The 57,069-nt window shown below is 71.3% G+C and carries 52 protein-coding genes and 1 tRNA gene (2 of these 53 cut by a window edge); 18 read left to right on the plus strand and 35 right to left on the minus strand.

The window, feature by feature from the left end:
- Window positions 1–11, minus strand: partial view of a sigma-70 family RNA polymerase sigma factor gene (locus CXQ97_RS00815; RefSeq protein WP_104178954.1) — the start only. The gene continues 859 nt to the left of window position 1, outside the view; 11 of the gene's 870 nt are visible here — the first part of the coding sequence; it begins with the start codon at window positions 9–11; its stop codon lies beyond the left edge, outside the window.
- 218 nt (window positions 12–229) lie between these two features.
- Entirely contained in the window at window positions 230–736 is a 507-nt protein-coding gene (locus tag CXQ97_RS00820; RefSeq protein WP_104178955.1) for a MarR family winged helix-turn-helix transcriptional regulator, read from the minus strand.
- A gap of 186 nt (window positions 737–922) precedes the next feature.
- Between CXQ97_RS00820 and bcp the strand changes: the two genes are divergently transcribed.
- The 7 genes from bcp to CXQ97_RS00855 all read left to right on the plus strand — a co-directional run bounded on the left by bcp (window position 923) and on the right by CXQ97_RS00855 (window position 9,919).
- A complete protein-coding gene (bcp, locus tag CXQ97_RS00825) occupies window positions 923–1,396 on the plus strand; it encodes a thioredoxin-dependent thiol peroxidase (RefSeq protein WP_104178956.1) in 474 nt (157 codons plus the stop codon).
- Window positions 1,397–1,490: 94 nt separating this feature from the next.
- Window positions 1,491–1,572, plus strand: a tRNA-Leu gene (locus tag CXQ97_RS00830).
- 297 nt (window positions 1,573–1,869) lie between these two features.
- Window positions 1,870–2,583 (plus strand): fasciclin domain-containing protein, encoded by a 714-nt coding sequence (locus CXQ97_RS00835; RefSeq protein ID WP_104178957.1) that lies wholly within the window; start codon window positions 1,870–1,872, stop codon window positions 2,581–2,583.
- Window positions 2,584–2,778: 195 nt separating this feature from the next.
- Window positions 2,779–4,509: an ABC transporter substrate-binding protein gene (locus CXQ97_RS00840; RefSeq protein WP_258062110.1), complete on the plus strand. Its 1,731-nt coding sequence runs from the start codon at window positions 2,779–2,781 to the stop codon at window positions 4,507–4,509.
- Between the two features lie 124 nt (window positions 4,510–4,633).
- Window positions 4,634–6,127 (plus strand): malate:quinone oxidoreductase, encoded by a 1,494-nt coding sequence (locus tag CXQ97_RS00845; protein ID WP_258062111.1) that lies wholly within the window; start codon window positions 4,634–4,636, stop codon window positions 6,125–6,127.
- 51 nt (window positions 6,128–6,178) lie between these two features.
- Window positions 6,179–9,319 (plus strand): efflux RND transporter permease subunit, encoded by a 3,141-nt coding sequence (locus tag CXQ97_RS00850; RefSeq protein ID WP_104178958.1) that lies wholly within the window; start codon window positions 6,179–6,181, stop codon window positions 9,317–9,319.
- 90 nt (window positions 9,320–9,409) lie between these two features.
- Window positions 9,410–9,919, plus strand: a complete 510-nt coding sequence (locus CXQ97_RS00855) for a MarR family winged helix-turn-helix transcriptional regulator (RefSeq protein ID WP_306739440.1) — start codon at window positions 9,410–9,412, stop codon at window positions 9,917–9,919.
- A gap of 15 nt (window positions 9,920–9,934) precedes the next feature.
- On the opposite strand, the gene CXQ97_RS00860 is transcribed toward CXQ97_RS00855, so the two are convergent.
- Window positions 9,935–10,738, minus strand: a complete 804-nt coding sequence (locus tag CXQ97_RS00860) for a transglutaminase family protein (RefSeq protein WP_104178959.1) — start codon at window positions 10,736–10,738, stop codon at window positions 9,935–9,937.
- Between the two features lie 123 nt (window positions 10,739–10,861).
- On the opposite strand from CXQ97_RS00860, the gene CXQ97_RS00865 reads away from it, so the two are divergent.
- On the plus strand, window positions 10,862–11,779 hold the full coding sequence (locus CXQ97_RS00865) for an oxidoreductase (RefSeq protein WP_104178960.1): 918 nt from the start codon (window positions 10,862–10,864) through the stop codon (window positions 11,777–11,779).
- A gap of 10 nt (window positions 11,780–11,789) precedes the next feature.
- Here the strand turns inward: CXQ97_RS00865 and CXQ97_RS00870 are convergent, their stop codons facing one another.
- From CXQ97_RS00870 to CXQ97_RS00895, 6 genes are all read right to left on the minus strand, one after another.
- The gene (locus tag CXQ97_RS00870; protein ID WP_104178961.1) at window positions 11,790–12,593 is read right to left on the minus strand and encodes a hypothetical protein; all 804 of its coding nucleotides are present in this window, start codon (window positions 12,591–12,593) and stop codon (window positions 11,790–11,792) included.
- 76 nt (window positions 12,594–12,669) lie between these two features.
- Window positions 12,670–13,842, minus strand: coding sequence for a cysteine desulfurase family protein (locus CXQ97_RS00875; RefSeq protein WP_104179339.1), 1,173 nt, complete (start codon window positions 13,840–13,842; stop codon window positions 12,670–12,672).
- Window positions 13,829–14,764, minus strand: coding sequence for a carboxylating nicotinate-nucleotide diphosphorylase (gene nadC / locus CXQ97_RS00880; protein ID WP_104178962.1), 936 nt, complete (start codon window positions 14,762–14,764; stop codon window positions 13,829–13,831). Before nadC ends, CXQ97_RS00875 begins: the two co-directional genes overlap by 14 nt.
- A complete protein-coding gene (gene nadB, locus CXQ97_RS00885) occupies window positions 14,761–16,473 on the minus strand; it encodes an L-aspartate oxidase (protein ID WP_104178963.1) in 1,713 nt (570 codons plus the stop codon). Before nadB ends, nadC begins: the two co-directional genes overlap by 4 nt.
- On the minus strand, window positions 16,470–17,753 hold the full coding sequence (gene nadA / locus CXQ97_RS00890) for a quinolinate synthase NadA (RefSeq protein WP_104178964.1): 1,284 nt from the start codon (window positions 17,751–17,753) through the stop codon (window positions 16,470–16,472). The genes nadB and nadA overlap by 4 nt, the downstream gene beginning before the upstream one ends.
- Window positions 17,754–17,862: 109 nt before the next feature.
- On the minus strand, window positions 17,863–18,567 hold the full coding sequence (locus tag CXQ97_RS00895) for an NUDIX domain-containing protein (protein WP_104178965.1): 705 nt from the start codon (window positions 18,565–18,567) through the stop codon (window positions 17,863–17,865).
- 258 nt (window positions 18,568–18,825) lie between these two features.
- Here CXQ97_RS00895 and CXQ97_RS00900 point away from each other — a divergent pair, with 258 nt between their 5' ends.
- Window positions 18,826–19,623, plus strand: a complete 798-nt coding sequence (locus CXQ97_RS00900) for an alpha/beta fold hydrolase (protein ID WP_104178966.1) — start codon at window positions 18,826–18,828, stop codon at window positions 19,621–19,623.
- A gap of 310 nt (window positions 19,624–19,933) precedes the next feature.
- Here the strand turns inward: CXQ97_RS00900 and CXQ97_RS19715 are convergent, their stop codons facing one another.
- From CXQ97_RS19715 to CXQ97_RS00920, 5 genes are all read right to left on the minus strand, one after another.
- Window positions 19,934–20,089: a hypothetical protein gene (locus CXQ97_RS19715; protein ID WP_181034932.1), complete on the minus strand. Its 156-nt coding sequence runs from the start codon at window positions 20,087–20,089 to the stop codon at window positions 19,934–19,936.
- 109 nt (window positions 20,090–20,198) lie between these two features.
- Window positions 20,199–21,539 carry an MFS transporter gene (locus CXQ97_RS00905; protein ID WP_104178967.1) on the minus strand — a complete coding sequence of 447 codons (1,341 nt, stop codon included), beginning with the start codon at window positions 21,537–21,539 and terminating at the stop codon, window positions 20,199–20,201.
- Between the two features lie 70 nt (window positions 21,540–21,609).
- Window positions 21,610–24,654 (minus strand): AAA family ATPase, encoded by a 3,045-nt coding sequence (locus CXQ97_RS00910; RefSeq protein ID WP_104178968.1) that lies wholly within the window; start codon window positions 24,652–24,654, stop codon window positions 21,610–21,612.
- A 9-nt stretch (window positions 24,655–24,663) separates the two neighbouring features.
- The gene (locus tag CXQ97_RS00915) at window positions 24,664–25,827 is read right to left on the minus strand and encodes an exonuclease SbcCD subunit D (protein WP_104178969.1); all 1,164 of its coding nucleotides are present in this window, start codon (window positions 25,825–25,827) and stop codon (window positions 24,664–24,666) included.
- 66 nt (window positions 25,828–25,893) lie between these two features.
- On the minus strand, window positions 25,894–26,943 hold the full coding sequence (locus CXQ97_RS00920; protein ID WP_104178970.1) for an aquaporin: 1,050 nt from the start codon (window positions 26,941–26,943) through the stop codon (window positions 25,894–25,896).
- Window positions 26,944–27,079: 136 nt separating this feature from the next.
- Here CXQ97_RS00920 and CXQ97_RS00925 point away from each other — a divergent pair, with 136 nt between their 5' ends.
- Both CXQ97_RS00925 and CXQ97_RS00930 read left to right on the plus strand, forming a co-directional pair.
- The gene (locus CXQ97_RS00925; protein WP_104178971.1) at window positions 27,080–28,138 is read left to right on the plus strand and encodes an ADP-ribosylglycohydrolase family protein; all 1,059 of its coding nucleotides are present in this window, start codon (window positions 27,080–27,082) and stop codon (window positions 28,136–28,138) included.
- A 4-nt stretch (window positions 28,139–28,142) separates the two neighbouring features.
- Complete coding sequence (locus CXQ97_RS00930; protein WP_104178972.1) at window positions 28,143–29,105, plus strand: SDR family NAD(P)-dependent oxidoreductase; 963 nt, start codon at window positions 28,143–28,145, stop codon at window positions 29,103–29,105.
- Window positions 29,106–29,117: 12 nt separating this feature from the next.
- Here CXQ97_RS00930 and CXQ97_RS00935 read toward each other — a convergent pair whose 3' ends face one another.
- Window positions 29,118–30,110 carry an exonuclease domain-containing protein gene (locus tag CXQ97_RS00935; protein ID WP_104178973.1) on the minus strand — a complete coding sequence of 331 codons (993 nt, stop codon included), beginning with the start codon at window positions 30,108–30,110 and terminating at the stop codon, window positions 29,118–29,120.
- 140 nt (window positions 30,111–30,250) lie between these two features.
- Between CXQ97_RS00935 and CXQ97_RS00940 the strand changes: the two genes are divergently transcribed.
- A complete protein-coding gene (locus CXQ97_RS00940; protein WP_258062112.1) occupies window positions 30,251–30,838 on the plus strand; it encodes an HAD-IA family hydrolase in 588 nt (195 codons plus the stop codon).
- A 79-nt stretch (window positions 30,839–30,917) separates the two neighbouring features.
- Here the strand turns inward: CXQ97_RS00940 and CXQ97_RS00945 are convergent, their stop codons facing one another.
- The 8 genes from CXQ97_RS00945 to clpS form a co-directional block, all read right to left on the minus strand.
- A complete protein-coding gene (locus CXQ97_RS00945; RefSeq protein ID WP_258062113.1) occupies window positions 30,918–31,646 on the minus strand; it encodes a GNAT family N-acetyltransferase in 729 nt (242 codons plus the stop codon).
- Window positions 31,643–32,305 carry a DedA family protein gene (locus CXQ97_RS00950; RefSeq protein WP_258062172.1) on the minus strand — a complete coding sequence of 221 codons (663 nt, stop codon included), beginning with the start codon at window positions 32,303–32,305 and terminating at the stop codon, window positions 31,643–31,645. The genes CXQ97_RS00945 and CXQ97_RS00950 overlap by 4 nt, the downstream gene beginning before the upstream one ends.
- Window positions 32,306–32,447: 142 nt before the next feature.
- Entirely contained in the window at window positions 32,448–33,083 is a 636-nt protein-coding gene (gene rdgB, locus CXQ97_RS00955; RefSeq protein WP_104178975.1) for an RdgB/HAM1 family non-canonical purine NTP pyrophosphatase, read from the minus strand.
- The gene (gene rph / locus CXQ97_RS00960) at window positions 33,076–33,867 is read right to left on the minus strand and encodes a ribonuclease PH (RefSeq protein WP_104178976.1); all 792 of its coding nucleotides are present in this window, start codon (window positions 33,865–33,867) and stop codon (window positions 33,076–33,078) included. Before rph ends, rdgB begins: the two co-directional genes overlap by 8 nt.
- 84 nt (window positions 33,868–33,951) lie before the next feature.
- Window positions 33,952–34,749 carry an MBL fold metallo-hydrolase gene (locus CXQ97_RS00965; RefSeq protein WP_104178977.1) on the minus strand — a complete coding sequence of 266 codons (798 nt, stop codon included), beginning with the start codon at window positions 34,747–34,749 and terminating at the stop codon, window positions 33,952–33,954.
- Complete coding sequence (murI, locus tag CXQ97_RS00970; protein ID WP_104178978.1) at window positions 34,746–35,654, minus strand: glutamate racemase; 909 nt, start codon at window positions 35,652–35,654, stop codon at window positions 34,746–34,748. The genes CXQ97_RS00965 and murI overlap by 4 nt, the downstream gene beginning before the upstream one ends.
- 147 nt (window positions 35,655–35,801) lie before the next feature.
- Window positions 35,802–36,377 (minus strand): DUF2017 domain-containing protein, encoded by a 576-nt coding sequence (locus CXQ97_RS00975; RefSeq protein WP_104178979.1) that lies wholly within the window; start codon window positions 36,375–36,377, stop codon window positions 35,802–35,804.
- 5 nt (window positions 36,378–36,382) lie between these two features.
- Window positions 36,383–36,691: an ATP-dependent Clp protease adapter ClpS gene (clpS, locus tag CXQ97_RS00980; protein WP_104178980.1), complete on the minus strand. Its 309-nt coding sequence runs from the start codon at window positions 36,689–36,691 to the stop codon at window positions 36,383–36,385.
- A gap of 122 nt (window positions 36,692–36,813) precedes the next feature.
- Between clpS and CXQ97_RS00985 the strand changes: the two genes are divergently transcribed.
- The gene (locus CXQ97_RS00985; protein WP_258062175.1) at window positions 36,814–38,142 is read left to right on the plus strand and encodes a nicotinate phosphoribosyltransferase; all 1,329 of its coding nucleotides are present in this window, start codon (window positions 36,814–36,816) and stop codon (window positions 38,140–38,142) included.
- A complete protein-coding gene (locus CXQ97_RS00990; protein ID WP_104178982.1) occupies window positions 38,139–38,759 on the plus strand; it encodes an isochorismatase family protein in 621 nt (206 codons plus the stop codon). Before CXQ97_RS00985 ends, CXQ97_RS00990 begins: the two co-directional genes overlap by 4 nt.
- A gap of 64 nt (window positions 38,760–38,823) precedes the next feature.
- On the opposite strand, the gene CXQ97_RS00995 is transcribed toward CXQ97_RS00990, so the two are convergent.
- The 3 genes from CXQ97_RS00995 to CXQ97_RS01005 all read right to left on the minus strand — a co-directional run bounded on the left by CXQ97_RS00995 (window position 38,824) and on the right by CXQ97_RS01005 (window position 42,623).
- Window positions 38,824–40,599, minus strand: a complete 1,776-nt coding sequence (locus CXQ97_RS00995; protein ID WP_104178983.1) for a DEAD/DEAH box helicase — start codon at window positions 40,597–40,599, stop codon at window positions 38,824–38,826.
- Window positions 40,596–42,053 carry an MFS transporter gene (locus CXQ97_RS01000; protein WP_104178984.1) on the minus strand — a complete coding sequence of 486 codons (1,458 nt, stop codon included), beginning with the start codon at window positions 42,051–42,053 and terminating at the stop codon, window positions 40,596–40,598. The genes CXQ97_RS00995 and CXQ97_RS01000 overlap by 4 nt, the downstream gene beginning before the upstream one ends.
- Before the next feature lie 270 nt (window positions 42,054–42,323).
- Window positions 42,324–42,623, minus strand: a complete 300-nt coding sequence (locus tag CXQ97_RS01005) for a DUF3039 domain-containing protein (protein ID WP_104178985.1) — start codon at window positions 42,621–42,623, stop codon at window positions 42,324–42,326.
- A 174-nt stretch (window positions 42,624–42,797) separates the two neighbouring features.
- Between CXQ97_RS01005 and CXQ97_RS20205 the strand changes: the two genes are divergently transcribed.
- Complete coding sequence (locus CXQ97_RS20205) at window positions 42,798–44,243, plus strand: HNH endonuclease signature motif containing protein (RefSeq protein ID WP_104178986.1); 1,446 nt, start codon at window positions 42,798–42,800, stop codon at window positions 44,241–44,243.
- Window positions 44,244–44,544: 301 nt separating this feature from the next.
- Here the strand turns inward: CXQ97_RS20205 and CXQ97_RS19725 are convergent, their stop codons facing one another.
- The 7 genes from CXQ97_RS19725 to CXQ97_RS20500 all read right to left on the minus strand — a co-directional run bounded on the left by CXQ97_RS19725 (window position 44,545) and on the right by CXQ97_RS20500 (window position 52,829).
- The gene (locus CXQ97_RS19725; protein WP_181034933.1) at window positions 44,545–45,450 is read right to left on the minus strand and encodes a PKD domain-containing protein; all 906 of its coding nucleotides are present in this window, start codon (window positions 45,448–45,450) and stop codon (window positions 44,545–44,547) included.
- A 71-nt stretch (window positions 45,451–45,521) separates the two neighbouring features.
- Window positions 45,522–46,211 carry a DUF6318 family protein gene (locus tag CXQ97_RS19320; protein ID WP_146069546.1) on the minus strand — a complete coding sequence of 230 codons (690 nt, stop codon included), beginning with the start codon at window positions 46,209–46,211 and terminating at the stop codon, window positions 45,522–45,524.
- 208 nt (window positions 46,212–46,419) lie between these two features.
- The gene (locus CXQ97_RS01025; protein ID WP_104178989.1) at window positions 46,420–47,985 is read right to left on the minus strand and encodes a transporter; all 1,566 of its coding nucleotides are present in this window, start codon (window positions 47,983–47,985) and stop codon (window positions 46,420–46,422) included.
- A complete protein-coding gene (locus tag CXQ97_RS01030) occupies window positions 47,967–48,776 on the minus strand; it encodes an ABC transporter ATP-binding protein (RefSeq protein WP_258062114.1) in 810 nt (269 codons plus the stop codon). The genes CXQ97_RS01025 and CXQ97_RS01030 overlap by 19 nt, the downstream gene beginning before the upstream one ends.
- Before the next feature lie 64 nt (window positions 48,777–48,840).
- On the minus strand, window positions 48,841–49,953 hold the full coding sequence (locus CXQ97_RS01035; RefSeq protein ID WP_104178990.1) for an NADH:flavin oxidoreductase/NADH oxidase: 1,113 nt from the start codon (window positions 49,951–49,953) through the stop codon (window positions 48,841–48,843).
- 90 nt (window positions 49,954–50,043) lie between these two features.
- On the minus strand, window positions 50,044–51,000 hold the full coding sequence (locus CXQ97_RS01040) for a tetratricopeptide repeat protein (RefSeq protein ID WP_104178991.1): 957 nt from the start codon (window positions 50,998–51,000) through the stop codon (window positions 50,044–50,046).
- Between the two features lie 53 nt (window positions 51,001–51,053).
- Complete coding sequence (locus CXQ97_RS20500) at window positions 51,054–52,829, minus strand: hypothetical protein (RefSeq protein WP_146069547.1); 1,776 nt, start codon at window positions 52,827–52,829, stop codon at window positions 51,054–51,056.
- Window positions 52,830–53,240: 411 nt separating this feature from the next.
- Between CXQ97_RS20500 and CXQ97_RS01050 the strand changes: the two genes are divergently transcribed.
- The gene (locus tag CXQ97_RS01050) at window positions 53,241–54,437 is read left to right on the plus strand and encodes an AI-2E family transporter (protein WP_258062176.1); all 1,197 of its coding nucleotides are present in this window, start codon (window positions 53,241–53,243) and stop codon (window positions 54,435–54,437) included.
- A gap of 63 nt (window positions 54,438–54,500) precedes the next feature.
- On the opposite strand, the gene CXQ97_RS01055 is transcribed toward CXQ97_RS01050, so the two are convergent.
- On the minus strand, window positions 54,501–55,310 hold the full coding sequence (locus tag CXQ97_RS01055) for an alpha/beta hydrolase (RefSeq protein ID WP_104178993.1): 810 nt from the start codon (window positions 55,308–55,310) through the stop codon (window positions 54,501–54,503).
- Between the two features lie 55 nt (window positions 55,311–55,365).
- On the minus strand, window positions 55,366–55,689 hold the full coding sequence (locus CXQ97_RS01060; protein WP_104178994.1) for a hypothetical protein: 324 nt from the start codon (window positions 55,687–55,689) through the stop codon (window positions 55,366–55,368).
- A gap of 78 nt (window positions 55,690–55,767) precedes the next feature.
- On the opposite strand from CXQ97_RS01060, the gene nucS reads away from it, so the two are divergent.
- Both nucS and CXQ97_RS01070 read left to right on the plus strand, forming a co-directional pair.
- Window positions 55,768–56,463 (plus strand): endonuclease NucS, encoded by a 696-nt coding sequence (nucS, locus tag CXQ97_RS01065; RefSeq protein ID WP_104178995.1) that lies wholly within the window; start codon window positions 55,768–55,770, stop codon window positions 56,461–56,463.
- A gap of 52 nt (window positions 56,464–56,515) precedes the next feature.
- Window positions 56,516–57,069 carry the start of an N-acetylglucosamine-6-phosphate deacetylase gene (locus CXQ97_RS01070; protein ID WP_104178996.1) on the plus strand. 658 nt of this gene lie beyond the right edge of the window, so 554 of the gene's 1,212 nt are visible here — the first part of the coding sequence; its start codon is at window positions 56,516–56,518; its stop codon lies off the right edge, out of view.

Here is a 57,069-nt window from a genome sequence, read left to right on the forward strand (position 1 = left end):
ATACGGGGCATGCTGTTCTCCGTCGGGCGTAGGGCACTCACGCTTCCCAACAAAACATCAGCGTGCTTAGTACGCAACCCCCGTCTCGCACAGCGGCCGTTTCCCCAGGGGGCCTTCCCTTTTGTGGGTCGCACGGGTAGGGAGTCCGGGGCGGCCACCAGGGGCGACGACGAAAAAGCCCCCTGCCGGACGGCAGAGGGCTGGACGGACGCTGCCCCGGGGGGCGGCCTCAGTTCAGGAGGGTTGCGGCGGGCCCCGAAGCGCCCGGACCTTCGAGCGCCACGCCCTCCTGCGGGGCGGCACCGGCGGTCCAGTTCCAGCGCGGTGCGCCCAGTTCCTTGATGACCCTCTGCAGATGGCCGCGCAGCTCCTCGGACACGAGCCCGCCGCCGGCCACGAGGGTCCGCTCTATGTCCTCGGCCGTGTCGAGGACCCGGCGTCCGGCCGGCGAGATGGACACGGTGTGCGAACGCCGGTCGAGGTCGTTCCGCACTCGCGTCACGTGTCCCCTGGTCTCGAGCCGCGAGAGGGTCTTCCCCATCGTCTGCGCCTGGACGCGGACGATCTGGGCCAGGCTGGCCTGCGTCATGGCCCCCTGGTCGGCGAGGACGCCCAGGGCGATCACGCCCGCGTGGGTGACCCCGATGTCGACGAGCCGTTCGTTCCAGGCGTGCTCGACGAGACGCGCCGCCGTGGTCAGCAGTCGACCCGTGGGCCATTGCTCCAGATCGGGCATATAACCGTGCACTTCCTCTCGCTCGCAGACCCGGCGGTCACCTCCAGCGCCGGATCCTCCCCCTATGATAGCTAGGCCTGCTGGTCGATTCCTCCCGGTCCGTCCGGAGATCCCGCCAGGAGGCGGGTCCGCCGCTCCCGTGCCGTCCCCGGATCCCACCACCCCGCCGAACCCCCAGGAGTATCCATGACGCAACGACTCGCCCCCGGTGACAGTGCCCCCGACTTCACACTTCCGGATGCCGAGGGCAACGAGGTCGTCCTCTCGTCGTTCAGGGGCGGGGGCGTCGTCGTGTACTTCTACCCGGCGGCCGCCACGCCCGGATGCACCACCGAGGCCTGCGATTTCCGGGACAACCTGGCCTCGCTCGGGGGCGCCGGGTACCGGGTGCTGGGCATCTCCCCGGACCCCGTCGGGAAGCTCGCCTCGTTCACCGAGCAGGAGTCCCTGACCTTCCCCCTGCTGTCCGACGAGGATCACGCCGTCGCCGAGGCCTACGGCGCCTGGGGCGAGAAGAAGAACTACGGCAGGACCTACGAGGGGCTCATCCGTTCCACGGTGGTCGTCGACGGCGACGGCAGGGTCGCCGTCGCGCAGTACAACGTGCGGGCGACGGGCCACGTCGCGAAGCTGCGGCGCGACCTCGGGATCGACGGGTAGGGCCCCGCGACCGCCCGTCGGGGCCCCGGGCCGATCCCCGCGGTGGCGATAGAGTAGGTCGGTCAGCATGGTCCTCCCCGAGGAGGACCTGCGAGCGCGAGTGGCGGAATTGGCAGACGCGCTGGATTTAGGTTCCAGTGTCTTCGGACGTAGGGGTTCAAGTCCCCTCTTGCGCACGATCGAGACAGCAGCACCGGCCTCCGGGCCGGTGAAGCCCCGCCGGGCGCCCGACCCGGCGGGGCTTCTTCGTGCCGGGGCGCGTCAGCGCAGCCGCCCGTCGCCGCAGCTGGGACAGGGCGCCCGGAGGTTCCCGGAACGGGCCCGGCGACGGCGTGGGAGACGTCCTTCCAAGTTCGCACCCATCCACTCCCGGCGGGCGTCCGAAGTACCTCCGAGACATCGACACGATGTGTTTCACCGACAATCTCAGACCACCGGCGCTCCTCCAGGGCGCCCTGTACGGAGGACATCCCATGGAAACCACCAAGCGCAGGAACTTCTCCATCCTCGGCATCGCAGCCGTCTCGATGCTCGGCCTTGCCGCCTGTGGCGGTACCGACGCGTCCGAAACCACCTCTGGCAGTATGGCCAGCGAGAGCAGCACGGCCGGCCCGGCCAGCGAGTCGGCCTCGCCCGAGGCGAGCATGAGCCCCTCGGCCTCCGCCGACGCCGCCGCCATGGACCCCGCAGCGAACCTCGTGGGCCCCGGCTGCGCCGGATACGCCGAGACCGTTCCCGACGGCGCCGGTTCGGTGGCCGGCATGGCCCTCGATCCCGTGGCCACCGCCGCCTCGAACAACCCCATCCTCACCCAGCTGACGGCCGCCGTCTCCGGCGGGATCAACCCGGACGTCGATCTCGTCGACACCCTCAACGGCGGCGAGTTCACCGTCTTCGCACCGGTCGACGACGCCTTCAAGGCACTGCCCGCCGAGACCGTCGAGGGCCTGAAGACCGACACCGAGGGCCTCACCAGCATCCTCACCTACCACGTCGTGCCGGGCAAGATCCAGCCCGCCGAGCTCGAGGGCACCACCCAGACCACGGTCCAGGGCGCGACGCTCGAGGTCACCGGTTCGGGCCAGGAGCTCAAGGTCAACGACGCCAATGTCGTCTGCGGCGGCGTCCAGACCGCCAACGCCGTCGTGTACCTGGTCGACGGAGTCCTCACGCCTCCCGCAGGCTAGGGACCGCTGCGTCCCCGGTCCACACCTCTGACGTGGTCCGGGGCACTGGAAGGACCCCCTCCTCGAGGGGGTCCTTTCGTTCGTCCGCCCCTGCCGCGTTGCTGGGCGGCGCGGACAGGACCATCACCTAGACTGAGGGCTCACGAACCCGGACCGCGTCGGACCGGGATCCACTGCCCTTCGGAGATCCTGACTGTGAAGACCCCTGCCGCGCGCCGCCTCCTCTCCGGACGCGTCGAGCGCGGCGCGCTCCCGCTGGCGGCGATCCTCGTCGCGGCGGTGTCCCTGGTCTCCTGCACGGCGGGCGAGGTCACCCCGCCGCAGCCCTCCGCTACCGTGGCGACGACCACCGCCGACGCGTCGACCTTCACGTTCGGCACCGCGGCGGACCCGCGGACCCTCGACCCGGCACTGGCCAACGACACCGAGTCCTACCGCGTGACCCAGCAGATGATGGAGGGGCTGGTCGGCGTCGACCCCCTGACCTCCGAGCCGACGCCGCTGCTGGCCGAGTCGTGGGAGGAACAGGACGACGGCCGCGCCTACGAGTTCACGCTCCGGGACGACGTCGTCTTCCACGACGGCCGGCCCCTCGATGCGGAAGCGGTGTGCGCCAACTTCGACCGCTGGTACAACCTGCCCGCGGACACCCGCGCCGGCTCCTCCCGGCTGCCCTTCGAGAACGTGTTCAAGGCGTTCTCCGACCGACCCGACACCACCCTGTACGAGGGCTGCACCGCGTCGAGCGAGTACACCGTGGACCTGCAGCTCCGCGGCAGGATCACGGGACTCATCCCGGCACTCGCCGCCCCGGCCTTCGCCATCTCCTCGCCGGCGGCGCTCAGGTCCGGAGCGGCGGACGACCTCGGGCAGTCCCGCGACGGTGCGCCCATCTCCCGCTACGGCCTGGCGCCGGTGGGCACGGGACCCTTCCGCCTCGTCTCCTGGACGCCGGGTGCCGTGGACCTCAGCGCGTTCACCGGGTACTGGGGCGAGCGCGGCGAGGTCGAGGAGGTGGTCTTCACCACCATCCCGAACCCCGACTCCCGTGCTCGGGCCCTCACCTCCGGGCGCATCGACGGCTACGACTTCGTGAGCGTCGACAGCGCCGTCGACCTCGCCCGCAACGGGCTGCAGTTCCTGCAGCGCGACCCGTACTCCGTCCTGTACCTCGGCATGAACCAGTCCTTCCCCGGGGTCGACGACACCCTCTTCCGCCGGGCCGTCGCGCACGCCGTGGACAAGGACGCCCTGATCGAGGGCCGCTTCCTCAACGGCACCAAGCCGGCACGCCAGTTCATCCCGGAGAAGCTCGGGGTGGGCAACGACACGGTGAACGACTACGGGTACGACCTCGACCTCGCCCGGGAGCTGCTGGAGGACTCCGGGTACGACGGGCGCGAGCTCCCCTTCTACTACCCGCGCAACGTCTCCCGCGCCTACCTCCCCTCGCCCGAGAAGGCCTATGCCGAGCTCAGCCGGCAGCTGACCGAGGCCGGGTTCAACATCGAGCCCGTACCCGTCGACTGGAGCGACGGCTACGTGGCGGCGGTGCAGGAGCCCGGCGAGCGGGCGTTCCACCTCCTCGGCTGGAGCGGGAGCTACGAGGATCCGGACAACTTCGTCGGCGCGCTCTTCGGGAGCCGCACCGACGAGTTCGGCTACGACGACCCGCAGCTCTTCAGCAAGATCAACCGGGCCCGCGGGCTGCCGGACGGCGAGGACAGGACGGAGGCCTACGCGAGCATCAGCTCGCAGATCGCGGACCGGATCCCGGCCGTACCCCTGGCCTTCCCCATCTCCGCCCTGGCGATGAGCGCCCGCGTGACGTCCTACCCCGTCAGCCCGGTGATGCGTGAGGTGTTCAACCGGATCGACCTGGCGGACGTCGAGCCCCTCCCCGAACCGTCGGCGACGCCGGAGTGAGGCACCGGACCCGGGGCCCGGACCGGGGGACGGGGCGTGCCGGTCCGCGCGCTCCGCTGATTTAGGGAGTGTCACTGCCAGCGGCTAGGCTTTCCCTGCTACGACCTCGCGACTGGAGACAACGTTGACCACTAACAATCTGGGCACCCCCGCCAGGACCACCGATGTCGTGCTGATCGGCGGTGGGATCATGAGCGCCACGCTCGGCGCGTTCCTCCGGCAGCTCCAGCCCGAGTGGGAGATCTCCCTCTTCGAGAGGCTCGACGTCGCGGGCCTCGAGAGCTCCGATCCCTGGAACAACGCCGGTACCGGCCATTCGGCCCTCTGCGAGCTGAACTATTCGCCCGCCGGCAAGGACGGCTTGGTGGACCCGGCCAAGGCCGTCGCAATCAACGAGCAGTTCCAGGTGTCACGCCAGTTCTGGACGCACATGGTGTCCGAGAAGCACATCGGCGATCCCCGTAGCTTCATCAACCCCGTCCCGCACATGAGTTTCGTGTGGGGACAGGCGAATGCGCAGTACCTGCGCAGGCGCTACGAGGCCCTCAGCGCGCAGCCGCTGTTCGAGACCATGGAACACAGCGAGGACCACGGCACGATCGCCGGCTGGACCCCGCTCGTCATGAAGGGCCGCAACCCCTCGCAGCCCGTCGCGGCATCCCGGGTCGAGGGTGGCACCGACGTCGACTTCGGTGCCCTCACCCGCCAGCTCACCGGCTACCTCGAGGGCACGGGGGTGGACCTCCACTACGGGTTCGACGTGCTCGACGTCGCCCGGGCCACCGACGGCCGCTGGGACGTCAAGGTGAAGAACAGGGCCACCGGCGAGACCAGCACCGTCACCACGCGGTTCGTGTTCATCGGCGCCGGCGGCGGTGCGCTCCACCTGCTGCAGCGCAGCGGCATCCCCGAAGGCAAGGGGTTCGCCGGTTTCCCCGTGTCCGGGCAGTTCCTCCGGTGCACCGACCCGGACGTCGTCGGCCGGCACAACGCCAAGGTCTACGGCCAGGCCTCGGTGGGCGCCCCGCCCATGTCCGTGCCGCACCTCGACACGCGCTTCGTCAAGGGCGAGCGTTCCCTGCTCTTCGGCCCCTACGCAGGTTTCTCCACGAAGTTCCTGAAGCGCGGCTCCTACCTGGACCTGCCCTCGTCCATCAGGCCCTCGAACCTCGTGCCGATGCTCGCCGTCGGCAAGGACAACATGTCGCTGACCAAGTACCTCATCACCGAGGTGCTGAAGAACCGGGACGCCAAGAACGAGTCGCTCACCGAGTTCCTCCCGACGGCCGACGGCGGCAGCTGGGAACTGATCTCGGCCGGACAGCGTGTGCAGGTCATCAAGAAGGCACCCAAGAAGGGCGGCGTGCTGCAGTTCGGCACCGAGGTCATCACCTCGGCGGACGGCTCCGTCGGAGCCCTGCTCGGAGCCTCCCCCGGCGCCTCCACCGCCGCCCCGATCATGGTCGAACTGCTCAAGCGGTGCTTCCCGAACAGGATGGCCGACTGGGAGCCGAAGCTGAAGGAGATGCTGCCCGGGTACGGGATCCGGCTCAACGAGAACCCGTCCCTCGCCACCGAGGTGCAGTCCCTCACCGACCGGGTGCTCGCGCTCAAGTAACGACGGCGGTGCCGGACAACCGGGCGCCCGCCAGCATCGAAGGCAGGTTCCTTGTTCCGTCTGGCCCATCTCTCCCTCGGCAACCGTGCGCTCATCGCGCTCATCACCATCCTCGCTTCGGTCTTCGGCGTCATCACCCTCGGGTCCCTCAAGCAGGAACTCATCCCGTCCCTCGAGTTCCCGCAGATCACGGTGCTGTCGAGCATGCCGGGAGCGTCCTCGGAATACCTGGACCAGCAGGTGAGCGAGCCCCTCGAGGCGGCCCTGAGCGGCGTCGAGGGGCTCGAGTCGTCGTCCTCGACCTCACGCTCGGGCGTCTCCACCGTCAGTCTCGTCTTCGTCTACGGCACCGACCTCGACCGGGCCCGGGCGCAGGTGGACCGGGCGATCTCGACGGTGCGCCCGACCCTCCCGGACGACGTCGACCCGCAGGCACTCGCGGGCAGTATCAGCGACCTGCCGATCGTGTTCATGGCCGTCTCCTCGGATCAGTCCCTCAGCGAGCTCAACGGCGACCTGACCCGGCTGACCGTCCCCCGCCTGCAGAAGATCGACGGCGTGCGGACCGCGGACGTCTCCGGCGGGACCACCCAGCACGTCGCGATCCTCCCGCGGGACGGCGCGCTGGAAGACGCCGGGCTGACCGTCGCGGACCTCACCAGCACGCTCGAGGACAACGGCGCGCTGTTCCCCGTCGGGACCCTCGAGGAGGACCCGCGGTCCCTGACCATCCAGGCGGGCAGCCAGATCGGGTCGATCGACGACATCGCGGCACTACCGGTGCTCCCGTCGTCGTCGTCCTCCTCGGCGTCTGCCGCCCCCGTCACGATCGGCGGGGTCGCCGACGTCGGGCTGGCCGACGACGCACCCACCTCCGTCACACGCACCAACGGCGTGGAGACCCTCGCCCTCGCGGTGACCAAGGTGCCGGACGGCGACACCGTCGAGATCTCCCAGCAGATCGTCGAGCTCGTACCCGACCTCGAGGCCGAACTCGGGAACGCCGCCGACATCACGGTGGTGTTCGACCAGGCGCCCTTCATCGAGAGCAGCATCGACGACCTCACCACCGAGGGCATCCTGGGCCTCGGCTTCGCGGTCCTCATCATCCTCGTCTTCCTGCTCTCGGTCCGTTCGACCCTCGTGACCGCCATCTCCATCCCGCTGTCCCTGCTCATCACGTTCATCGGGCTCTACGCGGCGGGCTATTCGCTGAACCTCCTGACCCTCGGCGCGCTGACGATCGCCATCGGGCGCGTGGTGGACGACTCGATCGTCGTGATCGAGAACATCAAACGGCACCTCGGGTACGGGGAGGAGAAGCGCAAGGCCATCCTGACGGCGGTCCGCGAGGTCGCGGGCGCCATCACCGCGTCGACCCTGACCACGGTCGCGGTCTTCGCGCCGATCGGGTTCGTCGGCGGGCTCGCCGGCGAGCTCTTCCGCCCGTTCGCCGTCACGACGGGCATCGCCCTGCTGGCGTCCCTCGCGGTGTCACTGACCATCATCCCGGTGCTGGCCTACTGGTTCCTCCCCCGCACCCCGGCCGCCCGTCGCGCGGCACGCCATGCGACGGCGACGCCGGAGGACGGCGCCGGCGAAGCGCCGGCCCCCGACCGGCCGTCACTCCTGCAGCGCGGCTACCTGCCGATCCTGACCGGGACCCAGCGGCATCCCGTGCTCACGCTCGTCAGCGGGCTGATCGTGCTGGGGGCGACGGCGGCGATGGTCCCGTTCCTCCCGACGAACCTCCTCGGCGGGTCGGGCCAGAACAGCTTCTCCCTCACGCAGACCCTCACGCCCGGTTCCAGCCTCGCGACGACCGCCGAGGCAGCGGGCCGCACCGAGGACATCCTGGCCGACAACCCGGAGGTCAGGGACGTCCAGCTCACCGTCGGCAACGCGGAGGGCGGGTTCGCCGCCCGGTTCTCGGGCGGAGCCTCCGTGGCGACCTTCACCGTCACCACCGACGAGGAGGCCGACCAGGAGGCCCTCCAGGAGTCGGTCCGCCGTGACCTCGACGGCCTGCAGGACGCCGGCACCTTCTCGCTGTCCAGCCAGCAGGGCGGCTTCGGCACCTCCAGCACCATCGACGTCGACATCACCGCCCCCGTGGCGGAGGACCTCGAGGTCGCGAACACCGCCGTCCTCGACGGCATGCAGGGCCTCGAGGGCGCAGGCGAGGTCACGAGCAACCTGTCGGCGGCGCAGCCGCAGGTCCAGATCGACGTGGACCGGGCGGCCGCCGTGGAGGCGGGCCTCAGCGAAGGCCAGATCGCGGGCCTGCTCGGCGGGAGCATCAGCCCCGTCCCGGCGGGGTCCGTGCGCTTCGACGCCGACGACTTCCCGGTCCTCATCGGCGAGGGCACACCCGTCACGAGCCTCGATCAGCTCCGCACCCTCAGGATCCCCACGGCGCGGGGTCCCATCCCCCTGACGGACGTCGCCTCCGTCGAGGAGGTGCAGGTGCCGCTCTCGGTCACCAGCACCAACGGCGAGCGGACGGCGCGGATCTCCATCACTCCCTCGGGCGACGACCTCGGCAGTCTGACGACGGCGGTGAACGAGCGGCTCGCCGGCATCGACCTGCCCGCGGGCGCGACGGCAGCGGTCGGAGGAGCCTCGAGCCAGCAGGCCGAGTCCTTCGACCAGTTGTTCCTGGCGCTCTGGGCGGCCGTCGCCATCGTCTACGTCATCATGGTCGCGACGTTCAAGAGTCTCGTGCAGCCGCTGATCCTGCTCGTGTCGATCCCCTTCGCCGCCACGGGCGCCATCGCACTGCTGCTGATCACGCGGATCCCGCTCGGACTGCCCTCCCTCATCGGCATGCTGATGCTCGTGGGCATCGTGGTGACCAATGCGATCGTGCTGATCGACCTCATCAACCAGTACCGCCTGCCGCGCAACGGCACGGCCGGCCTGCCCGTCGCGGAGGCCATCCGCGAGGGCGCCCGCCAGCGCCTCCGGCCGATCCTCATGACGGCCCTCGCCACGATCTTCGCGCTCACGCCGATGGCACTCGGCCTCACGGGCGAGGGCGGTTTCATCTCGCAGCCGCTGGCCGTCGTCGTGATCGGCGGTCTCGTCTCCTCGACGGCCCTGACGCTCGTCCTCGTGCCGGTCCTCTACCGTCTCGTGGAAGGGCGCCGCGAGGAGCGGGCCCGGCGACGCACGGTCGACGCGACCGACTGACACCGTCGGACCCGTGCCGCCCGTGCCGCGTATGCTGGATGCAAACGTATCTAAGGGCCGGTGGAACCGGCAGGAGGCCGGGAAGCAGTGATGGGCGACCAGTCGAACACCGGCACGGGGCAGCCCGGGGCGGCCCGCGACGACGGCGAGGGGATGCCCGGCTCCTCGGTGCGGCAGACGTCGGAGACCTGGGAGTCGCTGTTCCGCGCACAGGTGGGCCTGATGCGCCGCATCCGCCAGGATCCCGTCTTCCGGGAACTGCCCATCGGCGAGTACGACGTCCTGTTCAACCTGAGCCGCTGCCCCGGCGGCTGGACGCGCCTGAACGAGCTCAACCACCACCTCCTGATCAGCCAGCCCAGCCTCAGCCGCATGGTGGACCGCCTCGAGGCCAGGAACCTGGTGCGGAAGCGTCCGGCCGAGGCCGACCAGCGCGGGGTCGAGCTGGCGCTGACGGACGAGGGCAGGGCGCTGCAGCGGCGGATCGGGTCGGCCCACGTGCACCGCATCCAGGACGTGCTGGCGCCCGTCCTGGACGCGGCCGAGATGGAACAGCTCAGGGTCCTCACCGACAAGATCAACGCGCGGCTGGGACAGTAGCGGCGGGGTGCCGGGTCAGCGCAGGGACAGCCGGTCCTCCGGGCGCTCGACGGGCAGGTCGTCCACGGTGGCGGTCACCATCAGACGCGTGAGCTGCAGCGAACCACCCACCGTCGAGACGAACGCGGTGTCGGTGGCGTCCCTGCCTGTCGCGATGCGCAGCATCGACGCCCGCGGGGCGAGGCCCGTCGCGTCCAGCACGTGCCAGGCGCCCTCGACCCACGCCTCCACGACGGCATGGAAGTCCATCGGGCTCAGTCCCGGGGCGTACACCGACGCGAGGCGGGCGGGGATGTCCCGCGCTCGCAGGAGGGCGATCACGAGGTGGGCGTAGTCGCGGCAGACGCCCCTGCGGGCGAGGAGGGTGTCCACCGCGCCGTCGGTGAAACGGGAGGATCCCGGGACGTAGGACAGTTCTCCCGCGACCCAGGTGCGCAGACCCTGGGCGAGGTCCGCTCCCCGCAGGTCGGGGAACACGCTGTAGGCGGTCGGCAGGATCCGGTCGGACTCGGCGTAGCGGCTCGGGCGGACGTAGCGCACGAGGTCGACCTCGTCACGGGGCGCCGGAGCCGCCTGCCCCGTGACGGTCGCGCGGTACCGCACGTCGAGCGAGGAGGCCCGCGGCGTCGTGAGCAGGTGCAGGCGGCTGCCGTCCCTGTCCTGCCGCGTGCGGAACTCGGCCGGTTCTCCGTCGACGAGCACCGTCAGCTGCTCATCGACCGCCTCGTAGGCCTCGGGAGCGGCCACGGCCATCGACAGGACGACCTCGGTGCCGGCGATGGTCGTGGCGTCGAGGTCGGCGGAGACAGTGCGCTGCATGGTTCGTTGCTCCCGGTAGGCGGTCGGTTCGCTCCCAACTCTATGCTGGGGCTGGAGCGGCACCCTCGGCATCAGGCGGGCACCCCCGATCGGGCACGACACCCCATGCAGGAAAGGCACACCATGAGCGACTTCACAGCGGATTCCATCGGCGACCTGACGGGCAGGCGCGTGGTCATCACCGGCGCCAACAGCGGGCTGGGACTGCAGACCGCGGTCGGCCTGGCGAGGAAGGGCGCGCACGTGGTGCTCGCCTGCCGCAACGAGCAGCGCGGACGCGAGGCCGAGGGGCGTGTCCGTTCCCTCACCGGACGCGAGGGCGTGGAGATGAGGGTCCTGGACCTCGCGAGCCTGTCCTCCGTCCGCGACTTCGCCGCCGGCCTCGAGGGGCCGGTGCACGTCCTCGTGAACAATGCCGGCGTTATGGCCACGCCGAAGGCCGCCACGGCCGACGGGTTCGAGCTGCAGTTCGGCACGAACCACCTCGGGCATTTCGCGCTGACCGGCCTGCTGCTCCCGAACCTGCGCGAGGCGGGGGCGGCCCGCGTCGTCACGCTGTCGAGCCTCGCGCACAAGCGGGGACGCATCGACTTCGGGGACCTGCAGTCCCAGCGCCGGTACCGGCGCTGGGGCGCCTACGGTCAGAGCAAGATCGCCAACCTGTACTTCATGGTGGAGCTCGACCGGCGGGCACGCGCCGCAGGGTGGGACCTCACGTCGGTGGCGGCGCACCCGGGACTGGCCAACACCAACCTCACCGCGGGCATGCAGGCGCCCGTGCTCGACGCCTTCGGCGGCTTCCTCCGACTGATGGGCCAGTCCGACGCGGCGGGCGCCCTGCCCACCCTGTACGCGGCGACGGCCCCGGACGTCCACGGCGGCGACTACTACGGCCCGTCCGGCCCGGGCGAGACCCGCGGCGCGCCCCGCCTCGTCGCCCCCGTCCCCCGGGTCCTCGACCGCGACACCGCGGTGAGGCTCTGGAACCGCAGCGTCGAACTGACCGGCGTCGACTTCGCGACCCTCCAGCCCGCCGCCTGACGGGTTCCCGTCAGCTCGCTGCGCCCGCCCCGACCCGCACGGACAGGATCATCTCCCGGACCGTCGCGAACTCCGGGGTGGCGTAGTAGGCCTCCGCCTCCCCGATGGTGCCGAAGGAGACGGTCTGGGGTCCGGTCTCCGCCGGCGCCTTGGGTACCAGCACCTCGAGGTCGCCGAAGCTGAACCGGCCGAGGGCGTCGCTCCCCTGGACGGTGTTGGGCAGTGAGCACGCCAGCCTGTCGGCTCCGCCGACCGTATCGGTGATGCCGTAGGAGCCGAAGAAGCGGAAGCCGGTGATGAGCCGGACGACGAAGCGGGGTTCGATGTCGGTGGTGGCCGGGGCCTCTCCTGTCAGGGGAAGCGGCTCGCTGCCGATGACGTAGTAGGGGGTGCGCTGCTGCTCGGGGCAGGACACCTCGGGCGTGAGGATACCCGTGTGCAGCTCGGCGGCCGTGGTCCCCTCCGGCGTGCGGACCGCGTAGTGCAGCGATCCCGGCGCATACGTGCCCACCGCCGGCTCGAGCGGCTGCACGACCCACGCCTCGGGTAGCTCGAAGCTCACCAGCCGCCCGGGATCGGTGAACACCTTCCATCCGTCGCGGGCCTCCCGCAAGGGTGCGGCCGCGGCTCCGGACGTGCCGGACGCGGACGCGGAGGGCGACGGCGGGGCCGACCCGTCGTCCTGCGGCCCCGAGCAGGAGGTCAGCAGCAGGCAGGCGAGTACCGCGGCGACGAGGGCCCGCCGTCCCCCGCGAACCGGTCGTGCCGGTCGTGCCCGTCGGGCATCCTGCCCGGTGCTTCTGGCCTGCTGCATGACGTCTCCCCCTCGGTCCGGGCCGGTGTCGCTCGGCGTCGCCTGGTGGTGCTCGGTGTCGCCTGGTGCCGCCAGTCTAGGCTCCGGTGAGGCTGCCGCCGGACCGGGCCGCGCCGAGCGAGCGGACGGCCCGCACGGACGCGACGACGGCACCGGCGGCGGCCTCCAGGTCGTCGGGGGTGGTGGCCTGGGTCCACGAGAGCCGCACGGCGGTGGACGCGGTCTCCTCGTCGAGGCCGAGCGCCAGGAGCACGGCCGAGGGTTCGGTGGAACCGGCCGCGCAGGCCGACCCGCTCGAGCAGACCACTCCGCGGCGCTCGAGCTCCAGGAGCACCGCCTCGCCGTTGACGCCCGGGAAGCAGAACGAGGCGAGGTTGGCGAGCCGGTGGTCCGGGTCCCCCGTCAGGACCGCCCCGGTCACACCGGCCAGGACGGAGGAGACCAAGGCGTCCCGCGCCGTCACTGCCGCGACGCCCGCCGCGGGCAGGGAGCCCTGCGCCAGCTCGAGCGCCCGCGCGAGGCCCACGGCGCCGGCGACGTTCTCCGTACCGGACCTGCGCCCGCGCTCCTGGCCTCCGCCGTGCAGCACGGGTTCGCACGGCGTCCCGCCACGCAGGTACAGCAGCCCGGTGCCCTTCGGTGTGCCGAGCTTGTGCCCCGAGAGGCTGAGGGCCGTGACCCCGAGGCGGCCCACCTCGAGGGGGAGCCACCCTGCGGCCTGCACCGCGTCGGAGTGGAACGGGACCCCAGCGCGACGGCACACGCCGGCCAGCGCCTCGACGTCCTGGACGGTACCCACCTCGTTGTTCGCGTACATCACGGTGCACAGCGTCGTGGAGTCGTCGAGCGCGGCGGCCAGCGTGGACTCGGCGACGAGGCCGGTGCCGGAGACGGGCAGGAGCGTGATGCGGAAACCGTGGAACCGGCGGAGGTAGGCGAGGACGTCGAGCACCGCCGGGTGCTCGATCGCGCTCGCGACGATGTGGCGCCCCCGCGGGGCGGCCAGGGCGATCCCCTTGAGCGCGAGGTTGTTGGCCTCGGTCCCGCCCGAGGTGAAGACGATCTCCGAGGGCCGGCACCCGAGCAGCGCCGCGATCCGGGAGCGGGCCCGCGAGAGCTCCGCGGCGGCGGCCTCGCCGTACGTGTGGTGGCTCGAGGGGTTGCCGAAGGTCGCGGTCAGGAGGGGCCACATCTCCTCGAGCACCTCACGCCTCGCGGGGGCGGTCGCCGCGGCGTCAAGGTAGATCATGGGGGCCACCGGCCGGACCGGCCTGCTGGGTGAAGTCCAGGCCGAGGTCGAGGGAGCGGACGCTGTGGGTGAGGGCCCCCGCGGAGATGATGTCCACACCGGTTGCCGCGATGGCCGCCACGGTGTCGAGCCGGACGTTGCCGCTCGCCTCGACGAGGGCGCGTCCCCCGATCAGGCGTACACCGGTGGCGAGGTCGTCCAGTCCGAAGTTGTCGAGCATGATGGTGTCGACCCCTGCGGCGAGGACCGGTTCGAGCTGGTCCAGGCGGTCCACCTCGACCTCGACGTGCACGGTGTGCGGCACCCGGGACCGCACCGCCAGCAGGGCCTCGGTGAGGGCCCCGGGGCCGTCGACGGCGAGCAGGGCGAGATGGTTGTCCTTGACCATGACCGCATCCGACAGGCTGGACCGGTGGTTGGACCCTCCGCCGCACCGGACCGCCCACCGCTCGAGTGTGCGGAGCCCGGGCGTTGTCTTGCGTGTGTCGACGATGCGCGCACCCGTGCCCGCCGCCGCGTCCGCGAACGCCCGCGTCAGCGTGGCGATCCCGCTCAGCCGCTGGGCGATGTTGAGTGCTGTCCGTTCCGCCGTGAGGATCCCCGCCGCCGGTCCGCTGATCCCGGCGAGGACGTCCCCGGCGTCGAACCGCGAACCGTCGGCCCGCGGGAAGTCCACGCGGATGCGTGGATCCGTGAGGCGCATCGCGGCCTCGATCGCGCCCGTGCCGCAGAGGATCCCCGGCTCGCGCGCCGTGATGGTCGCCGTGGCCTCCAGGTCGGGGTGGATGAGCGCCTGGCACGTGATGTCGCCCCAGGGCGCGTCCTCGGCGAGCGCAGCGGCGACGATCGCGTCGATCAGGTGCTGTGGTGGCGGGGGTGGTGGTACGGCGGTGCTGAGCGGCTTGCCGGCGGCCGGCGTCATGGCGTTGCTCCTCGTGTGGCTCGGACATAGGACCGGCTCGGGACGGGGTGGCCGGGTGCTGCTTGGGCCCGGTCCTCGCGGAAGTGCGCGCCGCTGGACCGTTCCCGGTCCGCTGCCGCGTGGACGAGCAGCCGCGCGCACAGCAGGAGGTTCGCCTCCTCGGGATCGGTGCCGGGGTGGTAGGACGCGAGGTGCTTGCGTGCGAGGTCGAGCCCATCCTGCGTGCGGAGGATCCCTGCATGGTCGGACATCAGCACCTGCAGGTCCCGTCGCCTGAACGACTGCGTCGGGGTCCCGTCGGCGTCCAGCTCGAGGGCCTCGGCGTCGAAGCGGGGTACCGCTCCCCCGCCGGCGGTGATCGCCTGGGCGCAGCGGGTGCCGAACACCACTCCTTCGAGCAGGCTGTTCGAGGCGAGCCGGTTGGCGCCGTGCACGCCCGTGCACGCCACCTCCCCGACGGCGAAGAGCCCCGGCACCGAGGTCCTCCCCTCGGTGTCGGTCCTGACGCCGCCCATCCAGTAATGGGCAGCGGGCACGACGGGCACGGGATCGGCGGACCAGTCGAGTCCGTGCCGGGCGGTGAGCGCCGTGAGGGAGGGGAAGCGCCTGGCCAGGAAGGCGGCTCCGAGCGCCGTCGCGTCGAGCCGGACACGCGGGCCCCGTCCCGTCGTCCGGTCGGTGAGCTGGGAGGTGAGCCGGGGGGCGAGCCGGGAGGCGATGGCGCGGGCAACGACGTCGCGCGGTGCGAGGTCCCCGTCGGGGTGGTGGTCCGTCATGAACGCGCGTCCGGTGTCGTCGACGAGGCGGGCGCCCTCGCCGCGGACCGCCTCCGAGATGAGCGGGTTCCCCGGGACGTCGAGGGAGGTGGGATGGAACTGGAAGAACTCGAGGTCGGCGACCACGGCGCCCGCCCGCCACGCGAGCGCCACGCCGTCGCCCGTGCTGATGACCGGATTCGTGGTGTGTTCGAAGAGCTGTCCCGCGCCTCCGGTCGCCAGCACGACGGCGTCGGCCTCGATCTGCCGCTTCCTCCCTCCGCTGAGCGCCTCGACGCCGGTGGCACGCGGCGCGCCGCCCCGTGTGCTGCCCGGTGGGCCGTCGAGCAGCACCCGCGTCACGAGGGTGTCCTCGAGGACGCGGATCCCCTCGTCGGCGCGGACGGCTGCGACGAGTGCAGCCACGAGACCGGCGCCGGTGGCGTCGCCGCCGATGTGCAGGATCCTCGCGGCGGAGTGGGCGGCCTCCCTGCCCCGGGCCAGCGAAGCGCGGGCCGAACTGTCCCCGGAGTTCCCGGTGTCCCCGGTGTCGAAGACGACCCCCGCCCGTTCCAATGCCCGGACGCCGTCCGCGGCACCCCGGCAGAGGACGGCGACGGCGTGAGGATCGGCCAGGCCGGCTCCCGCCGCCAGCGTGTCGGCGATGTGCGCCTCCACCGAATCCTCGGCCGGGTCTCCTGCCGGATCCCCCGCGGTGCCGGCCGGGCGGTCGCCCGAGCGGCGTGGCACGACGGCTGCGATGCCGCCCTGCGCGTACCGGGTGTTGCTCTCGGCGAGGGCGGCCTTGCAGAGCAGGAGGACCTCGTGGTGCGGATCGAGGCGGCGGAGCACCAGGGCGGTCTGCAGCCCGGCGACCCCGGCGCCGACGACGGCGGACCGGCGGACCGGACGATCGGTGCCCTGCCGCACCGGACCGGGGCGCCCCGGCGTCATGGCTGGACCGCGAGCATCCGGTTCAACGCCACGCGGGCGGGAACGGCGACGCTGTCGGGGACACTGATCCGGTTGAGTACCCGCCCCTCGACGAGCCCCTCGAGCACCCACGCCAGGTACCCGGGATGGATGCGGTACATCGTGGAACACGGGCAGATGACCGGGTCGAGGCAGAAGACGGTGTGCTCGGGGTGCTGTGCGGCGAGCCGGGTCACCATGTTGATCTCCGTGCCGACCGCGAACGTGCTCCCGGGTGCGGCCGCTGCGATCGCCTTCCGGATGTAGTCGGTGGAACCCGACTCGTCCGCGGCGTCCACCACGGCCATCGGGCACTCCGGGTGCACGATCACGCGCACGTCCGGGTGGTCGGCGCGTGCCTTCTCGATCTGGTCCACCGTGAAACGCCGATGCACCGAACAGAAGCCGTGCCAGAGGATCACGCGCGAGTCGCGCAGTGTCTGCTCGTCCGTCCCTCCCCAGGGCTTGCGGGGATTCCACATCGGCATCTGCTCGAGCGGCACGCCCATCGCCTTGGCCGTGTTGCGGCCGAGATGCTGGTCCGGGAAGAACAGGACGCGGCGGCCCCGCTCGAAGGCCCATGCGAGGACTGCGGCGGCGTTCGAGGACGTGCAGACGATTCCGCCGTTCTCGCCGCAGAACCCCTTCAGCGCGGCCGATGAGTTCATGTAGGTCACGGGGATGACGGGCTGGAGTCCGTCGGCGTCCTGCCCGGATCCGAAGAGGGCGGTCAGCTGCTCCCAGCACTCGGAGACGGAGTCGATGTCCGCCATGTCGGCCATGGAACAGCCGGCCGCCAGGTTGGGCAGGAGCACGGACTGCTGCGGCGTCGACAGCATGTCGGCCGTCTCCGCCATGAAGTGGACGCCGCAGAAGACGATGGACCGGGCGGCGGAGCGCTCCGTGGCGGCGCGGGCGAGCTGGTAGCTATCCCCCACGAAGTCTGCGTACCGGACCACCTCGTCGCGCTGGTAGAAGTGCCCGAGGATGACCACCGACTCCCCGAGCGTGTCCTTCGCGGCGAGGATGCGGCGGTCGAGCTCGTCGTCGGAGGCGTTCCTGTACTCCTCCGGGAGTTCCCCCTGCCGGGGGGTGGCCGGTGGGGCGGGATCGTGCAGGGAGGCGCCGGGCCCGTAGCTGGGCATGGGGAGGGCATCGAACGCCCACGGGTCGCGGGCGAGCTCGGGCGAGCAGGTCGTGGGTGCTGCTGCGGCACCGGCCCCGCCTCGTGGGACGAGCTGGATGGTGGTGGTGACGGACATGTGCATCTCCCTGGGTGGGGCCGGCAGGCTTCGGTCGGCGGCGTGATCGGGGCGGTTCGGGGAACGAGGAGACCGGGAGGGACGACGGGCGACCGGGACGGTCGGCCGTCTACGCAGGTCCCGAGGGGGGCTCCGCGACAGGCGATCCCGTGTAGCGGTAGAGGCGGGGTGGCCGGTTGCGTCCGCCCTGGAGCACCTCCTCCGTCGCGGCGATGTCCTTCGCCGACCGGAACTGGCGCCGGAAGTTGGCCGGGTCCAGGTGCCGGCCGAGGACGGCCTCGTACACTCCCCGCAGCTGGGAGAGCGTGAACCGATCACCCAGGAAGTGGTAGGCGACGGATCCGTATTCGATCTTGCCGCGCAGCCGCTGCAGCGCGTAGGCCACGATCTCGTCGTGGTCGAAGGCGAGGCCGGCCGCCTCGGATGCGCGGAACCACCTGACGTTCTCCGACTCCCGGGCCAGGCCGGCCTGGTCCGGGCGGACGAGCGCCCAGTAGACGATGGACACGACGCGCTGCGTGGCCGCACGGTCCAGCCCGCCGAACGCGTAGAGCTGCTCCAGATACGTCGGCTCGAGGTCCGTCGTCTCCCTCAGGTTGCGAGCCGCTGCGTCCTGCAACGATTCGCTTCCGCCGAGCGGTCCGCCGGGTAGCGCCCACTTGCCGAGGTGGGGTTGCCGGACCCTCCGGACGAGCGGAAGCCAGATCTCCTGGCGGCCCGAGGAGGGGTCCGAGCGGAGCGCGAAGATGACGATCGAGATGGCGAGGGCAGGTGCCTGCGCCTGGCGCTCCGTGACGTTGGCCGAGCTGTGCATACCCGGTCCTTCCGTCTGCTGGGGGCTGGACCGACTTAGGGTCTACATGACTATAACTCACCGACGGACGGGTGGGTAGCTACCCCGCCCTCCTCCGGACCACCGGGCCCACGGACCGGTGTCGGGGGTCCGGCGCAGGGATCAGGGGGTTGTACCACCGCCGGGAAGTGTCTAGAGTCGCAGGCGTCGGCCCCCGGGCCGCGCGGTGGGGATGTGTTCGACGGCGCACATGTCTCCGCCGCCCTTACGATGGGGTGCATGGACCATCACGCTGTACGGAACGTCGAGGGCGTCGACCCCCACCTGTCCATCACGCGCAGTTCCGCCGCCTCGCCGCTTCCCCTGCCGCCCGTCCTCCTGCTGCACGGCTTCGGCTCGTCGTCACGGCAGAACTGGCTGGACACCGGCTGGGTCCGCTACCTCAACGAGGCCGGTCGCAGTGTCATCGCGGTGGACCTCCCCGCGCACGGCGACAGCGCTGCGCCGGAGGACCGCGGCGCGTACACGCCCAGTCGCATGCGCGCGGACATCCTGCAGGCCCTGTTCGACGAGCGTGTCCTGCCCCTTCGCGACGGCGATCCGACGTCCGGCGTCGACATCATCGGCTACTCCCTGGGATCACGGCTGGCCTGGGAGTTCGGTGCCACGCAGCCCGAGATCGTCCGGAGGATGGTGCTGGGCGGTCCCGGCACCGCGGATCCCCTCGCCGACTTCGACCTCGACGGCGCCGAGCGATTCCTGGCCGGAGGGCCTCCTCCGCAGGACCCGACGACGGCCGACCTCCTGCGCATGGCCCAGGCCGGGGAGCAGGCCGACCTCCCCGCGCTCCTGGCGATGGTCACGGCCATCAAGACCGAGCCCTTCGACCCGCAGGCCGCCGTGCCCAGGATGCCGCTGCTCCTCGTCGCCGGGGACCAGGACGACTACGCCGGCGGTATCGAAGACCTTCGCCGGTGGGCAGCGGACGCCGCCGTCACGACACTGCCCGGCCGGAACCACTCCAACGCCATCACCGCCAGGCTCTTCAAGGACGCCGCGCTCGACTTCCTCTCCTGAGCACCCCGGGGTGCCTGCAGGCACCCTGATCGAGCCTCGGTGACACGGAGCGGGTCGTACTGGAGTCCGACACCGGGGACCATCCCGCCCCCTCGTGAGCAGCGTTCCGACCGGGCGGGATCGCCGGTCCCGCACCGTCGCGGACGGACACGCGCGATCATGGCCGTCCCGCTCCGCGGACCCGACTCCTGGTTCCTGCGGAGACCGACGGAGGGGTCTGGCATCGCCGCGTGTCGCACCCGGCCCGGATCACCGGGGCGGCCGGTGATCCGGGCCGGGTCGTACCCGGTCCCGCCGGGCGGGTTCCGGGTCAGGCTCCGTCGCCGTCGTCCTCCTCCGGCTCGAAGTTGCTCGGCTCGTCGGTGGATCCCGCGGCCACGCCGTCCGCGCTCGCCGGGATGGTCCCTTCGGGGCCGGCGCCCTGCGCCTCGTCGGTGCCGTCTCGTTCAGTGCCTTCGGTACTCATGGGTCCTCCTACAGCTCGGATGTCCTCCGATCCTATGCTCGGCACAGGGGAAGGAACAGCACGCCGACCCGGCGCAGCCCACGTGCTATGCACCTCTGCGCAGGATCCCTCAGGCGGTGCCCTGTGCCGCCTGCGTGATCCTCGCGGGCCGTAATGCGACGGCGGAGACGACGCCGAGGAGAAGCAGCACGCCGGCCGCCGACGCCGGGACCACCGCGGCGGCGGCCGCCCCTGTCGATTCCGCGAGCGTCCCGGCGAGCGCCGAACCGATGGCCGTCCCGGCCACGATCCCGCTCGCGAGCAACGTCATGACGGTGCCGAGCCGGTGCGCGGGAGCGACGTCCGAGCCGATGGAGAAGATGGTCACCATGGTGGGTCCTACGAAGATGCCGAGGACCAGCAGCACGAGGACCATCGCGGCGATCGAGGCAGGAAGTGCCAGCGCGGCCGCCGCCACCGCCATCCCTGCGGCGGAGGCGATCCAGCGGCCGGTGTGGCTGAAGCGGGGGGACCAGTAGGCCACCGACAGGGCTGCGACCGCCGAGCTGAGGCCCATCACGGCATAGAGCAGTCCCGAGGACTCGGCGGAGCCGAAGTGCCCGGTGAAGGCTGTGAGGAAGGTCTGCGTGGACCCGAAGAAGGTGCCCATGGCGATCATGCCCGCCACGGGGAGCAGGACGAGCGGGGTCCGGCGCCGGGGGGACGTGTGCTCGCCGAGGGCGACGTCGTCGTCCGCGGGTGCCGGGGCCGCGTCGCTGAAGGCGACGGTCCGGTGCACCGCGAACGCGCTGACGAGGGTGATGGTGAGGGCGGCGGCCAGCGCGAGCGGCAGCCAGGGCGCGATCGCAGCGGCGAGCAGTCCCACCAGGGCGGGGCCGAGGACGAAGGTCAGCTCGTCGGCCGTTCCTTCGTAGGAGAGGGCCGTGTCGAGGTCCGAGCGGTTCCCGCCGCGGGTCATCGCCATCCACCGGACCCTCGCGAGGGGACCGATCTGCGGACAGGTGAACCCCATCGCGAAGGCGGCCGCGAGGACGAGGGCCAGCGCGCCTCCGGTGAAGCGTGCACTCGTGAGTGTCACGACCAGCAGTCCCGCGATGGCCAGGGTGTTGAGGACCGCCGAGACGAGCAGCACGATGCGCTGGCCGCGCCTGTCCGCGAGTACGCCGAGCACGGGGGCGCCGAGCGCCGAACCGATGCCCACGGCGCCGGCGGCGAACCCTCCGGCCGCGTACGAGTCGCTGGCGGTGGTCACGAGGGTGAGGGCGCCGACGGTGAGCATCGCCAGGGGAAGCCTGGCGAACAGGCCCAGCACGAGGAAGGACGTGCCCGCGAGGCGCGGCAGCACACCGAACCTGCCGAGGCGTGACCGCCCGGGGCGGTCGAGGCGTGGCGTGGGGGACGGTTCAGGGGACGGGGATTCCGCCGAGGCGGGCGTCGGGTTCTTGTACATACGCTTTCCGGGTGCATCGAACGCGCATCGTCCCCCCTCCCGATGCGCCCGACCCGGTAACGCCCCGAGTTTACACGCTCGCCGGCTGCTCCACGAGGCGCAGGATGGAGCCCTGCCGTCCCTTCACGACCTGCAGCTGCGCGCTGACGCGCTGCTTGAGTTCGGGCACGTGGCTCACCAGCCCCACCACGCGGCCGCCGCTCCTCAGCCCCTCGAGCGCATCCATGACCTGCTCGAGCGCCTGGTCGTCGAGCGAACCGAAGCCCTCGTCGACGAAGAGGGTCTCGATGTCGAGCCCACCCGCCTCCTGCTGCACGACGTCCGCCAGTCCGAGCGCCAGGGCGAGGGACGCCATGAAGGACTCGCCGCCCGAGAGGGTCGAGGTGTCCCGCCGGTTGCCCGTCCAGCCGTCGATCACGTTCAGGCCCAGCCCCGATCGCTTGTTGCCCGCGGTGGCGTCGCTGTGGACCAGCTGGTACCGACCGTCGGACATCTGCAGGAGGCGCTCGGTGGCCGCGGCCGCCACCTGCTCGAGCCTCGATGCGAGGACGTAGGTCGCGAGGGACATCTTGTAGAGGTTCTCCCCTCCACCGCGTGCGGTGTCGGCGACGGCAGCGACCAGATGCGCCCGGTGACGCAGGGGCGCGACGTCGCGCTCGAGGTCCCCGAGCTGCCGGGCGTAGGTCTCGAGCTGGGCGACGGACTGGCCGAGCACCTCCGCCCGGATCCCGGCCCGGTGCGCGCGGACCCGGAGATCCTCGGCGGCGGTGCCGGCACGCTGCTCGTCGTCCTCGGACGGCGGCTCGACGCCGTCCCGTTCCTCGAGGAGGGTCTCCTGGACCGCTGGATCCTCCCAGGCGGCGTCGAGGCGGTGGCCCCGGATCTCGTGGTCCCTGACCTCCTGCCCGATCCGCGCACGGCCGTCCCCGGGCAGGAGCGCGGCGCGGGCCTCCGACGCCGAGGCGAAGGCGGTGGCGAGCAGCGCCTCGTCGAGGCGCTGCCGGTCGTCGGCATGGCGTGCGGCGGCACGGGCGACGTCGTCGAGCGAGTCCCGGACGGCTTCGAGGCGGTCGTGGGCCAGCTGTACCTGCCCGATGCGCTCCACGAGGGACGTCGCCCCGGACTGCAGACCGGCGAGCCGCTGCACCAGGGCGGCCTCCTGATCGAGGAGCGACGACCTGCGTGATTCGGCGGCCGCCCGTTCCGCCCGGAGCCCGTCCCGCAGCCTGCCCGCCGTGTCCTCCTCCGCGACGGACGTCCGGATGCGCTCCTCGATGGCCGAGCACTCGGCGGCGGCCGACTCGGCGTCGTCGACCCTTCCGCGTGCCGCGCCGGTCGCCGCGGCCGCGTCCTCCGGTGAGGCATCACCCCCGCGGGCGGCGAGGTCGGCCGCCTCGAGGCGCAGCCGGTCCCGCACCTCCCGGGCGTCGTCGCGGGCCTTCTCGGCCCGGGACTGCAGTCGGCGCGCTGCCTGCTCCTGCTCCAGGGTGATCCGGGTCCCGCCCGGGGAGGTCACCGGTGCCGGGTGCTCGCAGCTGCCGCACACCGGGCACGGCTGCCCGTCGCTGAGCTGCTCGGCGAGTTCCTCGGCGGACTGTTCGAGGCGGAGCTGCAGCGTGTCGAGCCATTCGGTCTTCCTCAGCAGGAATTCCTCCGACGCCGTCTCGTGGGCGGCCTCCGCCTCGGTGCGACGCCCGGCCGCTGCACGGTACTTCCGGACGATCTCCTCGGCGGCCGTCGCCGCGGCGAGATCGGCGTGCAGGTGCGTCAGCCCGTCGGCCGCGAGGCGCAGCGGGACGAGGCTCCCGGTGTCCGCGGCACGCGTGCGCTGCAGACGGTCGATGGCCTGGACGGTCTCCGCGATCCGCCGGTCGAGGCCGTCCAGGGCTGCGTCCTCGGACTGCAGTGCCGCCCGGACGTCGAGCAGCCGGTGCTCGTCGGGCAGCGCTGCGCGAAGGACGCCGAGGGCCGACGACGACGCGGCGCACGCGTCGGCCAGGGCGTTCCGCGGGACGACGTCGGCGCCGAGGACGTCGGGGTCGAGGAACTCGGCGGCGGCGAGGTCGTCCTGCAGGCCGTCGAGGGCCGTCCGGTGGAGCGAGCGGGCCCGTTCGACGGCATGGGCGCCGTCGTCGTCGAGGTCGAGCAGGGCCGCGAGGGCCTGCGCCTGGTCATGGCGACGCAGGGAGGCGATGAGGCGGTCGATGTCCGCGGCACGGCCGTCGTGCTCGGCCCGTTGCACCCTCAGCTGGGCCAGCGCTCCGAAGCGGCTCCGCCGTCGTCGGATCTCCGCCAGGGTGCCGTCCGCGAGGGCGCTCGCCTCCGCCAGTTCGAGGCTCTCGAGGGCGGCGAGGTCGCGGCGCTCCGACAGGGCTGACGACAGGGCCTCCAGGGATGCCGTCCAGTCCGCTCCCGCTTCGAGCGAGGTCCCGGCGCCGAGGTCGTGGCGTTCGGCCTCGTCGATCGCCCGGAGGAGGAGGTGGCGCTGACGGCCCTCCTGCTCCGCGAGCTCCCGGCCGACCCGCTGGCTCTCGTCGGCGAACAGGCGCTCGAGATCCTCGAAGCGCGTCGTCGAGAAGAGCCTCTGCAGCAGTTCCCGCCTCGGCTTGGCATCGGCGCGCAGGAAGGCCGCGAACTCGCCCTGGGGCAGCATCACCACCTTGGTGAACTGTTCCTTGTCCATGCCGAGGAGCCCCTGCAGCTCGAGCCCGGCCTCGTCGTTGCGAGCCGATTTCTGCACCCAGTCGGGGCCGATGCGCTCGCTGAGGAGCGTGCGTGCCTGTTCCGTCGTCGTACCGCCGCCCCGCCGCGAGGGCCGGTCCCAGGCCGGCGACCGGACGACCCGGAAGCGTCGGTCGGCGACGGAGAACTCGAGGGAGACCTCCGGGGCGACGCTCTCGGCCGCATGATCGCTGCGCAACCTCTTGGCCGCCTGGCGCGCCCCGGGGACGGAGCCGTAGAGCGCGAAGCACACGGCGTCGAGCACGCTCGACTTCCCCGCGCCGGTGGGGCCGTTGAGCAGGAACAGGCCCTGCGCCGACAGCGCGTCGAAGTCGACGCTCTGCCGGTCGGCGAAAGGCCCGAACGCCTGGATCTCGAGGTGGTGCAGTCTCACGGGTGCGTCCTACCGTTCATGGGCGAGGCTGAGGGCGGCGTCGACCGTCTGCCGGACGAGCGCCTGCTCCTCCGGGGAGGCCTTCCGGCCGCGCACGTGCTCGAGGAATCCGCAGCAGATGTCGGCGTCGTCCCGCGCGCCGGCGATGCGCTCGCTGTACGTGCGGACGTCGCTGCCGGCTCCTCCCTCGGGGTCGAAGGCGAGCACGAGCGTGTCGGGGAACCGCGACCGCAGGCGCTCCATGGCGCGGGCGGGACGTTCGGGATCGGTGAGGGTGACGTGGCAGTAGGCCGTCTCCGCCCACTCGAGGTCGGCGCGGCCGAGCAGGTCGTCGAGCCGGCCGCTGAGGACCGCGAGGTCACGCGGTGCCGGCCACTCGACCGCACGGACGTCGCACACCCCGTCCGCGTCCACCTCCAGGAGCCATGCCCCCTTGTTCTGGTCGACCTCCGAGAAGGAGTAGGCGAGGGGCGAGCCCGAGTACCGCACGGAGTCCGAGAGCCTCTGCCGGCCGTGGAGGTGGCCGAGCGCGCTGTAGTCGAAGCCGTCGAAGAGGGACAGCGGTACGGCACCGAGTCCGCCGATCGCGAGGTCCCGTTCGCTGTCCGTGGGAGCCCCGCCGGCGGCGAAGGTGTGCGCCATGACGACCGACACGACGCGCCGGTCGGCCGCCCGCCGTGCGAGGTCCTCGCGGATGAGGTCGAGGGCGGCACCGGTCACCGCCGTGTGGGTCGCGGCATCCGCCTGCAGACCGTCCGCCACCACCCGGGGTTCGAGGTAGGGGATGCCGTAGACGGCGAGTTCGGCGTCCTCGCCGAGCGGCCACGTCACCGGGACCGCGATGTCCTCGACGCGCGTGCGGAGGTGCACTCCCCCACGGGAGAACAGGCGCCCGCCGAAGCCCAGCCGGGTCGCCGAGTCGTGGTTCCCGCTGCTGAGGACCACCTGCGCGCCGGCGACGGTCAGGCGGTCCAGTGCCTCGTCGAGGAGCGCGACGACGTCGACGGCGGGCAGTGCGCGGTCGTAGACGTCCCCGGCGACGAGGACGACGTCGACGGCCTCCTCGCGGACCGTCTTCTCGAGGCTGTCGAGGAAGATCCGCTGGGCGTCGAGGGTCCCCGTGCCGTGGAAGGAACGGCCCAGGTGCCAGTCGGACGTGTGGAGGATCCTCATGATTTTCACGCTACCGCCGCACGCCGACATTGTCGGCATCCGCGCGCGGCGGGCTTCGCGACGTCCCTACCGGACCGGCCCCGTCGTCCCCGGGCCGTCCTCGCTGGACCGCCCCTGCGGGCGGTCGTGCCTCGGGGTGTCGAAGAACGACGCCGCGTCGCCGTCCGGCCCGTCCCTGCGCTGCGCGGGGTGGTCCCCGCCGACCGGGGCGTGCTGGGTGGTCGGTGCCGCCGCGACCGGGGCGTGCTGGGTGGTCGGTGCCGCCGCGACCGGGGCACCCCCGGCGTCCCGGACGCCGGTGGAGCCGCTCGCGGAGTCGATGCTGCGGTAGATCAGTCCCGCGATCAGGCCGCCGACGATCGGGGCGGCCCAGAACAGCCACAGCTGCTCGAGCGCCCAGGACTCGGCGAAGACGGCCGAGGCGGTGGCGCGGACGGGGTTGATGCCGCCGTTCGTGACCGGCAGGAGGAACGAGAGCAGTCCCGCGTAGGTCAGGCCGACGGCGAACGGGGCGAGGTCGCGCCGGGCGCGCCGGGAACCGGCTCCGAGGAAGACCGCCACGAGGAGTGCCGTGGCCACCACCTCGAGCAGGAAGGCGCTGGTCAGGGGGAACTGGGCGGCCGAGTGCTCGTCGAAGCCGTTGGAGGCCGAGCTGAAGAATCCGCTGATGTCACTGAGTTGTGCGTTGGCGCTGAGCACGAGCCAGATGAGCCCGGACGCCGCGACGGCGCCGAGTACCTGAGCCACGACGTACGGGGCGACGGACTTCCAGTCGGTGCGGCCCGCCACTGCCGAGGCGATGGTGACGGCGGGATTGAAGTGTCCGCCCGAGACGTACCCGAAGGCGATCATCGCCGCGACGACGGCGAAGCCGAACACGAGCGTGGGCTGGAGCGCGGTCTCCGTCGCCAGCATGGTCGCGCCGAGTCCGGCGAGGAGGACGAGGAACGAACCGGCCCCCTCGGCGATGGAGCGGGCGGCCAGGCCGGGGGCCCGTACCGGGTCGTCGGACCCATCGGTGGAGGACACGCCGGTGGAGGGCCTGCCGGTGGAGGACACGGCGGGGGTGGACGCGGCGTCCGCCGTCGCTCCGGCCGGCGTCGTGGGATGGGACATGGGAGCGGGATCCTTTGATCGTGCCTGCAGGGAGCTGCCCGGTGCCCGGGCCGCCGACAAGCCTTCCATCCTAGTCTGCATGGCGGCTGGGAGCAGGTGCGCGGCCCCGCCCGGGCACGCTCCCTAGACTGGGACGGTGACGACCCAGAGCTCCGAAGACGCCTCCACCGCCGCCGCGACCACGACCGCCGCCGGGGACGACCCGATCGGCTACGAGGACCGCGTCCTCGGGTGCCTCCTCGGCACGATGGCCGGCGACGCGTACGGCGTCCTGTCCGCGGTGGGGGACGATCCGGACGCCGCCCTCGACGACCCCGGGGCGCAGGTCGTCTCGGACGCGACGCAGCTCACGCTGTACACCGTGGACGGCCTGATCGACGCGCTGGAGTGGGCCAACGACGGCGTCGCCGCGGACGAGACGGCCTGCCTGTGGCTCGCCTACCTGCGCTGGCTGGAGCGGCAGGGCGAGCGCCTCCCGGTGGGCGCTCCAGCGCCGCCCGCGCGGTGGCTGGACCGCCAGGAGGACCTGCTGCCCGTCCATGACGCCGATCCCGACACCGTGCGGGCGCTCCTCACGGGCGAGATGGGGACGAGGGCGCGTCCGCTCAATCTGCAGGCGCAGGGCCCGGGGGCGCTGATGCGTTCCGCCCCCTTCGGCCTGGTGCCGCGCATCCCCGCGAGCATGGTCGAGCGGCTGACGGTCGACGGCGCGGCGCTCACCCATGGCTCCGCCGCGGCACGGGGCTCCGCCGCCCTCTTCAGCGGCATCATCCGGTCGCTGGTCATCGAGGGCGTCGGTCTCCAGGAGGCGGTCGGGGCCGTCCGGGCGGAGGAGCATCACCTGGCCCCCGGCGCCGGACCGGCCGACGGGAGCCCGGGCGACGGCGCGGACCGCGGGACCGCGGCGGGGGGGACGACGGCGGCCGGGACGTTCGAGGCGGCGCTGCAGGCGGTCCTCGAGGGGGCGGCCGGATCGCCGGCGCCGCGCGGACAGCTGGCGGCGGCGCTGGCCCATGCGGCGGCAGCGGGCAGGCCGGATGCCTCGCCGGTGGTCGCGGCGTCCCTGGCGGGCGCGATCATGGGCGCGCTCCACGGCACGCAGGCCCTTCCCGCCGGCTACCTCGACGCTCCCGGGATGCCGGCGGTCGTCAGGACGATGGCGCACACCCTGCTCACCGCGACCACCGGTTCCTGAGGCGATGCGCGCGGGGGAAGGTAGGCCCGACGGACGCCTCCGGGCCGCGCCCGGGTGGGACCCCGCGGCGCTCCCCCGGCTGCCCGGCCGACGCATCCTCGTCACGGGCGGCAACGCGGGCCTCGGCTACTTCGCCTGCGAGCAACTGGCGGGCGCCGGCGCCAGCGTGGTCCTCGCCTCGCGGAACGGCGACAGGGCGGGCCGGGCGATGGACGCCATCCGCGATCGGCACCCGGACGCCGATGTCTCGTTCCAGCCTCTGGACCTGGCCGACCTGTCGTCGGTACGGGACGCCGCCGCGGCCATCGCGGCGGGCCCGCCGCTCGCCGGACTGCTCGCGAACGCGGGCGTGGTCGGTTCGGCGGAACGCCGCACGACGGCGGACGGCTTCGAACTCCAGTTCGGCACCAATCACCTCGGCCATTACGCCCTGATCGCCTCGCTCCTCCCGGTGCTCTCCTCCGCAGGCACCCGGATCGTCCACCTGGGGAGCATCAGCCACCGCTGGGCGCGCCTGACGCCGTCGTCCCTCCAGCCGTCGTCGTACCGGAATGCGAGCGCGTACGCGACGTCGAAGCTGGCCGTCATGGCGTTCGGCTTCGAACTGGCGCGCCGCCTCCACCTGACGGGCAGTCCCGCGACGAGCGTCGTGGCCCATCCGGGGTTCGCCCTCGGCATGCTCACGCCGCCCCGGCCCGGCGTCGAGGCCCACAGACCCGCCGCCGGGTGGAGGCGTCGCCTGATGAAGCCGGTCGCGCAGGGGAAGGACGACGGCGCGTGGCCGCTCGTGCGGGCCACGGTCGACGCCGGGATCCCGAACGGCGCCTACTGCGGCCCCGACGGCTGGTTCCAGCTCAAGGGGCGGCCCGGCCTCGTCCCCGCGGAGCCCCGTGCCCGCGAGAGCAATGCCGCCTCGCGGCTCATCGACCTCTCCGCGAAGCTCACGGGGATCGACCTGCGCTTCTGAGGGGCTCGGTGCCTACTGGCTGGCGGCCGGCCACCGCCCGCCCGTCATCTGCAGGAACTCGGCCTCCGACAGGACCTCGATGGCCTGGCCCCGCTCGTGCAGTTCGAGCACGCGGCGCGCCTTGCCGGTCACGCGCCCGTTGCGCAGGTCCGAGGCGACGAAGCCGTCGCCGACCACCAGCACGGTCGTCCTGCGTGTGACGGAACTCGCGGGCTGGGCCCCCAGCCGCGCCGCGCGCTCCTTGGCCTGCGGACGCGGGATGCCGAGGTTCCCGGTGAAGACGACCGTCTGTCCGTAGAGCGGGTGCCGCGGGTCGGCCTGGGCATTCGCGTGCGGGTTCCCGCCCTCCTCCGGCCAGCCCGCCCAGCCCCCGGCGGACGTCCCGCGTTCGAGCGCCGTCCGCGTGGCCTTCGACAGCTCGTCGATGCCCGGCGCGTACGGCTCGGCCCGCGACAGCGGCAGGTTGTGGTGGCCCAATACGTCCTCGACGGTGGCGGCGCCGTACCGGCGGGCGATGTCGATCATGATGCCGGCGCACGCGCGGGCGTCCTCGACGGCGTCGTGGTGGTTGACCAGCGGGACGCCGGCGGCCTCCGCGACGAACGGCAGGGAGTAGGAGGGCAGCGAGTAGCTCCTGCGCGACAGCACGACGGTGCAGGCGTAGTCCCAGGCCGGTCCGGCCAGGGCGGACACCTCGAGCGCGGAGCGGATGACGCCGAGGTCGAAGGCCGCGTTGTGGGCGACCAGCACGTCCGGGCCGATGAAGCCGCCGATCTCCGGGAACAGGTCCCCGAACCGGGGGGCGTCCTCGACCATCGTCGAGGTGATGCCGTGGATCGCGATGTTGCGGGAGTCGAAGGAGTCGTGACCGACGGGTGGCCGCATCAGCCAGGATGCTTCCTCCACGATCCGCCCGTCCCTGACCTTGGTCAGTCCGACGGCGCACGGGGACCCCCGGAAGCCATTCGCCGTCTCGAAGTCGATGGCCGTGAACGCGATTCCCACCTCGCCAGTTTACCGCCGTGGGCCGGGCGTTCACGCAACGTTCATCGCGGAGGCGGCACATCCCCGGGCAGACGGCCCTACCCTGAACCATGGCCCGTATCGACAGCTCCCGCAGGTGGTACCTCTTCGACTATGGGAACGTGATCTCTACGGCCCCCACGCCCCAGGACTGGGACCTGCTCGCGGAGGCGACCGGGGCGCAGGACCTGCAGGAGTCCACCTCCGCCTACTGGCAGCACCGCTACGCCTACGACGCCGGATCCCTCGCCTCCGAGGAGTACTGGTCGCTGGTGTGCGGCGAGCGCGTGGAACGGGTGAGATCCGCGTGGCTCGACGTCCTCGACGGCAACCAGTGGTCACACCCCAACCTCGAGACCCTCGACGTCCTGGAGGACCTGGATTCCCGTGGTGAACAGCTCGCGCTGCTCTCGAACATGCCGGCGGCCATGGTGTCGCAGCTCTCCTCCGCACCGTGGACCCGGCTCTTCCGCCACCTCTTCTTCAGTTCGTCCCTGAGTCTGGTCAAGCCCTCGCCCGCCATCTTCGAGCAGGTCCTGGCCGAACTGTCGGTCGACGCGGCCCAGGTCACCTTCATCGACGACGCCCCCGCGAACGTCGCGGCCGCCCGTGCCCTCGGCATCGACGCCCGGCTGTTCGATGCGTCGTCGGACCTGTCCCGGATGCTGTCACAGCCGGCGGACGCCGGGGTCCCGACGGCGCTCGGGTAGGCAGGCACGGGGTCGGCGGGAACCCGGTCCCGCACGAACCGGGTCCCGCACGAGCCCCGGAGAGGACCGGCCGCGCGGGTCAGCCCGCCGGTACGGGACTCGGGCCTGACGCCCACCCGGGACCCCGGCCGGGAAGGAGGAAGTCGAGCACCGCCTCCACGCCCCGGACCTCGGCCGTCCAGTCGGGCCGGCGGAAGTCCTCCCTGGCGAGCAGCAGGTTCTGCTGCGTCTGCACCTCACCCCGGCGGGCCTCGACGAGCGCGGTCCCGTTGAGGGAGTACCCCAGGCGCCGGGACACGCCGAGCGACGCCCGGTTCCAGTCGGCCGCCTCCGATACGGCGGACGTCGCGCCGAGGTGGTCGAACGCGCACTGCAGCACGGCGGCCCGCATCTCGGTGCCGAGGCCCTGTCCCTGCACCGAACGCGTGAGCCAGGAGCCCGATCCGACGCGGCGCAGGAGCGGGAACCGCCGTGCCATGAGGTCCTGGACGCCGATCACCCGGCCCCGGTGCAGCACGGCGAAGTTGATCGTCCAGTCGTCGGGGCCGACGCCGGCCCGGGTCTTCCACTGGTGCCGCGCCGTCTCGGGGATGAGGACGTCGCGCGGCGCATCGGTCCACGGGAAGCTGAACGGCATCTCGGCGGGATCGTGGATCCCGTCGAGGACGGCGTCGACGAGCTCCGGCAGGTGCTCGTCACGCACCGGCGTCAGGACGAGGCGGGGCGTCGTGATGACGAGCCCGAACAGCGGCCACACGCGGACCAGCGGGTCGGTGCCGCCGTCCGCCGTCGCCGCTCGCGGGGTCACCGGGCCCGCTTCGCCGCCCGGTGCTTGCGCACCTTGGTGACGACGAAGTAGACGGCGAACAGCACGACGGCGACGATCACGATCTTCTGGAAGGTGTTCGCGTACTGCTCGACGATGTGCCAGTTCTCCCCCAGGTAGAACCCTGCCATCACGAAGATCGTGTTCCAGATGAGGCTGCCGGCCGTGGTGAGCAGCAAGAACTTGCCCAACGGCATGCGCTCGATCCCGGCGGGGATCGAGACGAGGCTCCGGAAGAGCGGGATCATCCTCCCGAAGAAGACCGCCCGGTATCCGTGCCGTTCGAACCACGCCTCCACCCGGTCCACGTCCTCGAGGTCGATGAGCGGGACCTTGGACACGAGCCGCCGCATGCGGTCGCGTCCCAGCCAGGCCCCGAGCGCGTAGAGCGCGTACGCGCCGACCACGGAGCCGAGGGTGGTCCAGAGGATCGCCTCGAACAGCGAGAAGTTCCCGCGGCTCGCGGTGAAGCCGGCCAGCGGCAGGATGACCTCGCTCGGCAGGGGCGGGAAGAGGTTCTCCAGCGCGATCGCCAGCCCCGCCCCGGGGGCACCGATGGTCTCCATGAGGTTCACGGCCCAGTCGGTGACGGCGCCGAGGGCCGAACCGTCCGACGACGTGGTCGCCGTCGGGACGTGAATGGCCTGGGCGGCCTGGACTGTCTGATTGATGCTCACGGTGATTTCCGTCCCTCTACTGGTCCGTCCTGGCGGGCGGCGTACGTGCCGTCCGGGCTGGTGGTGCTCATCTGGGTGCTCCGCGGTGGGCAGGGCAGCCGGGCGCTCAGCGTAGTGCTTCGACGAGGTGCGGCAGCAACGCCCTGAACGCGATGCCCCGGTGGCTGATGGCGTTCTTCTCGCCCGGTGCGAGCTCGGCGCAACTCCGGTCCAGTCCCTCGGGAACGAGGATGGGATCGTAGCCGAACCCACCCGTGCCGCGCGGGGCTGTCAGCAGCGACCCCCGCAGTTCGCCCCGCTCGGTGGAGCTGCCGGCCGACGCTCCGGGAGGGTGTGCGAGGGCCGCGGCACAGACGAAGGCCGCGCCCCGCCGCTCGTGCGGGATGTCGGAGAGCTGTGCCAGGAGGAGCTCGAGGTTCGCGGCGTCGTCACCGTGCCGCCCCGCCCAGCGTGCCGAGAAGATCCCCGGGGCGCCGCCGAGGACGTCGACGGCGAGGCCCGAGTCGTCGGCCACGGCGAGCAGGCCGGTGGCCCGGGCCACCTGCTCCGCCTTGAGCAGTGCGTTCTCCTCGAAGGTCACGCCACTCTCCACCACGTCCGGTGCCCCCGCCGTCTCGGCGTCGACGACCTGCGTGTCGACGTCGAGGCCGGGCACCTGCCCGCGCAGCAGCTCGCGCAGCTCCCTCAGCTTCCCGGCGTTGCGGGTGGCGAGGACGAGCCGGGGCTGCGGCGCGTCAGACACCCTGGGAGTCCCGGAGGGTGTCGATCTGGATCTGTGCGAGCTGCGCGGTGCCGAGGAGGGCGAGGTCCAGCAGGGCGTCGAGCTCCGCGCGGTCGAACGGCGCGCCCTCCGCCGTGCCCTGCACCTCGACGAACTTGCCCGAGCCGGTGACCACGACGTTCATGTCCGTCTCAGCGCGGACGTCCTCGACGTAGGGCAGGTCGAGCATGGGGACGCCGTCGATGATGCCGACGCTGATGGCGGCCACCGTGTCGGTGAGGGGGGATGCCGAGGCGGGGATGAGCTTCTTGTCCTTGGCGTACCGGATGGCGTCGGCGAGGGCGACGTACGCGCCGGTGATCGCGGCGGTCCGCGTCCCGCCGTCGGCCTGCAGGACGTCGCAGTCGAGGACGATCGTGTTCTCCCCCAGCGCCTTCGTGTCGATGATGGAACGCAGCGAGCGGCCGATCAGTCGCGAGATCTCGTGGGTCCTGCCGCCGATCCTGCCCTTGACGGATTCGCGGTCCGAGCGGGTGTTCGTGGCGCGCGGGAGCATGGCGTACTCGGCGGTCACCCAGCCCTTGCCCTCCCCCTTGAGCCAGCGGGGGACGCCGCTGGTCAGGCTCGCCGTGCAGAGGACCCGCGTGTTCCCGAATTCGATGAGCGCCGACCCCTCGGCCTGCGTGGACCAGCCGCGCGTGATGCTGATGTTGCGCAGCTGGTCGGGCGTCCTGCCGTCCGCGCGCAGCACGGGAGGCCGGGTACTGGCGGAGGGCGGCACGGGCGTGGAGTTCGCGGAGGTCATGATTTCCAGTCTAGACGCGGACGCGCAGGCGGGCGGCCCGCGATCCGGTACGGCCGGCCGGTGCGGGGCCTGCCGGGGAGTGCGTCACACCGTGTAGGAGACGCCGGCGACGGCGACGGCGAGATGGCCCCCGTAGCTCTCCTTGGCTTCGCTCACGGCGACGCTGGCGTCGTTCCAGACGGGGAGGTGGGTCAGCAGCAGCCGCTTGGCGGACGCGCGGGTCGCCACGTCGCCCGCACGCTTGCCCGTGAGGTGCACGCCGGTGATGGCGTCGTCCCGCCCCTCGTGGAAGGCGGCCTCGCACAGGAAGACGTCGGCGTCCCGAGCCGCGTCCACCAGTCCCTCGCAGGCGTCGGTGTCCCCCGAGTAGGCGAGGACGTGCGGGCGGCGGGTACCCTGGGCGTCCGCCTCGGTCACCTCGACCCGCAGCGCGTAGGCCTCCTCGATGGGGTGCAGGACCCGGTAGGGGGTGATGGTGAAGGGACCCACCGCCACCGCCGCACGGTCCTCCCACGAGCGGAAGTCGAAGTCCTCGTGCATCCCGGGATCGGGGTCGAGGCCGTAGGCACTGGCCATCCGGTCCGCCGTCGCCGCCGGACCCCAGACGGGGATGCGGGGCAGCCCCCAGCCCGAGGGGTCCCAGTGGACGGCGACGTGGAGACCGCAGAGGTCCATGCAGTGGTCGGGGTGCAGGTGGGACAGGAACACGCCGTCGATCTCGCGCAGGTCCATGTACCGCTGGAGGGCTCCGAGGGAGCCGTTGCCCAGGTCGAGGAGGATGCGCCACGTGCGCCCCTCCCACTCGGCACTCAGCAGGTAGCAGGACGCCGGGGACTGGGGGCCGGGGAAGGATCCGCTGCAGCCGACGATGGTGAGTTTCATACCGGCGGGAACCCGGCGGCGATCATCTCGGGCGTGATCCGCGCGAGGCTGCCGGTCGGGTACTGGGCGGCGACGTGGTCGACGTGCTGGACGCTGAGCACCTCGGGCCCCAGGAAGCGGCGCGCGAGCACCTCGAACCCCGCGGCGTCGCCCGTGGCGATGAAGCGGTGCACCGCGGGCGACGTTCCGGTCCGCTCGAGGTCGTGGGAGACGAGGGCCCGGTACACGTCCTTGGCGGTCTCCTCCGCACTGGAGACGAGGGTCACGGCGTCGCCCATGACGTAGGAGATGACGCCCGTCAGCAACGGGTAGTGGGTGCAGCCGAGCACGAGCGTGTCGACATCCGCGTCCTTGAGGGGCGCGAGGTACTCCTCGGCCGTCCTCAGCAGCGCCGGGCCGCCCGTGATGCCGGCTTCCACGAACTCGACGAAGGCCGGGCACGCCACGGACGTGACGTCGAGGTGCGGCGCGGCGGCGAAGGTGTCGTCGTAGGCGCGGGACCCGACGGTCGCACTCGTGCCGATGACGCCGATCCGGCCCGACCGGGTGGACGCCACGGCACGGCGCACGGCGGGCTGGATGACCTCGATCACGGGGATGCCGTAGCGGGCGGTGTACCGCTCCCGCGCGTCGCGGAGCACGGCCGCGGACGCGGAGTTGCAGGCGATCACCAGGAGTTTCACGCCGGAGTCGACGAGCTCGTCCATCACGCCCAGCGCGTGGGCGCGGACCCGGGCGATCGGGAGCGGACCGTAGGGACCGTTCGCCGTGTCGCCGACGTACATGATGGACTCGTGCGGGAGCTGGTCGATGACGGCTCGTGCGACGGTCAGTCCCCCGACGCCGGAGTCGAAGATGCCGATGGGCGCTTCGCTGCGGTCGGGGTTCGCTGGCTCTGGGCTCATGATCCTCCGAGAATATGGCGTGCCGCCCACGAAAACTATTCGCCGATCCGTGGGTTTTGTCACAGCGCGTCGCCCGCCCTGCACGTTCATGCCGCCGTCCGGCTGATGTGCGGTAGCTTTCCGGTGCGGTTCCGCCACGCTTCGGCGTCAGCGCTGCAGCCGGGCCGCCTTCAGCATCGCCTGCACGAGCGACTCCTGGAGCCACGTGATGAAGTTGTACACCAGCGCGAGGTAGGACTCGACGTCGTCGACGTCCTTGGAGTCCGCGACGTCGTGGAGCCGTTCGGCGTCCTCCTCCGTCTCGATACTGAGCCGGTCGGCCAGGACCAGCCGGACGTCGTTGAGGGCCTGCGCGAGGAGGCGTGCCTGCTCGTCCGTGAGCGCGATCGGGTTCGACTCGATCACCAGGGCGCTGCTGCGCAGGGCCCCGATCTTCTGCTCCCGCAGCGACCGCTCGGTCAGGCGACGGAAGGCGAGTGCCTCGTCGTCGTCCCCGCGGACGGCGTCGGGCAGGAGGCGCAGGACCGCGGAGTCGTCGGGGGCCGCGGACTCGGCGTCGGCGCCCGACATGCCTACGAGGGCGGCCAGCGGGTCGTCGCTGGGACCCGTCTCGGGTTCGAGCATGGAGATGACGTCGTCGAACAGGGCTCCGAGGAGGCGCGCCTCACCCGGTTCCAGTGCTCCGGTGATGCCGCGTCGTGTCGATTTGAACGGTTTCGCCATCGGGCCTACTCGCTCCCGCTCTTCTCGAAGGTGGCCCACAGTCCGTAGGAGTGCAGGGCGACGGTGTCCTGCTCCACCTTCTCGCGGCTGCCGGAGACGACGGCGGAACGGCCCTGCTCGTGGACCTCGAGCATCAGGGTGCGCGCCTTGGCCTCGCTGTAGCCGAAGTACGTCTGGAAGACGTAGCTCACGTAGCTCATGAGGTTCACGGGGTCGTTCCAGACCACCACGACCCAGGGCTGGTCGAGGTCGGTCTTCTCGGCCGTCCGCGTCTGTTCCAGGGTGTCGGTGCCGGTTGCAAAGCCTACGGTCATCCCCTCATTCTAGGTCGCTCCACCCCCGCCCGTTGCCCGGGTACTCACACCCCGGGCGCCCCGCTATCGTTTTGAGGGTGACCAACGCCCTGACCACCGATCCGTCCGACGCTGCCGGCGCGGTGCCTCCCGCCGTGAACCTGCCCAACAGCGCACTCTTCACCGACCAGTACGAGCTCACGATGCTGCAGGCCTCGCTGCACTCGGGCGCCGCCCATCGCCGGTCGGTGTTCGAGGCCTTCGCACGCCGCCTCCCGGCGGGCCGGCGCTACGGCGTCGTCGCGGGGACGGGACGCCTGCTGGAGGCCCTGGAGACCTTCCGGTTCGACGACGCGCAGCTCGCGTTCCTCGGCGACCACGGGATCGTCGACGACACCACCCTCGACTTCCTGGCCGGTTTCCGGTTCACCGGATCCATCTCGGGGTACGCGGAAGGCGAGGCGTACTTCCCGAACTCGCCGATCCTGACCGTGGAGTCCACCTTCGCCGAGGCCTGCATCCTCGAGACGCTCGTCCTCTCGATCCTCAACCACGACAGCGCGATCGCCTCCGCCGCGTCACGGATGACGGGCGCGGCCGCCGGACGGCCCTGCATCGAGATGGGGTCGCGCCGCACGCACGAGGAAGCCGCCGTCGCCGCCGCCCGCGCCGCGATCATCGGTGGTTTCTCGAGCACGTCCAACCTGGAGGCGGGCCGCCGGTACGGTCTGCCGACGGTCGGCACGGCCGCCCACTCGTTCACGCTCCTGCACGATTCCGAGCGTGCCGCGTTCGAGGCGCAGGTCGCCGCGCTCGGCCGGGGTACCTCGCTCCTCGTGGACACCTACGACGTCGAACAGGGCGTCCGCACGGCCGTGGAGGTTGCTGGGCCCGAGCTCGGCGCCGTCCGCCTGGACTCCGGCGACCTCGTCGCCCAGGCCCGCTGGGTGCGGCAGCTCCTGGACGACCTCGGGAACCACACCACCAAGATCGTGGTGACCTCGGACCTCGACGAGTTCGCCATCGGGCTCCTCGCCTCCGCCCCGGTCGATTCCTACGGTGTCGGCACGTCCCTCGTCACGGGCTCCGGGGCCCCGACCGCGGGCATGGTCTACAAGCTCGTGAGCCGGCAGGACGACGAGGGCACCTTCATCTCCGTGGCCAAGGCGGCGAAGAACAAGGCATCGGTGGGCGGGCTGAAGCAGGCACTGCGCAGGCTCGACGAGCACGGGATCGCCCAGACCGAGGTCGTCGGCATCGGGATCAACCCGGCCAACGACGGCGACGACCGTCCACTCGTGCAGCCGTTCGTGAAGGACGGTGACGTGCTGCCCGGCTGGACCGGCCCGGAGGCCGTCCGCCGGGCGGCCGAGCGCCACATGCGATCCCTCGCCGAGCTGCCGGGGGCCGTCCGGCGCCTGCAGCGCGGAGAGCCCGTCATCCCCACCGAGTACGAGGAGGCAGCATCATGACGCGCGCATTGATCGTCGTGGACGTGCAGAACGACTTCTGCGAGGGCGGTTCGCTCGCCGTGCAGGGCGGTGCGCAGGTCGCGGCCGACATCAGCGACCACATCGACGGACAGGCAGGGTCGTACGACTACGTCGTCGCCACGCAGGACTGGCACATCGATCCGGGGGCGCACTTCTCCGAGGAACCCGACTTCGTCGACTCGTGGCCGGTGCACTGCGTCGCCGACACGAGGGGGGCCGAGTTCCACCGGGACCTCGACACGGAGAGCATCGACGCGGTCTTCCGCAAGGGCCAGTTCGAGGCCGCCTACTCGGGCTTCGAGGGGGTCAAGGCGCCCGACGACGAAGTCCCCACGGGTGACCAGAAGCTCGGCGGGGCCGCCGGGAGCGACGAGGACCCCATGACCCTCGACGACTGGCTGCAGGACCACGACGTGGACGAGGTCGTGATCGCGGGCCTCACGACGGACTACTGCGTGCGGGCGACCGCTCTGGATGCGCTCCAGGCCGGCTACTCCGTCACGGTGAGGGCGGACCTCGTCCGCGGCGTGCACGAGGACAAGTCCGAGGAAGCCCTCGAGGAACTGGAGGCGGCCGGCGTCGAGCTGGCCCGCTAGACCTTCCGGACGCACGAAGGCCGGGCTGGTTCGACCAGCCCGGCCTTACCTCGTACGTGGGGCTCTACTTCTTGCCGATGAACCAGTCCTGCAGCTTCTGCAGGCGGCGCTGGAGCTGGTCCTCGTTGGCCTGCGCCACGGCAGGACCGCCGCACTGGCGGCGCAGCTCGGTATGGACCTGGCCGTGCGGCATGCCCGTCCGCGCGGCCCACGCGGACACGTTCTTGGCGAGCTGGCCACGCAGCTCGGTGAGCTGCCGGTGGTCCACCACGAGAGGTTCGGCGGGAGCCGCCGCATGGCGGGTCTTGCGGCGCGACTGCTGGTCCTGCTGTCGCTGGCGCAGCACCTGGCCGACCTGGTCGGCGTCGAGCAGCCCGGGGATGCCGAGGAAGTCGAGTTCCTCCTCGCTGCCCATCTCGCCGCCGGTCCCGAACTCGCCGCCGTCGAACAGGACGCGGTCGAACGACGCCTGCGATTCGAGGGCCTCGAACTTCTGCTTCGTCAGGGAGTCCGACGCCTTGTCCTCGCGGTTGGCGGCCTCCATGAGCGCGTCCTCGAGGCCGAATCCCTCGTCGTCCTTCTCGGGACGGTCGAGGGCATGGTCGCGTTCGAGTTCGAGCTGGTTCGCGAGCGCCATGAGGTTCGGTACCGAGGGCAGGAAGATCGACGCCGTCTCGCCACGGCGTCGGGCTCGCACGTACCGGCCGACGGCCTGCGCGAAGAACAGCGGGGTCGCCGTCGAGGTGGCGTAGACGCCGACGGCGAGGCGCGGGACGTCGACGCCCTCGGACACCATGCGCACGGCCACCATCCAGCGCTTGTCGCCCGCGGAGAAGTCCTCGATCTTCGAGGACGCCTTCGCGTCGTCGGAGAGGATCACGGTCGGGGACTCTCCCGTGATCCTTTTGAGCTGGCCCGCGTAGGCGCGGGCGTCGTCGTGGTCCGTCGCGATGACGAGTCCGCCGGCGTCGTGCACGGTGCGCCGCACCTCGGTGAGCCGTTTGTCGGCGGCGGCGAGGACCGACGGGATCCACTCGCCGGCCGGGTTGAGCGCGGTCCGCCACGCCTGGGCGGTGATGTCCTTGGTCACCGACGCTTCGCCGAGCGACGCCGCCATCTCCTCGCCGGCACTGGTCCGCCAGCGCATCTGGCCCGAGTACGCCATGAACATGACGGGTCGGACCACGTGGTCGCGGAGGGCCTGACCGTAGCCGTAGGTGTAGTCGGCGCGCGAGCGGCGGATGCCGTCGCGGTCCTCGGCGTACTCGACGAACGGGATCGCCGCGGTGTCCGAGCGGAAGGGCGTCCCGGTGAGCGCGAGCCGCCGTGCGGCCGGCTCGAAGGCCTCACGGATGCCGTCGCCCCAGGAGAGCGCGTCGCCGCCGTGGTGGATCTCGTCGAGGATCACGAGGGTCCGGGCGGCTTCCGTCTTCGCGCGGTGCAGCATGGGCTTGCTGGCGACCTGCGCGTACGTCACGGCGACGCCGATGAAGGCACCTCCGTGGCGGCCGTCCGCGTTCTTGAAGTTGGGGTCGATCGCGAGGCCGACCTTCGCGGCGGCATCGGCCCATTGGCGCTTGAGGTGGTCGGTCGGGGCGACGACCGTGATCCGGTTGACGATGCCGCGATCCACGAGCTCGGTCGCCACCCGGAGGGCGAAGGTCGTCTTGCCCGCGCCAGGGGTGGCCACGGCGAGGAAATCGGTCGGGGATGCGAGGAAATACTTCTCCAGCGCTTCGCTCTGCCACTGGCGCAGCTTGGGGGCCGTACCCCAGGCGGCGCGCTCGGGATATGCGGGGGGCAGGGCTGCGCCGGCACCGAACAGGGTGTCATTACTCACGCCGGGACAGTACCTTCCATTGACTTGCTGGGGGCGAGACCGGGACCGTCATCGGATGACCTGGCCCCTCTCAGACCCGAAACTATACCCGCTGCCGTGAACACCCACAGAGCCAGCCAGATCGCAACAAAGGTCGGCACGTGCCCCGGGTCGGCGGGGTCGTGCAGGAGCGCGAAGAGGGCGCCGGCGCCGGCGGTCCCTGCGACGCCGCCGAGCTGGTCGGAGATCTGCAGCGCGGCCGAGTTGCGTCCCTGCTCGCTGGGCGCCGACAGTTTCAGCACCAGCACGGAGGTGCTGGAGAGGGTCATCCCCATGGCGAAGCCCGACAGTCCCCACACCACGGCCAGCACCCACAGAGGTGCTTCCACGGCCGTCGCGAGGGCGAAGCCGCCGAGCGACAGCGAGAGGATGGAGGACCCGGCGACGAGCAGCCACCGACGATCGAAGGTCACCCGCGCCTGGACGAAGGAGCCGGCACTCCAGCCGAGCGCTCCGGCGCTCAGCGTGAGGCCGGCGGTACCCGGGTCGATGTCCCTCGAATTCACGAGCATCAGGGGGATGAACGCCTCGGTCCCGAAGAAGGAGACGTTCACGATGCCGCGCGTCGCGATGATGCTCGGCAGCCCGCGGGCGAGGACGAGCGCGCCCTTGGGCAGGAGGGGTGGCAGGACGAGGAGGGCGACGACGACGCCCGCGACGGACAGGACCACGAGACCCGCCACGGTCGCGGCAGCGGGGTCCTGCGTGTCCGCGAGCCGGACGACGCCCCACTGGGCGGCGAGGACGCCACCGGCCAGGGCGACGCCGCGCAGCACCCGGCTCTTCGCGGGGCCCGCCTCGGTCGGCTCCATGGGACCGAGCTTCCTCGTCTTCGGCCACACGATCACGACGGCGGCGAGCACCACGGGGGCGACGCCGAGGAACACCCAGCGCCACCCGAAGTTCTCCGTGACGAATCCCGCGACCACGGGACCGATCAGCGCGGGCAACACCCATGCGGCGGCGAGCCAGCCGAACACGACCGGCTGGGCCTTCTGGGGGAAGGACCGCCCGATGACGACGTACACCGCCACGATCATGAAGCCCCCGCCCAGACCGGACACCGCGCGGCCCACCGTGACGAGCCAGAAGTCCGGAGCCGCTCCCGCTGCGAGGAGCCCGAGGATCATCAGGCCCAGCCCCACGGCGAGCGCTGGTCGTGGACCCCTGCGGTCGCACCACGAGCCCGCGACGACGGTACCGAGCAGGGACGCCGTCAGGTACATGGAGAAGGCGAGGCCGTAGCTCGATTCGCCGGAGAGTTCATGGGCCACGGACGGCATCGCGGTGATGACGGCCATCGCCTCGAAGGCCGCGCAGGTGATGATGGCGAGGATGCCGATGGTGAGTGGTCGCAGCTCGGGCGACATCACTCCTGCGGTCCTGTTCCCTGCCGTCCTGGCGGTCTTGCTCATGTCACCTTGTTCTCGTGGCGTGGTTCGCTCGTGGAGGCCGGCCGCGGTCGGCGACAGCACTCAGGCAGGCCGGCTGCGGAGCTCTCCGAGCCGGACGCGGCGCCTTCCTGCCTCCTCGACGTGCGCCGAGGGCGGTCGGCGAAGCCGCGCGTCGGGTCTCGTCCAGGTAGGTTGTCGCAAGTCGTCCGAAGTTGCTGGCGATCCAGCCCGTGCCAGCGGTCGGCTCACCGCGGACCGTCTCGCGATGTCGCGTGCAGTGCTGATCGGCCGTCAGTCCTCGGGCTTGTCCTTCCCCGGGCGAAGACCGTTGTAGATCTCCTTGCACTCGGGGCAGACGGGGAACTTCTCCGGGTCACGGCCCGGGGTCCACACCTTGCCGCAGAGTGCGATCACGGGCTCGCCGGTGAAGGCGGACTCCATGATCTTCTCCTTGCGGACGTAGTGCGCGAAGCGCTCTGCGTCACCGGGCTCGACCTCCTGACGGAGTTCCTCACGTTCGATGGTCGCCGTGGAGCCGCCTGTGCCGGCATCGAGGGGATCGTTTGCGAAGGGATCTGCGGGCATAGTCATGGGCCCAGTCTATCGCCCGGCCGCGCCCGTCCTACAGGGGCCGGCGGCGGTGATCGCCCATATTTCCTCTCCTGGAATCACCGCGCCTTCGACCGATGAATTGTCCCTGTCGGGTGGACGGGAGGTATTCCCGGCAGCCTTATAGTGTCGGTGGTGGGGTCGATAATAGGGGGCATGAGGACGACTGCGGGGTACCGTGCGGAATGTGAGCGGATCGACGCCCGCATCCTGTTCCTCGCCGCGGAGAAAGCACGCATCGACGCGGACCTCGCGACCGCCACCGAGGAACTCCACAAACTCCTGGAAGACGAATTCTTCGATTACCAATCCGGCGGGCAGCCCGGCGAGCAACCTCCTGAGCAACGGGCGAGGCGGCGCCGTACGAACCTCGCCGACACCACGACCGCGACCGAACTGGCCTGCCTGCTCCGAATCCCCGAACGCACCGCGCACCGCTTCGTCCAACACTCCGCCGTGCTGGTCAACCACCATCCCAGAACCCTCGCGGCCCTGCGCGCCGGAACCATCTCCTGGGCCCACGCGACCACGCTGGTCCACGAATACACCGGACTGCCCGACGCCACAGCGGCTCTCCTCGAAGACCAGCTCCTGCCCCTCGCCGCCGAGACGACCACGAGCCGCCTCGCCGTCAAGGCCCGGACCCTGCGCACCCGGCTGCACCCCGACACCCTCCACCAACGCGCTGCGACCGCCACCAGTCGCCGCCGCGTGGACCTCGAACCCGATCATGACGCGATGGCCTGGCTGCACGTCCATCTCCCCGCGGCCGATGCCACCGCCATCGACGCCCGCCTCACCACCACCGCCCGTTCTCTGCAGACCCCCACCGAACCCCGCACCCTCACCCAACTGCGCACCGACATCCTCACCGACCTCCTCCTCACCGACCCGCTCCCCTGCCCCGGCTGCACCGGGTGCCCGGACAGCAGCGGTGCCGGCACCACGGGCTCGGGCACTACGGGCTCAGGCACTACGGGCTCGGGCACTAGGGTCTCGGGCACCACGGGCACGGGCACCACGGTCTCGGGCACGGCCAGTGCGGGCGGGACGTGCGGTGGCGGGTGCTGCGCCGGTGCGTCCGGGCCCCGGGTGGGGGCGCACGTCAACGTCACCGTGCCCGTGCTGACCCTCCTCGGCGTCGACGACGCCCCCGCCGACCTCGAAGGGTACGGACCGATCCCCGCCGACATCGCCCGCCGCCTCGCCGCCCACGCCCCTTCCTTCACCCGCATCCTCACCCACCCCGAAACCGGTGCCGTCCTCAGCGTCGGCCGCAGCTCCTACGCCGTCCCGGCAGACCTCAAACGCTGGCTCCGCGTCCGCGACCAGACCTGCCGCCACCCCGGCTGCTCTATCCCCGCCTCACGCTGCGACCTCGACCACACCGTGCCCTGGTCCCATCAGGGACGCACCGACGCCACCAACCTCGCCTCCCTCTGCCGTAAACACCACATGCTCAAGACGCAAGGCATCTGGCACTACACCCAGAACCCCGATGCCTCCGAGACACCCGGCAGCTACAGCACACCGGGCGCCCTCACCGCCACCTCTCCCACCGGCCGCACCTACATCACCGAACCCGACCCACCACCCTTCTAGCTCCTGCAGCCCCGTAAGTCGGAGGCACACTGCACCGGTGACACCTCGAGCCCAACACTCCGCAGGCAGCAGCCGATGAAGAGTTGTCCGCACCGAATGGCGGGCACCGAATGGCGGGCACCGGATGGCGGGCACCGGATGGCGGGCACCGGATGGCGGGGACGCGACGGAGGACACCGGCCGGCGGGCCCACACCGGCGGGCAGGGGCCAGGCGCGACGGCATCACACCGAGTATCCGCTCAGGAACCGACGGCCCGGAGCAGACGGCCAGGAAGAAGGTCAGCAGACATTCCGGTGCTGTCAGCGCGTGGGTGGTTCGCAGCCGATACCGGTCGGGTTCTCCAGACAGTCCTGACTTACCTGATGGGTCCGAGTGCGCCAGATACTCATGAGATGCGGCGCGGAGACGACCGCGGCTTCTCCGGCGACCGGCTGGAACGGACCACCGTCGACCGAATAGTCACCGGCGAAGAACGTGGTCACTGTGACCTGGAAGTCCCCGGTCTGAGCGTACTGGTGGCTCGTCGCCGTGGGCGTGTTGAAAGCGTTCTCGATGATGGGGCCCCCGGGCGTGGAGGTCGTCGTGCTGAAGCCGTCGCCGTAGTCCCATCGGTAGGACACCGGTCGGGCCTTGAGCACGATCGACGCGTCCTGGAAGTCGAACGCGAATTCCTGGTCCTGGGCCTTGGCATAGATGTTCGAGTGGGCGTTCCTCAATCCGAAGTTCGAGGGCTGCGACAGGATCGTCGCCGCGAGGACGGGCTGTTTCTGGAACTCCTCCAGCGTGATCACGATCGGTGCTTCCGCCGGCGTCACCCCGCCCTCGATCGGTGGCTCAGGCGGCTGCCCTGGGTACATGCACGAGGAGCGGCCTGTCGGTGTCCGTGTCGGAGGCTGCACATTCGTGTTCACGGCGATCCAGTTCACCAGGATGCCGCCCTCCTGAGCAGCACAACGCGCATCGATCCGCGGACAGGTGGCCGGATCTAGATCCTCACCCACACGAGCCGTACAAGCACGCTCATAGGTGTACTCGATGCCGTCATCTACCGGCAGGGCTGCGGGCTCCGCTGCAACCGGCAACCCGGCATTCGGCACGGCTTGCTGTACTGCACGGCGGCTGGACGTAGACGAGTTTTTACTAGATACCGCCGAAAAAGATCCCTCTGAAACGAAGGCGCTCGGTGGATCTCCCTCGTCAGCCACTGCCAGCCACCCTCCCATCAGACACAGAGCAGCTGACAGCATAAACCCTGCGAAGCAACAGCGACATCGCATTAGGTGCCCTCCGGTTTTCCATAATCGAGCACGATCCAACTGCCGTTAGTGAATGCAGCGAAAATCACATCGACTACTGGCTCTGGCGCGGCATCAGTCCGAATTTCGATCCCGTCGCTTCCATAAAATGTGATATCAGATTGCCCATTCGTCACAAACACCTGTATAGATCCCTGCGTATTGATCGCAAAGTCTGTTACAAATTCCTCGAGAATAAATTCTCCGCCTTCAATATATTGACCCTTGTTGTAAATTCCCTGGACTATCTCAACGTACTTATCGCATGTCCTGCACCCCGGGTCAGTAACTGCTTCGAACGGTGCCCAGTCGTTCGTCTCGTAGCCATAGGAGAACAGCTCGAACCAGTACTCGGTAAATGCCTCGAGCCCTTCGGCCGAGTTCTCGTCCGCCAGCGCGGGCTTCACCGGCACAGGGATGTTCGATGCCGGCCCGGCCGAGGAAGCCGGTGAGGGTTCAGGAGAAGCGGACGCTGTCGGCGCCGCAGAAGCAGGCGACGATGCTGAGGAAGAGGAGGACGGCTGAGGATCAGGGTCAGGTTCCGCCGTCGGATCCGGGTCGCCCTGGCATCCCGTCAGCAGCACCAGCGCGACGGCCGCTCCGGCCAGCCTCGGCAGTACCGTCCGACGACGACTGCGCCTACCATGACCGATTGCCCGCACAAGGAACACGCAACTCCCCCATCACAGTCGTCGACCGACCCGGAATGCGCCTCAGCATAGCCCCAAGCGCTCATCCTCTACAGGGTTATGCACACCCCAAAAGGGGGCGGGGTTCTACGGACAGGTCGAGCTCCCACGCGTCGCCCACGGCCTGCCCGGCATCTGCCGGCGGGACGCCGGACACTCGCCTCGATCCCGAGGGGGAGGCCTCGAGCAGTCAGCGGTTGGCGGAGACGGCGAGCAGCAGCTCCGGGGCGCGGCGGTCGTACCATCTCCCGCCCGTCCGGATGCCGACCACCAGCAGCACCCCGCCGAGAGCGAATCCCACCAGGACGGTCAGCCAGCCGTACAGCGACTGCCCCGTCACGAAGTAGGCGACGGTCAGGACGATCTCGGGCAGCGCCAGGAGCAGCATGACGAACCACCCGATGAACTGGACGGCGAACATCGTGAAGTTCGTGCCCGGCGGCGTCTTGAAGGCGCTCTCCCCGGGTAGCGGAACGTTGTAGGTGTATCGCGCCGACACGATGCTCGACAGCCCGGCGCCGGTCAGCAGCAGACCGATCGACAGTCCCACCATCACGGGCAGATCCTCGGTGCGGCCCGTGATGAGCAACGGCCCCACCGTGAACACCAGCGTGATCGGCAGCGCGAAGACGAGCAGCGCGGCCGCACGTCCGAGGCGGTCGTCGCGGCCACTCACGCCGGTGGAGACATGCAGGCTGAAGGCGGTGTTGTCGTACGAGATGTCGGCCGAGATGGACCAGGCGAGGAGGAATGCGGTGAGGGGTCCGAGGAACGCGAAGGCCGTCCCTGAGCCCCCGCCCGAGAAGTACAGCAGCACCGCGACGAACGGGATCACCACGAGGGAGGCGGAGTACCGCGGGTCGCGGAGCCAGTAGGTCAGCGCCCTCGCCGCCACGGCCCCGGCCGGAGTGGCAGGGAAACGGGCGAACCAGCCCAGGTTTCCACCGGCGCGCTTGGACACCGCGTTGTAGGGAGGTGTGACCAGGGCATGGGTGAGGCTGCGGCTCCACAGCACGAGGAACAGCACCAGGGTGGCCGCACCGATCAGGAACTTCAGGAGGGCCGCCCCGGGCTCGCCCGCGGCGACGTCGGCCGGTGCGGCCCAGAGGGCACCGAGCGGAGTCCAGGCGAGGATGTCGGCGAGGGACCGCGCGAAGCCGGGCGAGCTCTGGAACCCGGCGGTTACTCCCCCGATGATCGGGCCGAGGAAGATCAGGGGGATGAACGCCACGATGCCGTTGACGTCCTTGAAGCGGCGCGATCCGGTCATGGAGGACACCGCGGTGGTCACGAGACGGGAGGCGACCACGCACAGCAGGACGGCGAGCAGACCGCAGACGAGGGCGGTCAGGGCGGCCGCCGGATAACGGATCCAGGTGATCACCTGCGTCAGCGAGGCGATGAGCGTCACCACGCCCGGGATGCCCAGTATCCCGCCCAGAACGAGCCCGGCGAGCAGCTGGCGCATGGGGATCGCGAAGGTCACGAACCGAGCGGGGTCGAGCGTCATGTCGATGCCGGTCGCCGCGATGGGGATGATGATCCAGCCGAGCACGGTCGCCGAACCGCCGATCACGAGGATGGTCCGGATCAGCTCGAGCTCCGCCGTACCGAGCAGCACGAGACCGACCACGAGCACGCCCAGGAGGCCCAGTCCGTACAGCCCGCCGAGGATCACACCGATGAGCTGGCCCGTGCTCCGCCTGAGGGAATTGCGCAGCAGGAGGAGCTTGAGCCTCAGGAGGTCCGCAACCACGACAGTCCTTCCGATGTGCTGCGGCCGCCGACGAGCTCGACGAAGCGGTCCTCCAGCGTGGCGTCCCCCCGGACCTCGTCGACGGTGCCCGCGGCGAGGACGGTCCCTGCCGCGATGACCGCGACGTGGTCGCACATGCGCTGCACGAGGTCCATCACGTGGCTGGACACGATGACCGACCCGCCGGAGCGCACGTAACCCGCCAGGATGTCGCGGATGTTCGCGGCCGAGACCGGATCGACGGACTCGAACGGCTCGTCGAGGACCAGCAGCCTCGGCGCGTGGATCAGGGCGGACGCGAGGGCGATCTTCTTCGTCATGCCTGCCGAGTAGTCCACCACGAGCGTACCGGCGTCGTTGGTCAGGTCGAGGGCACGCAGCAGGTCCCCCGTGCGCTCGATCACCGTCTCGCGGTCCATGCCGCGCAGCAGTCCCGCATAGGTCACGAGCTGCTCGCCGGTGAGCCGGTCGAACAGCCGGACGCCGTCGGGCAGGATACCCATCAGCTTCTTCGCCTCGAGCGGTTGTCCCCACACGTCCACGCCGTGCACCGTGACCGAACCGAAGTCCGGGCGCAGCAGGCCGGTGGCCATGGAGAGGGTGGTGGTCTTGCCGGCACCGTTGGGACCGACGAGCCCGTAGAAGGAGCCCGGCGGCACGTCGAGGCTGATGCCGTTGACGGCGATCTTCTCCCCGAAACGCTTGGCGAGACCGCGGATGCTCAGGGCGGCCGTACCGGTTCTGGTCTGCGGATTGTTCTCATCGGTCGGCGATGGCACGAGGGAACTCATGCTGTCACGCTAGCAACGCCCGCTCGCGCCCCTCGTCATCCCAAAGGACGAGAAGGAGGGCTCGTCAGAAGCCGCCGGCCCGCTCGTACTGGGGCGCCGGCACCAGGTCATGGCCGAGCTCGTGCGCCGCCCGCATCCACCAGTGCGGGTCACGCAGGGCCGCCCGGGCGATGAGGACGACGTCCGCCCGATCCGCGCGGATGACGTCGTCGGCCTGCCGCGGATCACTGATGAGGCCGACGGCGCCCGTCGGGACGCCGGAGGACCGCACCTCCTCGGCGAGGGACACCTGGTAACCCGGTCCCACCGGGATCGCCGCGGCCGGGACCGCGCCGCCGGACGACACGTCCACGAAATCGACGCCCTCCTCCGCGGCACGCTTGGCGAGCCGCGCCGACACGGCGCCGTCGATCCCGCCCTCGGTCCAGTCGGAGGCGGAGACGCGCAGCAGCAGCGGCATGCTCTCAGGGATGACGCGGCGGACTTCCCGGATCACCTCGAGCGTCAGACGGAACCGGGCCTCCTCCGAACCGCCCCAGCCGTCTGTGCGGGTGTTGACCAGCGGCGAGAGGAACTGGTGCAGCAGGTACCCGTGGGCGCCATGGATCTCGATGGTGTCGAAGCCGGCGTCCACGGCTAGCGCTGCCGCCGCCCCGAAGTCGCGGATGACCTTCTCGATGTCCTCGTCCGTCATGGCGCGGGGAGCTGCGTACCGCCCGAAGGCTTCGTCGGTGGGCCCGACGGTCTCCCAGCCGCCCTCCGACGCGGGGACCGAGTCGTGCTTGCCACTGAAGGGCCAGTACGTGGACGCCTTGCGCCCGGCGTGGGCGAGCTGCACGGCGGTCTTCGTGCCGACGGCGCTGTGCTCGTGGATGAAGTCGTTGATGCGGCGCCAGGCCCCGGCCTGCTCCTGCGTGTAGATACCGGCATCGCGCGGGCTGATCATGCCCTCGTGGCTCACGGCCGCCGCCTCCGTGATGATCAGCGCCGCACCCCCGGTGGCGAACTGGCCGAGGTGCACGAGGTGCCAGTCGGTGGGCACCCCGGGGGCGCCGACGGGGTCGCACGAGTACTGGCACATCGCGGCGACCCAGCCGCGGTGCGGCAGGTCCAGGGCGCGGAGCGTGATGGGATCGAACAGGCCGGGCGTACCGGCGGGAGTTGCTGCGGAAGTCATGGCATCCTCTGGGGGTCGAACGGGATCAGTGCCGGGATCAGTGCCGGGATCAGTGCCGGGATCGGTGCCGGGAGGGCGTCCGGTGTCCTGCTAGAACAGGGCGCGGGCGAGCGCCCCGCGGGCCTTGGTCACCCGCGGATCGGTGACACCGACGACGTCGAACAGTTCCAGCAGGCGCTTGCGCGCGGTCTCCCGGTCCTCGCCCGAGGTACGCGCGATGAAGGCGACGATGCGGTTGAAGGCGTCCTCGACGTGCCCACCCGTGAGATCCAGATCCGCCACGGCGAGCTGGGCCTCGACGGCGTCGGGCTCGTCGGCGCCGCGCTGCCGCACTGCCGCGGCGTCGACGTCCTGTACGCGCTGCATGAGTTCCACCTGCGCGAGCCCCGCCTTCGCGTCCGCGTCGGCCGGCTGCTCGGCCAGCGCGCGGCGGTAGGCCGAGGCGGCGGTGGCGTAGTCCCCGGCCTCGATGGCGTCGAAGGCCTCCTGGTGCAGGGGCGGCAGCGGCGGCTCCGCGGGGGCGGCGGGGCCCGGCTCCGAGCCGTCGTTGAGCGTCCCTGTCACGCCGTTGGCCTCGGCCACCTTCAGGAGCTCGTCGAGGTAGGCGCGGATCTGCGGGTCGGGCAGCGCGCCCTCGAACAGCGGCACCGGCTGGCCCTTGACCACGGCGACGACGGTCGGCGCACCCTGGGCCTGGAACGCCAGGGCGATCTGCGGCTGGGCCTCGAGGTCCACGTTGGCGAGCAGGATCCGCCCGTCGGACTCCACCGCGACCGCCTCGAGGACGGCGGTCACCTGGGTGGACTGCTCACTCCAGGTGGCGCGGAGGTTCACGATGACGGGCACCTGGGAGGAGAGCTGCACCAGCTGCGGGAACGTCTGCTCGGTGACCTCGACGATGTAGGGGCTCTGTCCTGCCGAGGGCTGGCGTGCCGCGGCCGGTCGGGCTGCCGCGTCGGCGCGTGCCTTGAGCGCGGACAGGTCCACCGCTCCCCGCAGGTTCATGCTCGACGGCGGCATCCCGCCCCGCTGTGCTGGTGTCGACAATGCTCTGCCTTTCTCTGGCTGACTGGAGTGGACGCTGGTGGCGGGGTGCCGGTTCAGCGGAGTTTCGCGGACAGCAACTGCTGTGCGGCGCCGATGACCCGGATCTTATCGTCGCTTCCGGCCGGGGGGACGTACATCATCACGGCTTCGCCGTAGTTGACGTCGATGCCCTTCCCGCTGGTGTCCTTGCCGGTCAGCGACCGGTACACCGTCCCCTTGAGGTCGATGCTGTCGCCGGCGCCCTTGGGGACGCTGGCGTAGGTGTGGGTGAGGTAGCCGAACACCATCGCTCCGCCGTCGCCCGTCTGGAGGGCCTGCGTGCGCTCGCCCTGCGCCTGGTGGGTGAAGGTGATGTTGGCAGCCTTGTTGCCCGGGTCGGCGACCACGCCGGCCTGGAACTCGGTGATGGCCTCGGAGAAGGAGTTCTCCTCGAACGTCCCGGCGTTGGCGCCGGTCGGCTTGGTGAGGAAGTCGGCGATGGACGCCACGGCGTCCTGCGGCGCCTTCGCGAGCGCTCCGGCGTCGTCGAGCGGCACCGGGCCCGAGGCACCGGGTGCCGGCGGGGAGGGGAACTTACTGCCGGGCAGCATCTGGACCGCCGAGGTCAGCTTGTAGTTCTCGCGCGGCGTCTCCTGCACCAGGAGGAGTGCCTGCGGCACCGGGTTGTCGTCGCTCTGCGTCAGGGCGACGATGGTGCGGGGCCACTCCGCGTCGGTGGGGATCATGTCCAGCAGGACGGGATCCGCGGCGACCGGCACCGGCACGGCGGCCTTGGCGTCCTTGGCCCGGACCGCATAGGAGCCGGTGCGCAGGTCCAGCGCGGCGCCGTCGACCCGCGGGGCGAGGCGCTCGGCGTCGGCGGCCGCATCGGCGTCGGCGACGGTCGAGGCGACGGCCCCGAGGATGCGTTCGAGCTGGCCGGCGAGGACGACGGGCGGACCGCTGGCCGCGCTCCCGGCCGACGGCGCACCGGTGGCTGCGGACGACGGCGTCGCGTCTGCGGTGGAGGAGTCGGTGGAGGAACCGGTGGAAGCTGGAGCGGAGGCGCTGGGCGTGGCCGACGGCGTCGTCGTCGCCATCCCCGGGGCGACGCCCAGCAGCGAGCCGCCCGCGACGAGACCCGCGACGAGGGCCGAGCCGGGGACGGCGATCGAGGATGCCCCGGACCTGCCGGCCTGGGCGCTCCGGCGCGCGTGAGCACGGGTGCCCTCGGCCGGCTCGGTCCCGGCCTTGCCGCGGCGGGTGCGCGGGGGAACGAAGAGGAGCGCGATCCCGAGGACCACGACCAGCGCCCCGCCGATGATCAGCGGCAACGCGAACGGCGTGGACTGGTCGTTGGGGCGTGTGACGGAGACCTGCGTGGGTGCGGGCGCCGTCCCGTCGGCGGCGAGCAGGATCGACCAGTCGCCCTCCACGGGCTCGCTCCACCGGTAGGTGAGCGTCCCGTCGCCGGGCTCCTCACTGACCCACAGGTCGCTGCCGCTCGGGTCGGGGACGGTGTCCTCACCGTCCGTGTGGTCGGCGGACAGCGTCTCCCCGGCGATCCCCGTGACGCTCAGGTGTGCTGCCCCGCCTACCCACGCCTCGACGTCGGAGGTCCGGCCGATCGCGAGGGTGAAGGGACCGTCCGCCTCCACGGTGACGTCGACCGGTCCGTCGGCGTCGCCCCGTGCGCCCGGCTCGATCACGGTGACGGGCGCGGACTGCGCATCCTGGGCGACGCCGGCCGTGACCGTCTCGGCAGGAGCCCAGAGGGTGCGCTGCCCGATGCCGAGGAGCATCAGCAGGAGCCCTGCCACGATGATCGGTACTGCTGTCTTTCCGCGCACTCGTTGCCTATCGTCGTCCGTTCCGGCGGACCGCCTGGCCCTCTCCGCTCTGATGGCCCGGCGCATGCGGCGGCGGGCCATCAGGAATAGTCACCCAATGGTAACGAAGTTCCCCCGCCGGGTCGGGCACGGACCCTGCGGACGGGGAGGAACCCGGGCCGCCCGGAGCCTGCGGGACCGCCGGGGAGTCGACCCGTCAACCACCTTGTCGGCGGTGCCCGGCTGTTAGGGTTTCGCTAGTCGTCCCACCCCGCGGAACTGGCACCGCACGTCCGAAAGCAGAGCTCTTCGTTGACAGACCACCAGGAAGTCCCGCTCGACCAGCCGCTTCCGCGGCCCGAGCCGCCCGGGACCGGCGGGGACGCGCAGCCCTCCCGTGACGTGCCGGCCGACCCCGGACCGCCGACGACCCTGAGGGCGCTGTTCTCGCTCGCCCGGAAGTCCCTGCCGGCGGCGCAGCCGCGGCCCCGCTTCGAGTTCCCGCCGGAACGCGAGCCGGGGGGTGTCGCCGTCGATCCGGATGTCTCGCTCGCCGACGAGCGCCTGAAGTTCAGTGGTGCCTACCCCCGGAGCATGAGGACCCACCCCATCCACTTCGGGTTCATGATGAGCGTGGGCGTGGGCCTCGCGCTGCTGGCCTTCTTCATCATCACCAACGTGGGCCAGCTCCTGGTGTGGATCGGGGCGGCCCTCTTCATCGCCCTCGGGCTGGACCCGATCGTCCGGTGGCTCGAGAGCAAGGGCGTCCCGCGCCCGGCCGGCATCGCGGTGGCCCTGACCATCCTCGTGAGCATCGTGGCCGGGTTCTTCGCGCTGCTCATCCCGACGATCGTGAGCCAGACCTCCCAGATCGTGGACCGCGCCCCGGGCTACGCCGATGACTTCCTGAACTCCGAGTTCTTCACGACGCTCGACGAGCAGTTCCAGGTCCGCGACCGCGTCGTCTCGGAGATCGACAAGTTCTTCGCGAACAGCGAGGCCGTCGGAGGGATCTTCGGCGGCGTGCTCGGCGTGGGCACCGTGATCATCAACGGCCTGTTCGGTTCGCTGGTGATCCTGGTCCTCGCGCTCTACTTCCTCGCGTCCCTGCCGTCCATCAAGAAGTGGGCGTACCGCCTCGCGCCGCGCTCGCGCCGGCCCCGCGTGGAGGTCCTCTCCGAGGAGATCACGCGCAGCGTGGGTATGTACGTGATCGGCCAGGCCTGCGTGGCCCTGCTGAACGGCACGTTCGCGTTCATCGTGATGACGATCGCCGACGTCCCGTTCTCCGTCCTGCTGGCGTTCGTCGTCGTCCTGCTGGCCTTCATCCCGCTGGTCGGCGGCACCATCGCCGCGGTGATCGTCAGCCTGATCGCCCTGACGGTGGGCTGGCACACCGCCCTCCTGTTCGCGGTCCCGTACGTGGCATACCTGCAGTTCGAGGCCTACTTCATCTCGCCGCGCATCATGCAGCGTGCGGTCGCGGTCCCTGGCGCGGTGGCGGTGATCGCCGTCATCGCCGGCGGCAGCCTCCTCGGCGTCCTCGGCGCGTTGATCGCCATCCCGACGGCGGCGGCCGTCATGCTCCTCCTCAAGGAGGTGTTCATCGCCCGCCAGGACGGACAGTAGCTCGGTCGGCCCGGCCCGGTCCGCCCGGACCGGCGGCCGAGCCGTCACCCGGGGAGGGTGCGCTCAGCTACCGGTCGCCGACGGTGCGACGGCGGCTCGTCCCGTCCACCGGGAGGGCAGGGGCAGGTCCAGGTCGGGGCGTACGACGCCGACGATCTCGTCGAGCGCCCGCGCCGCGTACTTCTCCCCCACCCACAGGTGCTTCGCGCCGTCGATCCCCGTCACGTCCGCCTGCGGTACGCGGGCGAAACGGTGGGCCGCGTCCTGCGGCACCAGGTAGTCGTCGAACTCGGGCACGAGCACCTTGAGGGGCAGCCCGCTCGCCGCCCACGCGTCGAGATCGGCGTCGTCGGCCCGGTGGAGGGGCGGTGACAGCAGGACGGCGCCCTCGATCAGTTCGGCCACCGGGTCCTGCGCGCCGTACTTGAGGCACAGCTCCGTCCCGAAGGACCAGCCCACGAGCCAGATGTGGTGGAGCCCCTGCGCGACGGTCCACTCGACGGCGGCCTGCAGGTCCAGCCGTTCCCCGTCGCCGCCGTCGAACGCTCCCTCACTGCAGCCACGTGGAGAACACGTGCCACGCGTGTTGAACCGCAGGACGGCGATGTCGGCGAGGGCCGGCAGCCGGAAGGAGGCCTTCCGGTACACGTGCGAGTCCATGAAGCCGCCGTGGGTCGGCAGCGGGTGGAGGGTGACGAGGGTGGCCCGCGGCGGGCGGCCGCCCGTGGGCGCCGCGAACTCCCCCACGAGGGTCAGGCCGTCGGCGGTGTGCAGCTCGATGTCGCGGCGATCGGCGGGCAGCACCGTCGACGCGCGGATCTCGATCGCCTCGTCATGGGCCGTGAACGTGTACTCGGGCGATTCGGTGGGCATCCGTCCAGTCTAGGACGACGTGCCCCGCACCCCGCGCGACGTGCGCCTGCCGCCGTCAGTAACGGAAGCTCCGCGTCTGCCAGCATCGGACGTGCCAGTGCCTCCGGTCGGCGAGGGCGGCCTCGGGACCGAACAGCGAGTCCTCCCGCCAGACGACGAGGTGGGCGATCCCGGGGAGGATCGACGAGTTGCACCCCGGGCAGGTGTAGGTCTTGGCGGCGTTGCGCTCGGTGATGCGCCGGACCGACCATTCGCCGTCGGGAGCGGACTCCCGGAGCGGCAGGCCCACCCGCGTGCGTTCCAGGTCCTCCTCCGGCGGCGCGGACCACTTGGGCCGCGAGGAGCCGCGGGGGCGGTTCGGGCGGTTGGATCGGGGCACCCCCTCAGTGTGCCCGATCCGACCGCGCACCTCCGCACCGGGCACGGGTGCGGCCCGGCGCCCGGTAGGATTCTTGACGTGCGTCTCGTCATTGCCCGCTGCTCCGTCGATTACATCGGCCGCCTCCGGGCGCATCTCCCGCTGGCCACCCGGCTCCTCATGGTGAAGTCGGACGGCTCCGTCCTCGTGCACTCCGACGGCGGGTCCTACAAGCCGCTGAACTGGATGAGCCCGCCCGCGACCCTGCGGGTGAACGAGCCCGACGAGGCCGACCGGGCCGAGGGCATCACCGAGGTCTGGACGGTGCAGCACGCCAAGACCGACGACAGGCTGGTCATCAACATCCGGGAGCACCTGCACGACTCCTCCCACGACCTCGGCGTCGATCCCGGCCTCGTGAAGGACGGCGTGGAAGCGGACCTCCAGCGGCTCCTGGCCGAGCAGATCGAGCTCCTCGGCGCGGGGTTCACCCTCATCCGCCGCGAGTACATGACGGCGATCGGTCCCGTCGACATCCTCGCGCGCGACGCCGCGGGGCGGACGGTCGCCATCGAGCTGAAGCGCCGCGGCGACATCGACGGCGTCGAGCAGCTCACCCGATACCTCGAGCTGCTGAACCGGGACCCGATCATGTCGCCGGTGCGCGGGATCTTCGCCGCGCAGCAGATCAAGCCGCAGGCGCGGGTCCTCGCCGGCGACCGCGGCATCGACTGCCTGACCCTCGACTACGACGCGATGCGCGGCGTGGACGACAGCGCCTCCCGCCTCTTCTAGCGGTCCCTCCCTCTTCCGGGTCGCCGGAAGCGCGACCGCCTAGAATCGGACCATGGCCCACTCCAGCGGAACGCCCACTGCACTGTCCGGACGACTGGTGACCGAAGAGGGGATCATCGACGACGGAGTGCTCCGATGGGACGGCTCCCGCATCGTCGCGGCAGGGACAGGCCCTGGTGCCCCCTCCGACGGGCGGCTGCCGGAGGGCTTCCTCATCCTCCCGGGGCTCATCGACCTCCACTGCCACGGTGCGGGCGGCGGCGACTTCACGTCCGGTTCCGCCGCGGACATCGAGGCGGCGGCGGCCCACCTGCACCGCAGCGGTACGACGACGGTGCTCGCCAGCACGTGTTCGGCACCTCTCGAGGACCTCGAGGCCGCCTTCGGGAGGCTCGCCGCCGCGGCCCGGGCAGGGCTCGTGGCCGGGATCCACGCGGAGGGCCCGTTCCTGTCCAAGGAGCGCAACGGGGCGCACGACCCCGCCTTCCTGCTCCAGCCGACGCAGGAGGACGTGGCCCGCCTCGTCGCAGCAGGCCAGGGGCATCTGGCCTCCATGACGTACGCCCCGGAACTGCCGGGCAGCGATGTCCTGGTGTACGAACTGGT

Origin of the sequence: Arthrobacter sp. B0490 (genome assembly GCF_002929355.1) — a bacterium.
GTDB lineage: Bacteria > Actinomycetota > Actinomycetes > Actinomycetales > Micrococcaceae > Arthrobacter_D.

What these genes read in the sequence shown, in the direction of transcription:
- CXQ97_RS00895 (WP_104178965.1), bottom strand. Translation starts at nt 18,567, where the DNA reads ATGCACAGCTCGGCCAACGTCACGGAGCGCCAGGCGCAGGCACCTGCC.
- nadA (WP_104178964.1), bottom strand. Translation starts at nt 17,753, where the DNA reads ATGTCCGTCACCACCACCATCCAGCTCGTCCCACGAGGCGGGGCCGGT.
- CXQ97_RS00915 (WP_104178969.1), bottom strand. Translation starts at nt 25,827, where the DNA reads ATGAGGATCCTCCACACGTCCGACTGGCACCTGGGCCGTTCCTTCCAC.
- CXQ97_RS19715 (WP_181034932.1), bottom strand. Translation starts at nt 20,089, where the DNA reads ATGAGTACCGAAGGCACTGAACGAGACGGCACCGACGAGGCGCAGGGC.
- CXQ97_RS01030 (WP_258062114.1), bottom strand. Translation starts at nt 48,776, where the DNA reads ATGAGTTCCCTCGTGCCATCGCCGACCGATGAGAACAATCCGCAGACC.
- CXQ97_RS00930 (WP_104178972.1), top strand. Translation starts at nt 28,143, where the DNA reads ATGCGCGCGGGGGAAGGTAGGCCCGACGGACGCCTCCGGGCCGCGCCC.
- CXQ97_RS01000 (WP_104178984.1), bottom strand. Translation starts at nt 42,053, where the DNA reads ATGAGCAAGACCGCCAGGACGGCAGGGAACAGGACCGCAGGAGTGATG.
- CXQ97_RS00870 (WP_104178961.1), bottom strand. Translation starts at nt 12,593, where the DNA reads ATGCAGCAGGCCAGAAGCACCGGGCAGGATGCCCGACGGGCACGACCG.
- rph (WP_104178976.1), bottom strand. Translation starts at nt 33,867, where the DNA reads ATGACCTCCGCGAACTCCACGCCCGTGCCGCCCTCCGCCAGTACCCGG.
- nadB (WP_104178963.1), bottom strand. Translation starts at nt 16,473, where the DNA reads ATGACGCCGGGGCGCCCCGGTCCGGTGCGGCAGGGCACCGATCGTCCG.
- clpS (WP_104178980.1), bottom strand. Translation starts at nt 36,691, where the DNA reads ATGACCGTAGGCTTTGCAACCGGCACCGACACCCTGGAACAGACGCGG.
- CXQ97_RS01055 (WP_104178993.1), bottom strand. Translation starts at nt 55,310, where the DNA reads ATGCCCACCGAATCGCCCGAGTACACGTTCACGGCCCATGACGAGGCG.
- CXQ97_RS00920 (WP_104178970.1), bottom strand. Translation starts at nt 26,943, where the DNA reads ATGTCCCATCCCACGACGCCGGCCGGAGCGACGGCGGACGCCGCGTCC.
- nadC (WP_104178962.1), bottom strand. Translation starts at nt 14,764, where the DNA reads ATGACGCCGGCCGCCGGCAAGCCGCTCAGCACCGCCGTACCACCACCC.
- CXQ97_RS00860 (WP_104178959.1), bottom strand. Translation starts at nt 10,738, where the DNA reads ATGCAGCGCACTGTCTCCGCCGACCTCGACGCCACGACCATCGCCGGC.
- CXQ97_RS00875 (WP_104179339.1), bottom strand. Translation starts at nt 13,842, where the DNA reads ATGATCTACCTTGACGCCGCGGCGACCGCCCCCGCGAGGCGTGAGGTG.
- CXQ97_RS00900 (WP_104178966.1), top strand. Translation starts at nt 18,826, where the DNA reads ATGGACCATCACGCTGTACGGAACGTCGAGGGCGTCGACCCCCACCTG.
- murI (WP_104178978.1), bottom strand. Translation starts at nt 35,654, where the DNA reads ATGAGCCCAGAGCCAGCGAACCCCGACCGCAGCGAAGCGCCCATCGGC.
- CXQ97_RS00990 (WP_104178982.1), top strand. Translation starts at nt 38,139, where the DNA reads ATGACGCGCGCATTGATCGTCGTGGACGTGCAGAACGACTTCTGCGAG.
- CXQ97_RS01035 (WP_104178990.1), bottom strand. Translation starts at nt 49,953, where the DNA reads ATGACTTCCGCAGCAACTCCCGCCGGTACGCCCGGCCTGTTCGATCCC.
- CXQ97_RS01005 (WP_104178985.1), bottom strand. Translation starts at nt 42,623, where the DNA reads ATGACTATGCCCGCAGATCCCTTCGCAAACGATCCCCTCGATGCCGGC.
- bcp (WP_104178956.1), top strand. Translation starts at nt 923, where the DNA reads ATGACGCAACGACTCGCCCCCGGTGACAGTGCCCCCGACTTCACACTT.
- CXQ97_RS00905 (WP_104178967.1), bottom strand. Translation starts at nt 21,539, where the DNA reads ATGTACAAGAACCCGACGCCCGCCTCGGCGGAATCCCCGTCCCCTGAA.
- CXQ97_RS00835 (WP_104178957.1), top strand. Translation starts at nt 1,870, where the DNA reads ATGGAAACCACCAAGCGCAGGAACTTCTCCATCCTCGGCATCGCAGCC.
- CXQ97_RS00820 (WP_104178955.1), bottom strand. Translation starts at nt 736, where the DNA reads ATGCCCGATCTGGAGCAATGGCCCACGGGTCGACTGCTGACCACGGCG.
- CXQ97_RS00865 (WP_104178960.1), top strand. Translation starts at nt 10,862, where the DNA reads ATGAGCGACTTCACAGCGGATTCCATCGGCGACCTGACGGGCAGGCGC.
- CXQ97_RS00855 (WP_306739440.1), top strand. Translation starts at nt 9,410, where the DNA reads ATGGGCGACCAGTCGAACACCGGCACGGGGCAGCCCGGGGCGGCCCGC.
- CXQ97_RS00975 (WP_104178979.1), bottom strand. Translation starts at nt 36,377, where the DNA reads ATGGCGAAACCGTTCAAATCGACACGACGCGGCATCACCGGAGCACTG.
- CXQ97_RS20205 (WP_104178986.1), top strand. Translation starts at nt 42,798, where the DNA reads ATGAGGACGACTGCGGGGTACCGTGCGGAATGTGAGCGGATCGACGCC.
- CXQ97_RS00965 (WP_104178977.1), bottom strand. Translation starts at nt 34,749, where the DNA reads ATGAAACTCACCATCGTCGGCTGCAGCGGATCCTTCCCCGGCCCCCAG.